Consider the following 49,609-nt stretch of genomic DNA (forward strand, 5'->3'; position numbering starts at 1 on the left):
GCTAAAGAATCTCGCCCCATGGAAAGCGAGCATCCTGTAGTGGAAATCAACATCACTGTACTCCTTTTACGAAAATTTGGTAATGTAACAGCGTGGAAAAAGCTAACAATTAATTTGTTAGCTTTTTCATTTTGTGAGTACCAGTTTATTCATTTTCGCGCTTTTGAATTTGTAAAAGAGTGTCTCCGATTGTTTTTAGTTCCTCTTTTAGTCGGATGGTTTCATTCGCAACTTTTTCGGAAGATGCTTCTTTAATTTGCTTGTTTAGTTGGTCAGCCACTTTTCGTAACTTTCCGATGGATTGTTCTAGTTGAAAACTTGATGTAGGCTTCATAATTGTCTCCTTGAATGGTTTTCTTTTAGCATACCACATACTCGTTTACAACCAAACGGGTATTCGATTAACTAAAGGTAAATTGCCTAATGGAGATTGAAGTATTTCGGTTTCAACTCATTCTACATTAAAAAAAGCTAACAGATAATTTGTTAGCTTCTCAAATTGCGATTTAATCTGTTGGTTCTTGGTTTACCCGTTCCGATAATATACGATATTGATAAAATTTCTTTGTATATTCTAATACGTTTTTTGTAAAAGATTCATTCCATTTTGCCCCAACAGAAACTCCTAATAAAGGAATACCACCTAAAACTTTATTCCGTAATGAATGGATCATTAATAACTTGCACATTTGTAATATGACAGTGTAATAGACCCCTTCTCCATTAAATTGATTTTCCCAAGTTGCAAATACGTCAGAATCCTCATGCTTTAAAATATCGTTCATTAACTTACTCCAAACAACGTATTTTTCGTTTGATGGGAGGATTGCACCTTGTAGTACTTTTAAACTACATTCCATTTCTTTTGGAATACTTACATCATAACCATAACAAAGTGCTATTTCTTGTACCGTTTTAAGATTAATAAATAATAAAGCCGGTAAATCACCAAATAAAGCAAGCTTTGTACTAGTTCCACTTATTCCACCTTGAACACTTGAGACTATTAATGCTTTCGATATTTCTTGTTCAGCTAAAAAATTCAATTGTCTTAATGGTAGCTTTCTTAGATCACTTATTGTCTTAACATCACTTCTTAAAATTTGTGCTCGATTAAGTATATCTAATTTCTTTTCTTGAAACTGTTTTGTTGTTTGTATTAAAGATTGAGTGTGGAAAAAAGCAGTTGAAAAAAATTCATTAAAAGTATTCGAATAGCTCTGGGGTATTTTTTGGAGGAGAAAATTAGAAGCATTTTGATACATTAGTTCTAATTTATTTAAATTTTGCTGTTGTTTCTTTTCAATCAAATCGTTAAGTTCGAGCCATAAATTATACTCTTTCATTTGATCCATACTATCACCTCGAATATAAAAAAAACGTAGAGCCAAAAAGTGATCTCATTTTAAGAATATGAGTTCATCTATTTTTGTATGCTCTACGTTTATGTTTACTAAACAGATTATTTCATTCCAACTCGTACTACATCTCTTGCAATTACAACTTCTTCATTAGTTGGAATTACAATTACTTTAACTGGAGAGTGATCAAAGCTAATGAAAGCTTCTTTTCCTCTAAAGTTATTTTTACTTGGGTCAAAATACACACCCATAAATTCAAGACCTTCTAAAACAGCTTGACGAATTTCCGGTCCGTTTTCACCAATACCAGCAGTGAAGATAATCGCATCTACACCTTTCATACGTGCAGCATAAGATCCTAAATATTTGTGAATACGTTCAATGAATACACTTTGAGCGATTTTAGCTCGTTTATTACCTTCTTCAGCTGCAGTCTCAATATCACGTAAGTCACTTGAGAATCCAGAGATACCAAGCATACCACTTTGTTTATTTAATACATCAAGTACTTCCTCAGCTGTTTTACCCGTTTTTTCCATAATAAATGGAATTAAAGCTGGGTCTAAGTTACCTGAACGAGTTCCCATTGTTACACCAGCAAGTGGAGTGAATCCCATTGAAGTATCAATTGATTTTCCACCTTCAACTGCAGCAATACTTGCACCATTTCCTAAGTGACATGAAATAAGTCTTAATTCTTCAAGAGGTTTACCGATTAATTCAGCAGCTCTTTCTGTTACATACTTATGAGATGTACCGTGGAATCCATATTTACGAATACCAAATTGTTTATAGTACTCATAAGGTAAGCTATATAGGTAAGATTCTTCAGGCATTGTTTGATGGAATGCAGTATCGAATACAGCTACTGCAGGAATATTTGGTAATAATTCTTTAAATGCACGAATACCAACTAGGTTAGCTGGGTTATGAAGTGGTGCTAAATCAGAAAGTTGATCAATTTGTTGTTCAACTTCTTCAGTAATTAAAGCAGAATCTGTAAATAGTTCTCCACCGTGAACTACACGATGTCCAACTCCATGAATTTCATCGAATGAAGAAATAATTCCTAAACCTGTTAGCTTTTCAAGAAGCATTTTTACTGCAACAGAATGATCAGCAATATCTGTTACTTCTTTAATTTTTTCCCCGTTTACTGAAATTACAAAAACGCTATCCTTAATACCGATACGTTCTACTAAACCAATTGTAAGTACTTTTTCGCTAGGCATTTCAATTAATTGAAATTTTAATGACGATGAACCTGCATTAATAGCAAGAATATTTGCCATGTTTTTACATCTCCTTTAAACATGAAACTGTTATATTTTTTTAGCTGAAATTATTATAACACAAATTAGTTTACGTGTTTAAAAGTTCAATTATTGTAAATTTTCTTTAAACCATTCATTCATTTGAAGCATAATATCTTCAACTGCTTTCATATTCGATAACTTAGGGAAATCAACTAATAAAGCCTGTTTTGGCTTCTTCATATTTTCTGCATTTTTGCGGATTATTAATATACTTTTTTGATGTCTTTCGTCCTTAAAGGCAGATACTGGCAACTGTATCAATCCTTGAATAACGCCTGTTTCATTAATATAGCTTTGTAATTGCGCAGATTGCTCTGAAGTAAATAAGTGATTTGGAACTAGCGAGATGAAAAATCCTCCAGATTTTAAGTAGTTCATACTTTGCTCAATAAATAAATGATGAGCATAAGACATGCCCTCTTTTGCTTTTAAAGTAAACTCTTTTGCACGTTCTGCATTTGGATAAAAGCCAATTGGTAAATCACAAACAACAAGATCAACCGGATCTACAAATAAAGGTGCTAAACTGTCTTGATTAAATAATTCAATTTCATGGCCAAGTAAGTTGCCAATAACAAATGCGATTCTAACAAGAATGTCATCTACATCGATTCCAACAGAATCAGTAAATTTATCTTTTGAAGAATTTAAAATTGTTAATAGAAGATTTCCAGTACCAATTGCCGGATCTAAAATAGTTAAATTTTGTTTACCCTCAGTAAGCTTTCCTACTAAATAAGTAATAATAAAAGCAATACCATCTGGAGTCATTTCATGGTTTGTTTGTACCCCTTGTTTCATTCCTTTTAGTATCGCTAATTGAAATGCTCTACGAATACTCTCATTATCTTTTGACGCCGATGTAAATTGATGAATTGTATTCATCAGTTTATCTTTTTGTGGACCATTAATTTCTTCTTGTAAAACTTCCCCTTCAAAGAAATTTTCACCCGTTTCAATTAATGCCTCTAAATAAGAAATTTCTAAATTATCTTTTAAACATTCTGTCGATTCATCTATGTAATTAAATAAAAATTCCACTGAATTCTCTTTTAGCATTTTTCATTCCTCACTTTCATAATAGAACAGTCATTGTGTTTCATTATACGTATGGCTTTTAAACGTGTCCACTTTATTAAATTCTTCTATTAGAAAGTATTTGGTTTTTTTAATCATTTTTAATCCAGTACTGTTAATTTAATTTTAATGGATGAATGTTTGCTTTTAATTAATACATTTTGAACTTTTTATGTAGTTTTAATTTTTTTGTATTGAATTGGAATTAATGGCATTATGACGAACAGTATCATTTTCATAAAGCACTACTGAATACATAAAAAAAGACCTCCTTTATTGAGGCCTTCGTTAACTAATTTTTACTTTTTTCTTTTCTAACGGCTTCATAAATCGAGTGATATAGTTCAAAGATTTTGTTCCATGAACTAGGCGATATAAGCTTGTGATAACCGATAGTAGTGTATATGGTTTGTATGCTAAGTACTTTGATTCCCATTTATTTGCAAATTTACTTTTAAAAATTAATAATCCTTTGAAGTTATAAATTGAGTTACCATATTTAAAGATCATTTTTGCAGATTTCTCGATGATTGATGATTTTGAATCTTGGCCAACATTTGCTAATGGTGCCATTCCAAGGCTGCAGCTTTTAAATCCATTTTCTTTTGCCCAAAACATAATTGAAACAAAAAGCATATCCATCGTTCCGTATGGTAATTCTTTTAAATATCTCATTAAATCAATTGTTATATTTTCGCCTTGAATTGGTAATGTCGCAAAAGCAATAACTTGACCATTTTTATCCCTTAAGATTCCGATCGGAAAATTTGAAACATAATCAAAATGAAATGAACCAACTGAAAAGGATAGCTCTTCTCTTCCGTTTAACCATACATCTGAGACCCCTTTTAGCTCTTGAAGTAGACCTATAGAATATCCAGGCATAGACACTTCAAATTGATATCCTTGTCGGATGAATTTGTTCCTTTTTGTTCTTAGTTTTGCTCCTTTTTTACCTGCAATTTCGAAATTTTCTAATTCAACTATTGCTTCTTCACCTAATTTCAACAATCGATAGCCAGCTTTTTCATACAACATCTTTGAGTTTTCGTCTATTTGATAAAAGCACGGAGTACACTTCATACTCCTTGAATAATTTTCAAACTCCTTTATTTTTTCAAAAGAAATCTCACCAATTGGATCACATAGAACAACTAATTTATTCCCCTGTTTCCGGTAAACAAATGCAGATTTTTGATCTTCTGAAAGAAATACTTTTTTATCTCCAAGTAATCCTAAATGTGTTAATGAAGTTCCACCATATGTTTGAATAAGTTGTTGAATAATCTCAATTGTAGTTTTATGATTTGATTCTTTTAAAATTTGTTTCATAATACCCCCAAAATAAAGAGTCAATTTTCTTTACAATTTCTATTTTACAAAAAATAATTCCTTGTGGATATCCATACATTAATTTTTTTTAATAATGTATTGTTTGGTAATATTTAACCCCTCCTGTATAATTCAATTTATTAAATATATTGGATGTGAGTACAAATGAATAAGAAAATTGGTTTTATTGGTTGCGGTAAAATGGCTCAAGCTATGATTGGTGGGTTAATTGAATCGAATGTAATTGATAAGCATCAAATTTATGTAAGTGCAAGGTCTAATGAAACACTTGTAAAAGTGAAAGATTTATATAATGTTCACACATTAAATAGTAATATCGATTTAGCAATGCAAGTTGATTATTTGTTTTTAGCAGTTAAACCTGATTTATATCCAACTATTATTGAAGAAATTAAAGAAGTTATTTCAAATAATACTGTAATCATTACGATTGCCGCTGGAATTACTTTAGAAGGTGTAGAGAAATCCTTCGGTAAAGAGGTTAAAATCGTTAGAACAATGCCAAATACTCCTTCATTAGTTAGAGAAGGAATGAGTGCACTTTGTCATAATCAAGTAGTGACCAATGAAGAGTTAAATGAAGTAATGGAAATTTTCAATAGCTTCGGAAAATGTGAATTAGTAAATGAAAAATTAATGGATGCGGTTCCTGCTGTTAGCGGTTCTTCTCCAGCTTATGTTTACTTAATGATCGAAGCTTTAGCAGATGGAGCTGTATTACAAGGAATACAGCGAGACCAAGCATATAAGTTAGCTGCCCAAGCTGTTTTAGGTGCAGCAAAGATGGTACTTGAAACTGAATTACATCCTGGTGAATTAAAGGACCAAGTTTGCACACCAGGTGGTGCAACAATAGAAGCAATTGCTGAATTAGAAAAAAAAGGCTTCCGCTCATCTATTATTTCTGCCATGGAACGTTGTACTGAGAAATCAGTTTCTTTAGGTAAATGATTTTAGCAACAGTCTAATAATACACACTGAGGCATTCATATTTGTGAATGCCTTTTTAATGCAAAAAAAAACTGCCGAGATCTACTCGACAGCCTTTTACCTCTTAATAGAGTTATTACTATTATTTTGCAGCTTTTACAGCTTCGATTGCTGCTTCATAATTCGGATGAGTTGTACCTTCAGCTACGTACTCAACGTAAGTAACAACATCATTTGAATCTACTACGAATACTGCACGAGCTAATAAACGTAATTCTTGCATTAAAACACCAAATGCTTCACCAAAAGATGCATCACGGTGATCAGAGTAAGTATGTACATTTTCTAAACCACTTGCAGCACACCATCTTTTTTGTGCGAATGGTAAGTCCATTGAAATTGTTAAAACTTCAACGTTTTCTACGTTTGATAATTCTTCGTTAAAACGACGAGTTTGTGCATCACAAATTCCAGTATCTACAGAAGGTACTGCGCTAATTAAGCGTACTTTACCAGCTGAAGCCTCTAAAGTTACAGGGCTTAAATCATTTGCTAATACAGTAAAGCTTGGAGCTTTTTCTCCTACTTTTACTTCTTGTCCAATAAGAGTTACTGGATTGTTTTTAAATGTTACAGATGCCATGATATTTCCTCCCAAAATTACAAAATGTTCACAACATTTATCTTACTGGAAGGAAACCATGAATGCAATTAACTTTACTTAAATTTTATATTTAATCTAAATCTGTATCAAAAATTGCCTCATCATCAACTGAATTATCATTTTTCTTCATATATTTTTTTGCTTTTTCAAGCGCTTGTGGCGCTAAATCCATCAGCTTTTCAATTAAATGCGTGTTTTGATCTAAGTGAAGTAATTTTACTCCATCTTTGTTAACGATTAGAAATGCAATTGGAGTAATTGATGCACCTCCACCTGTACCTCCTCCAAATGGATGTGGACTTCTTACTTCAGCTTCTTTAACACCATCTACTAAATGGTAATTTCTGAATTCACTTCCACCAGCTGCAAAGCCAACCCCTACTTTTGATACGGTTAAGATTAAACTTCCATCTGGTGTTGAAATTGGATCACCAATAATTGTATTTACATTAATCATTGCTGATAAATTTTCCATTGCCGCGTGCATTAAGTCTCCAATAGGATGTTGACTCATTGTTAATCACCTCTAATTAGTTTCGATTGGATGTGTTGCTTTAAAGTCTTTTCTAGTTTTTAAATATGCTTTAAGTAATAATAGTCCCGCAAAGACTGCCTTTCGTACCGAAAATGAAAACCGTATCTTACCAGTAGTTTCCATTACAGATGTATAATAATTGGGCGTGATATCTATAGTTGGCGGATGATGAACTATCGTAAATTTCTTTAATAAGTTTTCAAAAATTCCGATTGCACTATAAGCTGTTCCAATTGATATCCCTGTTAAAGCAGAATTTCCGACACCAAAATGAATGTGATAAGTTAAATTGTAAATTTGTACAGTGTTTAAAAATTTTGTAATGATAGTATGTCCGTTGGAGTATAAATTTATGAAAAAATCAATTTGTTGAAAGACAGACAAATCCCTTTTTTTCTCTAAATCTGATACGTCCTCCTTTACCTCTTTCGGTCTCTTTAATGGAATCGTAAAGGCGAAATGCAATAGGTTGTTCAAGATAGACAGTTTAATATTCATAAATCGTTCTTCATTTGTATAAACGGATAAAATATTAACTTTCATATTTATAAACAGGACGAAAATGATTAACAGTAAAACAACGATTGCAATAAAAATTAGAATAGAGTATATGTAAAGCAAAAAACCACCCTTTTTTGTATCAGTATGGGCAAACCAACTTCTGAATAAACAAAAAGAATGGTAAAATTACATACCATTCTTTTCGAGTAGTAAACTATAAGATTTTTGAACTTCGTTGATAAATTCTAGTTGCTTGTTGATCATAAACAACTTCTCCAACACATTCGCTTGTCCTTTTCATAACTTAATCATGACTTTTATAAACAATATTTCCTCGGCAAATAGTTTCACTACATTTAACATAAAGTAGATCATCTTTTTCTAACTCAAATGGATTTTCATCAAATAAAATAAAGTCAGCAGAATATCCTTCTTTTATGAGACCTCTTTTATCTTCTTGACGAAACGATGCCGCACTATCAATCGTATAAAGTTTAATTGCTTCATATAAGCTAATTGCTTCCTCGATATTATACGCTCTCCCGTCTTTGGCTTTTCGGGTAACCGCTGTATATATACCTTGCCAAGGATTAATTGTATCAATCGGTGTATCTGAACCATTTGCTATAGCGATTGATTCATTTATCAGCGTTTTAATTAAATATGCAAATTCATTTCGTCTTTGACCAATACGTTCTACTAACCATGGATAATCTGCATAGATAAATGAGGTTTGTACATCTACAACGATGTTTAATTCTTTCATTTCCTCGATTAATTTTGGAGATAAAAGTGCACAATGTATAAATCGGTCAGGTAGCTGAGTTTGATTAGGATATTTTTTAACAACATCAATGGCTTGTTTAACGGCTAAATCTCCAATCATATGAAATGCTATCGGCAATCCATTTTCACGTGCTTTTTTTGTAATTACTTCTAATTTTTCTAAAGAAGTCACTTGTAATCCTGTTATGCTTTGATTGTCGTCATAAGGTTTTTCTAACAGTGCAGTTCGACCACCAAAAGAACCATCAATAAATGCTTTTACGCCTCCAAATGATACATTCTTATTACCTTTATGTAATCTTCCTTTGACTTCATCCAAAGTCGTATGATGAATTAAAACATGAGTGTGAAATGGAACTTCATTTAACAATCGCTCATATAAATCAATCACTAGATTTGCATTTCCATAGTATGATAAATCCTCTGTTACCGCTCCAACGATTCCGTATTGGTAACAATCTTTAATAGCGGAAATGATTGCTTTTGACAAATACTGATCGTCAGGTGCCGGCATCGCTTTAATGATTAAATTGACAGCTTCATCATACAATAATCCGTTTAAACGACCATCCTCAAAGTAGCCTATTTGTCCTCCATCGATTTGCATTTGTTCATTTATTGCTGCATGACTAATTGCAAGAGAATTTACAAAGTAGACATGTCTACAAGTTCTCTTTAATACAAGTGGATTTGTGCTTGATAAACTATTTAAATCGTCAACTTGGAATACGGCTTTTGATTCCCATTCGTTTTCATTCCATCCTTCCCCGACAATCCATTCATTCGGGTGCGCGTCCTTTACAACTTTTTTCATTCGATCAAGCATCTCTTCATATGATTGACACTTTGACAAATCTACACGATTCATCGCTTCACCATGACCAATTAAATGCAAATGACTATCTATAAAACCTGGAAAACCGATTTTTCCATTACAATTAATTTTCTCAAATTGTTCACCTTCTAAAAAAGAAAGCAAGGATTCAAATGTTCCTGTTTTTAAAATTTTTTCATCTTCAGTAATGATTGAGTCTACCGTTTCCCCTTCACTTTCCATTGTATAAAATAAACCATTATGCCAAAGCTTCTTCATTTCATTCCACCATCCGTTCATTATCTATATTCGTTTATCATTTTGAAAGATAAATAATCCTAAAACAAAAAAAGAGGGAATTTTCCCTCATTTTAACATAAGTATTTAATTCGATTCACGTAATTGTTCCATCGCACGTAATTCTACTCGGCGAATTTTACCAGAAGTTGTTTTTGGTAGCTCTTGGACAAATTCAATTTTACGTGGATATTTATATGGTGCAGTAATTTTTTTCACGTGTTCTTGTAGTTCAGATACTAAGTCATCTTGATTTGTAGCATTTTCAGTCAAAACAACAAATGCTTTAACAACATTACCACGTAATGGATCTGGACTAGCAACAACCGCACATTCTTTTACAAGCCTATGTTGTACTAACGCATCTTCTATTTCAAAAGGACCAATTGTATAACCAGAACTAATTATTATGTCGTCACTACGTCCATCAAACCAATAATAGCCATCTTCATCTTTCTTAGCTCGGTCACCCGTTAAATAATACTCACCTTTTCTTTGTGCTATTGTACGATCCATATCATTATAATAATGTTTAAATAATGCTGGAGAGCTTAAATGTACCGCAATATGCCCCACTTCATTAACCCCGACTGGATTTCCTTCATCATCAACGATTTCAACTAAGTTTCCTGGTGTTGGAATCCCCATTGAACCTACTTTTGCTTTAATATCCTTCATCGTCCCGATTAATAATGTATTTTCAGTTTGTCCATACCCATCTCTTACATCAACATTGAAATGCTTTTTAAATGTACGGATTACTTCTTGATTTAAAGGCTCTCCTGCTGATACAGCACTTCTTAAAGCTGGTAATTGATATTGATCTAGATTTTCAACCTTTGCCATAAATCGGTATTCGGTTGGCGTACTACAAAATACAGATATATTATGCTCCTTTAGTAATGTTAGGAAAGTATCTGCATCGAATTTCCCTTCATAAAAGAACCCTGTTGCCCCGCTGCCTAATGTCGCTAAAAATGGACTCCATATCCACTTTTGCCATCCTGGCCCTGCAGTCGCCCATACAGTATCATCTTCTGTCACATCTAGCCAATTCGAAGCAACTGTACGAATATGTGCATACCCCCAACTGTGAGTGTGTACGACACCTTTAGGATTGCCAGTCGTTCCTGACGTATATGAAATAAACGCTAAGTCATCACTTTTTGTTTCCACAGTTAATACATGTGCTCCACTAATTGCTTGGTCATTTAATGAAGTCCATACTGTTTGTTGATTATGAATAGTAAATAATTTATATTTTCCAGTTTTAGCAATCTCGCTAAATGTACCTATATATTCATCATGCGATACAATCGCTTTTACTTCACTATGTTCAAGACGGTATTGAATATCCTTAACCGTTAACATTTCAGATCCTGGGATTACAACACATCCAATTTTTAAAATAGCTAAATAAACTACATAAGTCTCAATACATCTAGGCATCATGACAAAAAGTTTGTCCCCTTTTTCGATGCCACTATTTTTAAATGTAAAAGCATATTGGTGAACTTTATTATAAAGTTCCTTATATGTTAATTGATGGGATTCGCCATTTAGGTCAACCCACTTTAACGCCACTTTATCAGTTGAGGCAAATTTTTCAATTTCCCAAACGAGATTATATACTTTTGGAGCAATTAGACTTGTACTGTTCATCTTAGTTAGTCCCCCTTTTGATCATTACTAAAATTATATTTTGAATTTTGCAAAATAGAATAATAATGGTTTCGTTAATTGTATAGTCAATTCCTGCTATTTTTCGACTATTTTTCAGAAAATTTAAACAAAAAATCACAAAAAAAATAAACCATCCAAAAAAGATAGTTTATTTGATCTCTAAACTCCTAATTACGTACCTTTTATTTAATCAATCACTTTCAACTGTAATACTGTATGTGCAAGTAAATGTTTCATTTGGATTTAGCATTTGAATACCAAGTCTATTTTTCATTTCTTTTACTGGGCCGATTTCATCTGCAACTCCATACCATGGCTCAATACATAGAAAAGGTGCTGTTGGTGTAGTCCATATTCCGACGTATGGAAACCCTTCAAAATGAACTTTGATCGCATTACGATGATTTTTCGAACGAATTGTCAGTACGTTTTTATTAAGTTTTTCAAAAATTAATGCATCATCCTTAAAGAGTTCTCGGGTTAATGGTAAGTTTTTAATATTTTGACCAATTAGTTCTCTTTTGCCACTTCGATATGATCCTTCTAATTTAATTGTTTCTAATCTTTCTTCCTCTTCAAATTCTAGGTAATAATCCTCAAAAGTTTCATCTTCCAAAAGAGGTATATTAAACGCTGGATGAGCTCCTATTGAAAATGGCATTGATTTCTCATCATTATTTGTTACAACATATTTAATAAAAACAGTGTTGTTCTGAATCTTATAATTAATATTTAAAGAAAATTGAAATGGATATTTTAAAAGCGTTTGTTCACTACTGTTTAACTCATAGTTGATATAGTCTTCCTTCATTTCGGTTAATTGAAAATCCATATCTCTTGCAAAACCATGTTGAGAAAGCTCATAAACTTTATCATCGACTTTATATTGATTATCAATTAATTTACCTACATTCGGAAATAAAACTGGTGCATGTCTCCCCCAATAAGCTGGGTCAGCATTCCATAAATAATTTAAATTATCTTTTTTTGTATAGATACCCGTCAACTCTGCTCCCTGTGATTTAGTTGTAATTTTAATAAATTCATTTTCAATATATGACATGAACAGGTCTCTCCTTTAATTTATTCCCTCTATTATAGCAAAGTTAATATTAAATATTAAATCAAGCGAAGAGCATGTAGAACAAATAGAAAAGAGGTAGGTTTTACCCTACCCCTTAATCCATAATTATTTAAATTTATTAACGAGAATATCCACCAAGGCTTTGTTCAGCCATTTGTACTAAACGCTTTGTGATTTCACCACCAACAGAACCATTAGCACGTGAAGTTGAATCTGGACCAAGGTTTACACCAAATTCTGTAGCGATTTCATACTTCATTTGGTCTAAAGCATTCTGAGCACCATCAACTAATAATTGATTGCTACCTGAATTATTTCTATTTGACATGTGTTGTCACCTCCTTGTGAGTATAGAGTGTGATAAAACACATATCTTCATTCATCTTTTTACTGGTAATTTTTAGTAATTTTATAAAAGTGCGTCGATATCGATTTCTTCTTCTTTTGTTGACGATTGATTTCGAATCATTTCGTTCTCAAAAATGATTGATTCTCTATTAACTACAGCTTCATTTATTAGTTCAGTAAAGTCAAAACGACTCTCGTAACGAGCCACCTTATCACGTTTTGGTTTTGTAGTTGGATTAGCTGGAGTAAAGATTGTACAGCAATCCTCATAAGGTCTAATACTGATATCATACGTATCAATTTTTTTAGCAATATCCATGATTTCTAATTTATCCATAGCTAATAATGGTCTTAAAACTGGATAATTAGTTACTTCATTGATTGTATGCATACTTTCTAATGTTTGGCTTGCCACTTGACCTAAACTTTCACCTGTAGCTAAAGCAAGTGCTTTTCGATCAACAGAAACTTGCTCAGCAATTCTAAGCATAACGCGTCTCATAATTGTCATTGTATAGCTTGCAGGCATTTCTTTATGAATTGCTTTTTGAATTTCAGTAAATGGTATAACATGCAAAGTCACTCGTCTACAATATCTAGTTAGTTTGCTTGCTAAATCAATAACTTTTTGTTTTGCACGATCACTCGTAAATGGCGGACTTTCAAAATGAATCGCTTCGATTGACACGCCTCGTTTTAACAACATGTAGGCTGCCACTGGACTATCGATACCTCCAGATAGTAGTAACATAACTTTTCCGCCAACTCCAACTGGATAGCCACCTGCACCGTATTCTTCTCCACAAGTAATATAAGTCGCATCGTCACGCACTTCTACTCGTACAGCTACATCTGGCTGATGAACATCTACAGTTAAGTGTTCTGTATTTTGAAGTATATACCCACCTAGCTCGCGATTTAATTGTGGCGTATTTAATGGGAATTGTTTATAACTACGTTGTACGTTCACTTTAAATGTTTTAACACTATCACCAAGCTCGTTAATAGCCTCAAGAGCACCTTTTTTAATTGCATCTAATTCAGTATCAACTTTTCTAGCATAACTAAACGTATGAATTCCGAAAACTTCTTTAAGATTGGCAGCAACCTTCTCATGGTCTTCACCATTTAATTTTATATACATACGATCACGCGTTGCAGTGATTTTAATTTTTTCAAAAGCTTTTAATCGATTTCGAACATTTTCTCTTAATATACTTGTAAATCGGCCTCGATTTTTTCCTTTTGTAGTCATTTCTCCATAACGAATTAAAATATATTCTACATTCATGCTGTTACCCCATTACTTTATATAAATTTTTAATTACTTCTTTAATTATTTTGTTAAACTGCTCTACTTCACTCATTGTATTTTCATAAGAAAGACTGATTCTGACAGCACTACTTGCTACTTTTTCGCTTTTACCCATACTTTGTAGTACCCGGCTTATCTCAAAAGTTTTAGAAGAACATGCTGATTTTGTAGAAATAAAAACATTTTCTTCAGATAGAGCATGGACAATTACCTCAGGCTTTAATCCTACAAATGAAATATTTATTATATGAGGAGCAAAATCCGATTCTGGTGAGTTCAATACAGCGTAGTCAATCATCTCTAAATTTTGAATAAGTTCATTTCTCATATTATATAGGTGATCATTCATTGTTTTTTGTTTTTCTAGCATGATTCTAAGCGCTTTTGCCATCGCAACAATTCCTGCTAGATTTTCCGTACCTGAACGAATCTCTCTTTCCTGTGACCCACCTGTCATTAAAGATGATAAGGTTACACCTTCTCTAATATATAAAATTCCAGTTCCTTTTACACTATGAAATTTATGACCCGAAATAGATAATAAATCAATCGCAGCTTGTTTAATATTTAATGGTACTTTCCCTACCCCTTGAACAGCGTCAACATGGAAAAATATTTTTGGATAATCCGTTAATAATCGACCAATTTCTGCTATTGGTTGAATTGCTCCTGTTTCATTATTTACATGAATGACAGAAACTAATATCGTATCATCTCTTAACGCATTTTTTAATTGGTCAACAGAAATAAACCCCTCTTCGTTTGGGGATAAGTAAGTTACTTCAAATCCTAGATCCTCTAATTGTTTATAAGCTTCATAAATTGATGGATGTTCAATTTCAGTCGTAATTAAATGCTTCCCTCTTGAACGATGCATCATGGCAGTTCCCTTTATTGCTAAATTATTCCCCTCTGTACCACCTGATGTAAAGATGATCTCTGATGGTTGAACTGACAAAAGCTCAGCAATTTGGTTTCTAGCTTTTGAGAGTAATTGCTCTGAGCGTCCACCTAGCTTATGAATCGAAGAGGGATTTCCAAAAAACTGGTCCGAAACAGTAATATATGTGTCTAATACCTCTTTATAAGGTTTAGTAGTCGCGCTATTATCAAAATAAATCATATTTTTTCCGTACCTCCATATTGCTTGAGTCCATTTTTCATTATATCTGAAAACAGACGAAACCCCTAAGATTTTCATCTATAGGGGTAGTGTGTACTATTGTTCATTTAGTATTTCTTGTAATTTATCGATTGCACCAGGTTCAATTTTCTCAATTGAAACGGCAGCTTCTTCTAGAGCTTCATTATATTGAAATTCTCTAAATAATTGCTCTGCCTTGTCCATTGACGTTGCCATTTGTACATTTTTACTTCTATAGCGATTTCCATATTGTATCACTTTTTCTACGAAATATCCTTGTTCAATCATATATTTCGTATCATTATAACAAACATGTACTGCAGTTGCTGCTTTTTCTAGTAAAAATGATACATGCGCCATTTTTAATGGTTTTTTCTCTAATTCCAAATAAACAATTTGCATACTTTCTTGAGCATCTTGTATTTGTTTCATAGATGAAACTGGCATACCAGGCAAATTAGAAATTTGAACAAGACGTTTGACCTCTAACATTAATCGTTTCATTTCAATTAATTGATCACGAGCTTGTAATTCATCTTTTCGAAGTGCTTTTAGCATTTCAACATACATCAAATGAGATTCTTTAACATCTTCCATTTGCTTTTTTAGTAAATCTAATTCTTCTCTTATGACAGAAAATGCAAGGTCTTGTTCTGCTACACGAATCTGCAATAATTCAAAGCGTTTTGTAATGATACTAACTTGCTTTTCAACCATTTTTTGAGCTTGAGTATCTTCATCACTTAATTCATATATTTGCTGAACTAATTGAGTCTCTTCTTTTGTTTTTAAATTATCTTCTCGAATACTTTGAATTTCTTCCTGAGAAGTCCATATTTCTTTTTCTACTACAAATTTACTCTCTACTTCTTTTTCTAATAAATCATAGATTGAATCGACTTTTGCTTTCACAAATTCAAGCTTGTCATTCGCTTCTGTGATATCTAGTTTTTTAATTAATTCGACACATTCGATACATATTTTAGAACAATCGATTGTTTCATTTTCTAATGCTTCAAAATCAAGCGCATATCCTTCTGCTTTCATTTGCTTTAAACCATCAGTTAAATTATGTATTTGAGAGGGCATCGTAGTAGAAGATTCAATATATAAATCCGGTATGATTTGCATATTTGATTTCAATATATGTACTTGATCAGCAATTTCATGCACTAAGCCTCTTGCTTCTAAATAGTTTCCTTTTTCAGTTGTTTCATTAAATAATTGGATTTGTTGTTTGATATCATCCATTTTTTGTTCCAACTGAGTTTCAGAAATTGAATATAAATGACGATGAGTTAATAAAAGCTTTCTTTGCTCAAGATACTCTTGGTTTAATATTTCAATATCCGAATTATTTTGTTCTTCACTACCTACTAGGTCGCTTACCTCATTTAGAATTTTTTCGATGTTTGATTCTGCTTCAGTTAGGCTTCCTTCAATTTCACTAATCCCTGCTTTAGCTTTCATGAAATGATATTTATTAATCGCCTCATCTATTTCTGAGATCGAATCAGTTACTTTTGGTAAAAAAGTTGTAACTAGTTCATCCCAATCGGTTCTCCATTTATCAAAAAGCTCTTCCGTTTGGCCGGTCATATTTAAGGCCTTTAGCTTTGAAAGTTCATCCGTAACTGGCTTACTCATTAACTGCATTCTCCACGCTTCAAGTTCATCGAGTTTTTTGAATAAACGTTGTCGAATTGTTAAGGCTACAATCATTAATGCGATAACAATAGCTATTACGACTAAAATTACATAGAATGTCATTGTCATTTTCCCTGATGTACCTCCTTTTACTGCCTTCTGAATCTATTTATTTGTACGTTAATTTTTGAATTAATAAATTGCTCTTTATTTAGGTCATAGTTAATAATAACATGATAAAGTTGATTTTTGGCTTAATTTTTTCAATTTTTTCATATTTTTATCAAACTATAATAAATACTGTAAAAGCTTGTAGAAATTTCAGATTTTTAAACAACGAAAAACGCCTTTTCATTGTGATTTTTCACAATGAAAAAGGCGAACTTTTAGGATGAAAGTTCTACTCGAGTAACAAGTCTCTCATCCATATCGAATAGTGATTCGATCCATTTCTCTACATACTCTTTATATCTCTCAAAAAAATACAGATCATTTTGCTGTATATACAATACTTCATTTAAATAGCCTGGAAATAAGTACGGTGTTGAAAGGAAGGATTTTAATTGGACGAAAAAGACTGAAAATGGCATTGTTAGTTTCGCATTAGACATACGAATAGCATCATAAATTTGAGTAAAAGTATAACGCTCTCTTGCTAAATAGGTCATCATAATTTCACGAATGAAGACAGAGTCGATTGTCAACTCTCTGTAAAAAATAGAAGCATATTCCTTTTTTAAAAAGTAATAATTAAGTACTTCTCCAACAAGGTTCATTAAAATTAAATTTGCGTTTTTATCATACAATGACAAACAATGTTTATCTAAAATTTCAATATATCCTTCTAAAAAATCTACTATGATATGTTCAAGTAAACCTTGTTTACCTTTAAAATAATACGAAATCGTCGCAATATTTACATTTGCTTTTTTAGAAATATCCCTTACTGAAGTACCTTGGTATCCATTAATTTTAAATAACGTAAGCGCTGTCTCGATGACTTTCTTCTTTGTTGCAAGTTTATCTTGCTCCATACTCGTCACCCTCTTTTACAAACATCAATTCCTTTATTAATTAGCGAAATACTAATAAAATCCTCTACAAATCGGTCGACAAAATTACCAGTATTCTTTCGAAATATGCTATGATATTTCACATGAAATAGGGAAAGGGGTCTACAAATGTTTCAAAAAGTCGAATATTCAGGTACAAAAGAACAACAATATAATACTCTAACAGCTCAAGTTAAAGCCTTAATAGATGGCGAACATAACCTAATAGCTAATTTAGCAAATACATCTGCCTTATTAAATCAGTTTTTGCACCAAATAAATTGGGTAGGATTTTATTTAAAAGATGGAGATCGCAATGAATTAGTATTAGGCCCATTTGTAGGTCTTCCTGCGTGTGTGCGTATACCATACGGCAAGGGAGTTTGCGGCACATCTGCTCAAACAAAAACGGTTCAAAGAATCGATAATGTTCACGATTTCCCAGGCCACATCGCTTGTGATGCTGCATCAAATTCAGAGATCGTTATTCCTTTAATGCATAACGGTGAAGTAATTGGTGTATTAGATATCGATAGTCCGGAATTTAATCGCTTTGATGAAACGGATCAAAAATATCTTCAAGCAATCGTTAATTTAATTGAAGAAACAATTAGATAAGAAAATTTGATTTCTAAAGGAATCCTTTATTGGATTTCTTTTTTATATTGGGGTCAATATAAAAAATCTATCGTCTCCTAACTGAAAGACTATTGATAATATATTTTTTTAATTAACTTGCAAAAATTTAACATAATTAACGTCATTATTATTACAAATATCTTTTTTGAGGCACTATTTTTAATGCTTTGTAAGTCGTGGATTATCTATTACTTGCAACTAGATTACTAAAGCGAAAATCATACGTTTATAAGACAATTCTATTGTTTTTAAGATTATTCTTTTTTATTAAGAAGTTGATTGGAACGAAAGGNNGGGATTAGCGGGAAGGCTAAAGACCCCGCAGGCTTGCCGAGGAGGCTCAAGAATCTCGCCCCATGGAAAGCGAGCGCACTGTAGTGGAAATCATACCACAAAGCTTATTTATCAATGATAAGATTAATTGACAAAGTTCTTTTTATAAAAAGCTAAAAACAAAACTGCCCTTGACTATTTTATACTATCTGGTTATAATATTTTTTGTGTAAAATAACGCAGCGTTGTAAGCACAGGCTTGATATTTATTTTGTTCCTCTACTGTTTAAGAGGTGTCATCGCGTAACTCTGGCTGCTGGAGCGAGGATACATGAAAGCAAAATAAACAAACTGGGGCTACACGAACGTTTTTATTTTACTCCAAAATAAAAACTAAAGGAGGAGACACTCAATGTCTCGTTATACAGGATCTACTTGGAAATTATCTCGCCGTTTAGGCATTTCATTAAGCGGAACAGGTAAAGAATTAGAAAAACGCCCTTACGCACCAGGTCAACACGGACCTAACCAACGCAAAAAATTATCAGAATACGGTTTACAATTACAAGAAAAACAAAAACTTCGTCACATGTTCGGTGTTAATGAGCGTCAATTCCGTCGCACTTTTGATATCGCTGGTAAATTAACTGGTAAACATGGTGAAAACTTCATGATCTTATTAGAAACTCGTTTAGACAACGTAGTTTACCGTATGGGTCTTGCTCGTACTCGTCGTGCTGCTCGTCAATTAGTTAACCACGGCCACATCTTAGTTGATGGCAAACGTGTAGACATCCCATCTTTCCGTGTGAAAATTGGCCAAACTATCAGCTTACGTGAAAAATCACAAAACTTAGCTGTAGTTAAAGAAGCTGTTGAAGTTAACAACTTTGTACCTGAGTACATCACTTTCAACGCTGACAAATTAGAAGGTACTTTCAACCGCTTACCAGAGCGTTCTGAATTACCAGCTGAAATCAACGAAGCTCTTATCGTTGAATTCTACAACCGTTAATCATATCGCTTCTTAGAAAGCGATGAGAAACCACAATCAAATTTGATTGTGGTTTTTTTTATATTTATTTTACACCATAAAAAAAAGCCCTCGACTTTACTCGAAGGGCTACTTATGCGGAATTGAGAGGTGTATTAAAATAACATTTTATTTTATTTTAATTTCACTACCGCTAAGTCATGTTGCATTGCATTATTACCTTCTTGAGGATCAAATGCAATGTCACTAAGTCCAAATACATTTACTACAACATCACGATCTTTCGGATGAAGAATTCTTACTTCATAAGCAAATAAAGCTGCTGGAAGTTGGAAAGATCTAAATGTTCTATATTGATTTGGTGGAATTGTTACTGTAGATGGGTCAACCATAGGAAGAATCACAGGTGAACCACTTGACCAGTCAAACATTAATACACTCACAGAACGTGAGTCATCCGGGTCAACATTAAGAGCTTCAACTGTTAAAAACTGAGTACTAGAATGTCTTCTTAATACGCCAGTTGATAAAAATTTTGACGACATCAACGTCACTCCTTTCATATTATTTGGACAAGCAAATCCATATAATATAAAATGTTTCAATCAGTAGAAATGAAACGGACATTGGTACAAATTTAATTCATAGTTTTTATAAAAATGATAGATTGCCTACAATGATTACATTTGTTTATAGTAGATAGCTTTTAAAATAGATAAACATTCTCTAAAGTATGCTGTCGGTATGATAACTTTTGGTGTTTTTGCAGGAAGTCCGACTACATTCAACCCTTGTTTTTTAGCCAATTTTAAAGATCTAAATAAATGATAATCATTTGAAACAACGACTACTTGAGCTTGATCGTTATGAATGAGCTTTTTTGAGAATTTCATATTCTCGTATGTATTTGTTGATAAATCTTCCTTCACAATTCGATCTTCTTCAATTCCTAATTTGATTAATTCAACCCTCATACATTCAGCTTCTGATATCAATTCATCATTACCTTTTCCACCTGAAACAATAATTTTTGCACTTTTATTTTCCTTAGCATATTTAGCTGCTGTTTCAATTCGATAACGTAAAGCTCTAGTAGGTTTATCCTTTTTCAAACCAGCGCCTAATACGATGATATAATCTGCATTTTTAGGTACTTTATGCTGATATTGTAAAAAGCTATTTATACCGATAAAAACGATACAGAATACATAACTTAGTATCCCAATAATAATTGTATATGTAATTATTTTAAAAAAGCTCATTACCTTTATCCCCTTAAATAAAATTACTTTAGCTTTTATTTTATCGGATAATTAAGTGGATTTCACTAAAATTTGAATATTGCATAAACATTTAACATTATTCCTCATAAAAAGTTAGACTACAAATAAAAAATCCCCTATATGAAAAGAAATGGATGGATGTCCTTTCTTTCATATAGGGGATTGATTCAAAATTATTTATTCAACTATCTAGGATACTTTTCGCCCATTGGATTATGTTGATCCTTTGAAAGCCTTTTTTGATGAGCTTTCGTTTTTGCATCTACATGATTTGCATCACTAGGACGATTTTTCTTTGAACCACCTGCTGCATGACTCATTTTTTTCCCTCCATTAACCAGTTCGTACAAAAACTAGTTTACGTAGAAACAATTTGTTTATGCGACTTTTCTTGAACTTTCTCCTTTATTTTCAACTTCTAAACCTTTACCCAATAAAGCGGCTAACATACTGAATAATGGTGTAATAAATAATACGAATGCAAACGGTAAGTAATCAATAACAGGTACTCCCAATGTTGAAGCGAAAAACGCTCCACTTACACTCCAAGGAACGATTGGATTAAAAAGTGTTCCACCATCTTCTAATGCACGTGATAAGTTTTTAAGTGGTATATTTTTTTTGATAAATACATCCTTTAATAATTGCCCAGGAAGTAGAATTGATAAGTATTGTTCACCTGTTAAAAGATTTACACTCATTGCAGATAATGTACTTGCAATAACAATATGCCCGTTACGTTTCAAATTAGATAATGACTGTATTAATGTCTCGAATACACGTAGCTCTTGTAATAATCCGCCTAGAGCAAGTGCAATAAATATTAATGACACAGACCACATCATTGATTGTAATCCTCCACGGTTAACAATGGAATTAAGCATTTCGTTCCCTGTATCCGTTTGGAATCCATTTTGTAATGTTGTAAACACTTTTGCAAGTGTAATATCTTTTTGAATGAAAAATGCTAAAACTAATGAACTAACAATACCAGCCGACATCGTTGGTAAAGTTGAAAAACCTCTAAATGCCATTATAAAAACAATTAAACATGGGATTAATAATAACGGATTGACTTCAAAGCTAGTTGAAATTGCTTTTTTCATTTCTGTAACTTGCGCCATATCTGTATTTCCATGACCCATACCGATGATTAAAAATAATATAACTGTAACAATTAATGCTGGAATTGTTGTATATGCCATGTGTCGAATATGTTCATTAACCTTTATTCCTAAAATACTTGGAACGAAATTCGTTGTATCTGAAATCGGTGACATCTTATCACCAAAACACGCTCCACTAATAATCGCACCTGCTGCAATTGCTGGTGGAATCCCCATTATATGTGCGATTCCCATTAACGCAACACCAACTGTAGCGATTGTTGTAAAAGTACTACCAGTAAAACTAGCAACGATGATTGTAATAAAAATTGCACTGATCGCAAACCACTTAGCTGAAAGAACCGAAATTCCGTAAAATAATAATGTAGGTACTGTACCACTTAGCATCCAAGAACCGATTAATAGACCGATCATCATTAAGATTAATGTAGGTGACAAGCCATTTTGAATACCCTTTTTCATACCATTTTCAATCTGCTCCCATTTAAACCCTTTAAATAATCCAAATACAGCTAAACAAACAACACATAAAAGAAGCGGAATTTGTGGATCTGATTTTAATATAACTAGACAACTAGACATAATAACTGCAAACAGTGCGATTAACGCACCTAATTCAATCTTTTTCATTTTATATACTCTCCCTTTTTTATACATCCATAAATACGTGTTCACGAAACTTTACGAACCCAAGTTTCTCATAAAAACTACTTGCATTTTTATTTTCGATCCAATAATCTAGCTCAATTCTAGAAAGATTATTCTCACGAGCAAATGAAGCAATTTTATGAATTAAGAAAGAACCGTATCCTTTATTTCTTTTTTCTTCTTTAATACTTATTTGATGAACATAACCTAGCCGAAAAGCCTTTTTAATCGGTCCTTCAGGTATATGTTTTATTTCAATCCAAGCGTATCCGACCAATTCTTCAATATCTTTTACTACGAAAAAATGATGATCTGATTTATCAACTACACCCTTGAAAAACTCAGTTATCTCCGCTAGATTGTGAACCTTAAAAAATTCTGGAAACAATTCAGCATGTAAATTTTGTACATCTTCATTAAGTTTTGCCAATATTCGGTAATCTTTTGTTGCAAAAATCTCCATGATTGTCACCCTTTCAAAAAAAAATAAAGAAAACTCGTTGATTGATGAGCCTTTTAGGCGATGGCAAAGACGTAGTTGCACTTATACTCTTTATTCCTAGAATTGGCTACTACGTCGAGCAAGGATCATCGCTGCCAATTTATACCTATTAAAGTGCAATAAAAAAAGAGGCCTCCCTATATAAAATAGGGACGACCTCGATCGCGTTACCACCCTAGTTATAAGAATTAATACTATGACTAATAAAAATTCTTATCACTCGAATCTGTAACGTAGACTTACGTTCTTCCCTTCATTAGATCAACTAACTACGAAAAGAAAACTCCCGAAATGTAATTCATTTGATTGTGTAGACGAGTTTTCACCAACCACTCGCTCTCTGAACTACTTCCAACCAAACTACTGCTTTTTCGTTCACTGTTTGTTCGGTATTATAATGTAACCAAGTGGTATTTCTTCTTACCACGACGGATAATAATAAATTGCTCTTCAATTGCATCTTGTTTAGTTAACACAGTTGCAACGTCCTGTATACGATCTCCATTTACATAAACAGCACCGTTTTGTACATCTTCACGTGCTTGTCGTTTTGATGGAGAAATTTTTGCTTCAACTAGTAAGTCTACTAATCCTTTTTCTGCTTCACTTAAATTAAATGAAGGCACGTCTTTAAAACCTTGTTTAATTTCAGCAGCCGTTAATTCTTTTACAGATCCACTAAATAATGCTTCTGTAATTTTAATTGCTTGATCAAGAGCAGCTTCACCGTGAACAAGTTTTGTTACTTCAGCAGCTAATGCTTTTTGAGCAACACGTTGTTCTGGTGCTTCATTAAATTGTTTCTCTAGCTCTAAAATTTCTTCTTTTGTTAAGAAAGTAAAGTATTTCAAGTATTTAACTACATCACGGTCATCTGTATTAATCCAGAATTGGTAGAATTCGTATGGAGTTGTTTTTTCTGGATCTAACCAAACTGCTCCGCCTTCTGTTTTACCAAATTTAGAACCGTCAGCTTTTGTTACTAAAGGTACTGTAAGACCAAAAGCTTTTGAATCTTCTTCTGTCTTACGGATTAATTCCATACCCGCTGTAATATTACCCCATTGGTCACTACCACCAATTTGTAATTTACAGTTATGGTCTTGGTATAATTTTAAGAAATCATATGATTGTAAAATCATGTAACTAAATTCAGTAAATGAAATACCTGCTTCTAATCGAGATGCAACTGAATCTTTAGCTAGCATGTAGTTTAATCCGAAGTTTTTACCGATGTCACGTAAGAATGTAATAACATCTAATTCGCCTGTCCAATCAAAGTTATTAACTACTTTAGCAGCATTATCACCTTCGAAGTTTAAAAATGGTAATAATTGTGTACGAATTCGTTCACTGAACATTTTTACTGTATCAGTAGTATTTAACGTACGTTCTGCCTTCTTACCGCTTGGATCACCGATCATTCCAGTTGCTCCACCTACTAAACCAATTGGTTTATGACCTGCAACTTGGAATCTCTTTAACATTAACACTGGTAATAAGTGACCAATGTGTAAGCTATCACCAGTTGGGTCGAAACCACAATATAATGAAACAGATTCTTCGCTTAATAATTTTTGTAGACCTTCTTCATCTGTCATTTGGTTAATTAATCCACGAAATTCTAAATCTTGTAAGATATTTTCCATTTTTAGCCCACCCCTTCTATGCTCTATACGTCGTTTAAACAAAATAAAAAGTCCCTACTGATAAACAGTAGGGACGAATAATTATAATCGCGGTACCACCCTAGTTGTAGCTAATAAAACTAGCTACCTCTCATACAATTAACGGCTGTTAACCGTTCTAATCCTAATTTGCATTAAACAAATTTCGAAAAAGAATGCTCCAGGTTGTAATTCGTGTCAATGTCTGTGCTAATTCTCACCAACCATTAGCTCTCTGATCCAATACCATTCACACTACTAAGCCTTTCAACGCTCACTATTAAAATGTTATGAAACATTTATATCACAAATAAAACGTTTAAGTCAAATAGATAATTAAATTTTTATTAATTTTATTTAAATTGTCATTCAATATTTGAATAAAAATGCTTTATATCAAATAATATGGTTAAATATTAATACTAACATCTTTAAAAATACATATTTTGGAAATGGAGTGTTTTTTCTTGAAGAATAAAGGAATATGGATTGCTTTAATTATTGTAGTCGTTCTAATCTTTATGGGTGTCGGAAGCTATAATAGCTTTGTGACTCAAGAAGAAAATGTAACAAATAAAATGTCACAAGTTGATAACCAACTAAAACGTCGTTCAGATTTAATACCAAACTTAGTAAATACAGTAAAAGGATATGCTACACAAGAGAAAGATGTGATTGCATCAGTAACAGATGCACGCGCAAAATTAGCTGGTGCTCAAACGACTGCTGATAAAAGTAAAGCTGATGCAGAATTGTCTGGAGCGCTAAGTCGTCTATTAGTAGTCGTTGAAAACTATCCTGATTTAAAATCAAATCAAAACTTCCAAGCATTAATGGATAGCCTAGAAGGAACTGAAAATCGACTAGCAATTGCTCGTAAAGATTATAATGATGCAGTAACTGTTTACAACCAAAAAATCAAAAAATTCCCGGGTGTTCTAGTAGCTGGACCTTTTGGATTCGAGAAGAAGGATTACTTTGAAGTATCTGAAAAAGATAAAGCTACACCTGAGGTTGACTTTAGTGGCGATGGTAATAAATGAGAAAATTTCTCTCAACAACATTCCTAATAGGATTTCTTTTTTCATTTGCTACAGCAGCAAATGCTGAAATTAAAGTACCCTCTCAAGTGGGAGACATTTATGTACAAGATTATGCAAATGTTCTTAACAGAGAAGATTCACAAACTCTAATTCAATTAGGGAAAAAGTTAGAAGACACTACCTCCGCTCAACTTGCGGTATTAACAATCCCAAGTCTGGAAGGAAATGATATTAAAGAATATGCTAATACAGCATTTCGAAAATATGGTTTAGGTAATAAAGAGAAAAATAATGGTGTTCTTTTGTTATATGCTAAAAAAGACAGACAAATAAGAATCGAAGTAGGATATGGTTTAGAAGGAGTTGTAACGGATATTAGATCTGGTAAAATTTTGGACCAGAGCGCTATTCCATATTTGAAAAAAGGTGAAGAATCTCTTGCAATAACAAACACATATAAATCACTATATAATGTTATTTTAAATGGCTCTGAACAAACTGGCCATTCTAAAACAAGTAATTTATGGGACAATTTAAAAGTATTCATCATCATTGCAATAGTGATAGGGATCATCATCATTGATATGATGTTCTTTAATGGTGTACTAACTTATTTCATTTTGAATTTATTACCTGCACTATTAAGCTCTTCAGGTGGCGGTGGCCCAAGAGGCGGTGGCGGAGGAAGCTCCGGCGGTGGTGGCTCCGATCGAAAATTTTAGAACAACAAAAAACCATTGGATTTTTTCCAATGGTTTTCTTTTTTTATTAATCTTCCATTGTTGATAAATCACCAGTTGGAAGGTCTAACTCCCATGCTTTTAATACTCTTCGCATAATTTTTCCGCTGCGAGTTTTTGGTAATTTATCACGGAATTCGATTTGTCTAGGTGCTGCATGAGCTGCTAGTCCTAGTTTTACAAAGTTACGGATTTCTTCCTTCAATTCATCTGAAGCAACATACCCATCTCTTAGCGCAACAAATGCTTTAATGATCTCACCTCTTACAGGATCTGGTATACCGATTACACCAGCTTCTGCAATCGCAGGATGCTCTACAAGCTTACTTTCTACTTCAAATGGACCAACTCTCTCACCAGAAGTCATTATTACATCGTCTACTCGACCTTGGAACCAGAAATATCCATCTTCATCCATATACGCTGAATCACCTGAAACATACCATTCATCATTTAAGAAATATGATTGGAATTTTGCTTCATTATTCCAAATTGTGTTCATCATTGATGGCCAACCCTTTTTAATTGCTAGATTTCCCATCGTATATGGAGCAACTTCATTACCGTTATTATCAACAATAGCTGCTTCGACTCCAGGGAATGGTTTACCCATTGAACCTGGGCGAATTGGCATACATGGATAGTTACAAATTAATGAAGCTCCAGTTTCAGTCATCCACCAATTATCATGGATTCGTAAATTAAATACTTTTGCTCCCCAACGAACTACTTCTGGATTTAAAGGTTCACCAACACTTAAAATATGTCGAAGTGAACTTAAATCATACTTATTAATAATGTCTTCCCCTGAACCCATCAGCATACGGAATGCTGTTGGAGCACTATACCAAACTGTAACGCCGAATTCTTGAATTGTTTCATACCAAGCATCTGGACTGAAACGACCTCCTAAGATTACGTTAGAGGCACCATTTAACCAAGGTCCAAAAATACCGTATGAAGTTCCAGTTACCCAACCTGGATCTGCTGTACACCAATATACATCATCTTTTTGAAGATCCGTCACCCATTTACCAGTTTGATAGTGTTGGATCATCGCTTGTTGAACATGAAGTACACCTTTTGGTTTACCAGTTGACCCAGAAGTATAATGCAAAATTAAACCATCATGACGATTTAACCATGTAATCTCAAAATCTGATTTCGCTTCTTTATAACGAGCTTTAAAATCTACAAATTTACCGCCTTCCTCAACGTCATTACCGATAAGGAAGATTGTTTTTAACGCAGGTAGATCATTAACTGGAACACGTGATAATAATTCTGGCGTTGTGACTAATACCTTTGCTTCACTATCCTCTAGACGATCCTTTACAGCACCTTCCATAAATGCCTCGAATAAAGGACCAACAATAGCACCTAATTTTAAAGCTCCTAAAAGTGCAAAATACAATTCTGGTTGACGAGGCATGAAAATAAATACTCGATCACCTTTTTCAACGTCACCGAATTGTTTTAAAACATTTGCAGCCTTATTTGAATTAATTTTCATTTCTTCAAACGTATATTTTTCATTTCGCTTATCATCTTTGTAATACAAAGCAACTTTATCTTTTCGATCAGAATTTGCATGACGATCGATAGCTTCAAAAGCCATATTATACTTTTGTGTTGTATACCAAGAAAACTCTTTTTCTACATCTTCCCACTTAAAATTTTTATAAGTTTCCTCATAGTTTTTTAAATTAAATTGCCCGTTTTTTACAGGAAGCGCTTCCACCTTCATATAAATCCCTCCTTGATATTCTCTACTATCATTATACAATGATAAGATTTAATTTTCAGTATTTTTAATAAATTATCCATTTATATGTATTAGACACCTACTGTTTTTTTTCCTGTATGTCTTTCCTGCATTTTTTAGTATGATTATTAAAAAGGTGCTTTTTAAAGGGAGTGAGAAATATTGGATCACCCAAAAAAATATTTTTCAAAAACAATCCAAACTGTGCATGGTGAATTAATTATAGAGGGACCGGTCGAATCTGCCTTACTTGAAACATATCATTTTCATGAAAATTTAACATCTTTTAGACAACCAGCACAGCAACACAAAGCAATTGTTGAAATTGCTAGTCTACCTGAAGCTAGAATTATTATTGCTAGACTCGATCAAACAATAGTAGGTTACGTAACTTATTTGTATCCAGACCCACTTGAAAGATGGTCAAAAACAACTCTAGAAAATTTAATCGAGCTTGGAGCAATTGAGGTTATACCTGAGTTCCGCGGTTTTTCAGTTGCTAAAAATATGTTAATTCTCTCAATGCTAGATGATGCAATGGAAGACTATATCATTATCACAACAGAGTATTATTGGCATTGGGATTTAAAAGGCACTGGTTTAAACGTATGGGAATATAGAAAAATGATGGAAAAAATGATGAATGCCGGTGGACTCATTCAATTTGCAACTGATGATCCTGAAATCTGTTCCCATCCAGCAAACTGTTTAATGGTCAGAATGGGAAAACGAGTAACAACTGAAGAAATTCAAGCATTTGACGCACTACGCTTTTTACAAAGATATATGTACTAATTGAACTTTAATCTCGAAAGGTAGGATTCAAAAAAATGCTTATTCAAGATATTATGCGCAGTTCAAACATTACTTTAAAAAAAGAAAATACAATCGGTGAAGCAGTAACAATTTTTCGAACAGGTGAAGTTCGTCATATTCCAATCATTAATAAAGATGATCAAGTGGTTGGAATCATTTCTGATCGAGATGTACGTGATGCCCTACCTTCAACATTATTTCCACAAGCATTTTCATCTGTACTTGAGGTTCCTGTTGAAAAAATTATGACTACTAATGTCATAACTTGCAGTCCAATTGACTTTGTTGAAGAAGTAGCAACATATTTCTATCAATATAAAATAGGCTGCTTACCTGTCGTATCTAGCGGAAAATTAATAGGACTTGTCACTGAAATTGATGTATTACACACTCTAGTAACTTTAACAGGAGCATATCAGCCTAGCTCCCAAATAGAAATCTTAGTTCATGATCATCCAGGCATTTTAAGTGACGTTGTTAACGTATTTTCAAAAGAAAATATTAATATTGTAAGTGTCCTTGTTTACCCTGCAAAAGAAGTGGATCATAAGGTTCTTGTATTTAGAATTCAAACGATGAATCCACTTTCAATCATTCAAACTTTAAAAACTGAGGGATATAAAATTCTTTGGCCAAATGAAGCGAGTGACTCATGATGAAAAAGGATGCATATTTAATATATAGCGAAGAATACCATGCCTATCAATTCAATGAAAATCATCCATTTAATCCGATTCGCTCTCAATTAGTTTATGAACTATTAACATCTAGTAATCTATTAAATGGCGCTGATATTATTCCACCAAGATTAGCAACAGATGATGAGCTGCTCCTTTTTCATGATTTACAATTTATCGAACAAGTTAAAAAAGCAAGCCGCGAACCTGTTAGCGCAAATATCGCTGAACAATTTGGGCTTGGAACTGAAGATACACCCATTTTTAAAAATATGCACGAGGCCAGTTCTTTAATTGTTGGTGGCACCTTAACAGCAGTAGATGCTGTACTAGAGGGAAAATCCAATCATGCTTTTAATTTAGGTGGTGGACTACATCACGGTTTTAAACGAAAAGCCTCTGGTTTTTGTGTTTATAATGACTGTGCAATCGCCATAAAATATATTCAACAAAAATACGGTTTAAAGGTATTATACATAGATACGGACGCACACCATGGCGACGGAGTTCAGTGGGCATTTTATGATGACCCGACTGTTTGCACACTCTCAATACATGAAACTGGTAGATATCTATTTCCTGGTACAGGTGCGGTAACCGAAAGAGGACAAGGAAAAGGTTTCGGTTACTCTTTTAACATTCCTATTGATGCATTCACCGAAGACGAATCATTTCTATTAAGCTATAAAAAAGCAATAAACGATATAGCTCAATACTTCAAACCAGATGTAATCCTCACTCAAAATGGCTCTGATTCACATTATTACGATCCATTGACTCATCTATGTACAACAATGAAAACATTCGAGGAAATCCCAAAAATCGCACACGAAATCGCTCATAAATATTGCGATGGTAAATGGATTGCTGTTGCTGGAGGAGGATACGATTACTGGAGAGTAGTACCAAGAGCTTGGTCACAAGTATGGCTAGCTATGACAAATCAACAACCAACTTCAAACCTAATACCGGATAGCTGGTTAGAAAAATGGCAGAAAATTTCTAATGTTAAGTTACCTACAACTTGGACAGACAATCCATCAATCGTAAAGCCTATTCCAAGGAAAAAGGAAATAGAGGAATACAATGAACAAGTCTTATACCGTGCACTTGAGCCATTGCACATTCAGCAAAAAAAGCCTTTTATTTAAATACTACGCGCCGCTTGAGAGGGTATCTCGACGGCGTTTTTTAATTTCGGGTGGATTTTTTGAGCATGAATTAGTAAACTTCAATTCAAAAATGGTTCGTTTTTAAATTGATTCCGTGTGTATTTACCAGTTTTCCTAAAAAAAGAACCTACTATTGAAGAAAATAAGCTCTTTATACCCCAACCAGTATAGGTAATATATTATCTTATTTGCGATTCTGATCATTTAAATTGCGGTTCTCTGATTTTAATTGCAGATTTGGCAATTTTAATTGCGATTCTCGGAATTTATTTGCAGTTTAACTCTTAATTGTAGTTACTCTTCTTTTAATCGCACTTTTTAAACTTTATTTGCACCCCCATAAAACAAAAAAGCCTAGAATCACTAAAATTCTAAGCTACTTTTATCATTTACTTTGTAGATTGTCTAATTTGAAGATGATGCGGAAGAATGACTGTATGATCTTCCACTGTCTCTTTATTCATATACTTCGTTAATAATCTCATTGCAACTGCACCAATATCATACATTGGTTGAGCAACAGATGATAATTTTGGACGTACCATTAATGCCAGCCTTGTATTATCAAATCCAAATACTTCAAGGTTATTTGGTACTAATATTCCGTGGTCTTGAGCACTGTGGATTACACCAATCGCCATTTCATCAGATGCTACGAAAATAGCGCTCGGAATAATATTACGCTCATGGAAAGCTTCAAAAGCTTCACTTCCTGATTCATACGTATTATCACCATAAGTTACTAACTCTTCATCGAATTCGATTCCATTTTCTTGCAAAGCACGTTTATATCCTTCTAACTTACTTAATCCGATAATATTCGTTTCAGTAGGTCCGTTTACGAATGCTACTTTTTGGTGACCTTTTTTAATTAAATAATCTACTGCATCAAATGCCGCCTGAGCATAGTCGATATTTACTGAAGGGATTTTATTAGCTTCATCATATGTAGTCGCTAATACTATTGGAACGCCAGCTTTTTCGTACTCTTCTTGATGAACATCCGTAATTGTTCCACCAATAAATAAAATTCCGTCAACTTGTTTTGCTAACATATTATTTATTAATGTAATTTCTTTCTCAACATTCTCATCCGAGTTACTTAAGATAATATTGTATTTATACATTGTTGCAATATCTTCAATACCACGGGCTAGTTCTGCATAAAAAGTATTTGAAATGTCTGGAATAATTACACCAACTGTAGTTGTTTTTTTACTTGCTAATCCTCTTGCTACCGCATTTGGTCTATATCCTAAACGGCTGATCGCTTCGTTTACTTTTTTTCGTGTAGTAGGTTTAACATTTGGATTACCATTAACTACTCGTGAAACTGTAGCCATGGAAACGTTTGCCTCACGTGCTACATCATAAATCGTAACCGTCATTTTCATCACTCCTCTATTTTATTCTATCTATTATGTAGTTTGTTTTTTATTTAGGTAAAATAGTCATAAAACGTAATTTTCCACAAAAATAGTGCTTCATTCTATCTTATAGTGAAACGAATATTCGTTCAATACACCTATTAGAAAAAAATGTAAATTATTCGTAGTTTATCACTATATATTGGTAATTTAAAACAAACGTTCACAAATTATTCAAAAAGCGCCGACTGATTTTGTTCAGCCAGCGCTTTTATGTTGATTATCGATTTATGAAAGAATTTACTTCAGACATAAATTGGTCAAATTGATCAAAATTCATTTGCTGAGATGAGTCACTTAAAGCTGTAGCAGGATCAGGATGAACTTCTGCCATAATACCATCAGCTCCAATTGCTAGTCCCGCTTTTGCTGCAGGTATTAGTAAGTCTCTTCTACCTGTCGAATGTGTCACATCAACCAATACTGGTAAATGTGTTTCTTGTTTTAAAATTGGAACAGCTGTTATATCTAATGTATTTCTCGTAGCTTTTTCATAAGTTCTTATGCCACGTTCACATAAAATAATTTCTTGATTGCCTTCTGACATGATGTATTCAGCTGCATAAATGAATTCTTCGATTGTCGCTGATAAACCTCTTTTTAATAAGATTGGTTTTTTTACAGAACCCGCTGCTTTTAGTAATTCAAAGTTCTGCATATTTCTTGCGCCGATTTGAATGATATCAACATAATCTAGTGCCATTTCAATATGTTCTGGGCTTACTATTTCACTAATAATTGCCAACCCATGGTTTTTGCCAACTTCTTTTAAAATCTTTAAGCCATCTTCACCTAGTCCTTGGAAGTCATAAGGAGAAGTACGTGGTTTAAATGCACCACCACGCATAATTTTGATTCCTTGTTCCTTTAAGACTTTCGCTACTGAATCAACTTGTTCATAGCTCTCGACAGCACATGGACCCGCAATAATAATTGGGCTTCCATCACCAATATTAACACCATTTACATTTACGATTGTGTTATCTGATTTTCTTTTTCTTGAAACAAGGAGAACTTTTTTATCGTCTTCTTCTTGAAGTTCTAAGCTACTTTTAAAAATTTCTTTAAAAATATGTTGGAGGGTAGCCGTACTAAAAGGACCTTCATTGATTTCGGCAATATGATCTAGCATCTTACGTTCCCTAACCGGGTCATAACGTTTAACGCCTTGATCAATTTTTGCTATTCCAATTTTCTTAGCGATTTCGCCTCTTTTATTTAATAACTCAAATATTTGATGATTAATCTCGTCTATTTCAATTCTAAGTTGTTCTAAATCATTTTTAGTCAAATTAAATCCTCCTTGCAAATACCAATATCTCATTTGTTATTATGACACTTTATTGAAAGCTAATCAAAACATGAGCATTATTTTAAAAAAATGTTTTTTTAGTGAATATTTTGTATTCTAGTTGAGAATAGTTAATGACCAAATAAAAAGAAGAGTTAGCTTAGTAACTCTTCTTTTCGCATTGTTGAAAAACAACTTTTCAAATAATTATCAAATTTTCGTAAAAGGAGTAGTGTGATGTTGATTTCCANNTGGGGCGAGACCTGAGCCTCCTCGGCGTAGCCTGCGGGGTCTCAGGCTTCCCGCATATCCCATAGGAGTCGAGCATCCCTCCATTCCAATCAACTAATTCATCCAAAAAAGTTTACGTTAAAAACCTATTTTAATATCCTTTTCTTAGTGTAACATAACAGAATACTAATCAGTTTGTAAGATAATTGAGATTGAAAATCAATTCATAAACCAATTATCTATAAACTATTTATCTAAAATTGATCTTAATATTTTTAATTTCCAAAAAAACAATTACTATAGTTTATTGATTTAAAATCGTTAATAAATATAAAAAGTGAAGTATTTTAACATCAATAAATTTTCGCTAAACTTTGTTGTCCTTATAGACTAGACCATTTTTTATTCAACACTCTGAAAAGAAGGATTATCAAACAAACACTTAGATAGTAGTTCCTTCTTCTACATCTAATACTCTGTCTAACCATTCATTAATCAGTGAGTTGAATAGGTTCTCTTGTTCTATTTGAAGATTATGGCCAGCTTTGTCTAAAATTGTAAATGATGCTCTTGGAAAATTTTCAAGAATAGTAAATGCGTCTTTATATCCTACGACTGAGTCTTGTAACCCTAGTAGAAATAGACTAGGTTTATTAAACTTATTTTTATCTATTTCAAATGAAAATCCGTAGTTATTCCTTATTTTAGATAAAAATTCTTGATTAGCGATTGAACATCCACTTACAATTTCATCTTTATAGCGAACCCAAGTTTTTTCATCTAAAATTACGTTATTAGAGCGAAAATCAGTTTCTTCAAGTTCATTTAATTGATTTAAAAAAGTTTTATCTTCAACTATTACGGTATGACTTGGTAACGACCTTTTCTCAAATTGTGGAATAATCATTGGGCAAATAAATGCAGCACCTTTAACTTTTTCAGGTCTTTTAGCAATTATTCCTCTTGCTAAATATCCCCCATAAGATTCTCCGACTAATAAAAATGGTTGATCCAGTATGATCGTATCAATAAATTTTAAGACGATATTCAACATATCATCTGTCGTATTAATGTTTGTTCCGCCCTTTGTTTTCCCCATACCTGGTAGGTCAAAGTAAATCCTTTTATAACCGCTTTTCTTTGTAAAAATCGGTTCCATGCAACCTTTCATTAACCTAGAGTCTGGGGTAAACCCATGAATCATAAAGATGGGTTTTCCTTCTCCTATAATTTCATAGTTTAGATCAACATTATTTATAGTACAAAACGGCATTTGATAACCTCCAATTTTCAAATCTATTCATTTTTATAAATTGAAGTGATATTCATATTATGAGGCAAAACAGCATGGACACCCTTAACATGGTTTACAATTTGAGTTATTCTCAAATCAACACAAACACTAGCTAAAGCAACAGCCTCTGTTTTTTCAATAGCATATAGCTCTTGAATTAACTCAACCATGCCATTTAATGCTGTTTTAGTTGCTATATTTAAGTCCTCATCAAAGCCAAATGTAAGCCACCCTGCTGGTGTGTTAGCTCGTGGCACACTAATCTGCATGTCCTCTCTTACTGTAAGAGTTAGATTCACTTTATCAAATGGAGATTCGATCGCTTGACCAGATACTTCACCATCTCCTTGTGCAGCGTGTCCATCACCCGCAGAAAAAAGTGCTCCTTCAACGGCTATAGGTAAATACAAAGTACTACCTTCAACCAACTCTTTACAGTCGATATTTCCCCCACAATATCTCGGTGGTATCGTTGAATGAACACCTGATTCAGAAGGAGCTGTACCTAAGACTCCTAAAAATGGGACTAATGGTACCGAAACTTCCATATCTCTTATCGTAGTCTTCGCTGTATTGTTTTTTTCATTGATTAGCCAATTTAATGTCACTTCTCGTTCTTCTGTAATACCTAATGCGTTATTTTGCCAATTCTTATTACCACCTGCACAATTCCAGCCATACCAGCCAGCTTTTAATTCGTTTATTTTAATTTCAAGTGTCATCCCCGGTTTAGCACCTTCTACAAAAAATGGACCAATCATAGGATGACCCCATTCTTCTTCCTTTTCCCTTGACTTGAATCTTACTCTTTCTCCATTTTGATGAGAATACCCCCACCCGATATCAATCGTATCAAATTCAATCGAATCACCAGAACGAATGATTTGAATTGGTTCATATACGTTACTAAAAGATGCATGCAAATGCTGATCTGATGTTTTAAATTTATATGTTTCTGGCATATTTACTCCTTCTTTCGACGCTCGATTTTATGTAAAAATAATTTAACTTTAATTAATTTCTGCGCGGAACTTCATTTCCCTTGTTTTAATTTAAAATTTTCATTACTTTTTTCCTATAAATCATATGATTTTCTCCATCAATTTGAATTGCATAAGACTTTCGGTGTATTGTATAGTTGAGATTTCCAAAATTAGGGATTTCTAATTTCATTATACTGGAGGAGTAATAATGGCAATAACTTTTAAACAAATGGTTGCAGAAGCACGTGACAATGTACAAGGAATCAGTTCAGCTGATGCTCGTGAAAAAATTAATTCTAATCCTGAAACATTAGTAATTGATGTTCAAGACGCAGCTGATGCAGGTGCATGTGGATTAATACCAAGCAGTTTGAATATCTCACTTGGCATGCTACCAATCCGTGCAGATTTAGAATTACCAGAACATTTACGCGAGCCTAAGTTAGCGGATCGAAACCGCCCTGTTCTTGTAACATGTGGTGCAGGTGGCCAAGCATCTTTAGGAGCATATTTACTTAAAAAAATGGGATTTACTGATGTAGCATATATTGATGGTGGTACTGCTGCGTGGAAAGCTGCTGGTTTTGACGTAGAATAATTCTCAGACTGCCCGCCAAACGCTCGCTTTCTTCGTTACTTCACCTGCCTGCGGTGCTCATTACCAACAATGGTAACTTCGCGCCTCGAAAGACAAACGTTTTCAATCAGTCTGAGTATCGAACTGTTTATGAATTTTTCAAACAACGTAAAAACTGCACCTTAAGTTACGATTTAAGGTGCAGTTTTTTTATTTTTTTAGTAAAGCATTTTCAATTGAATCTTTCTTAATTGAAAAATGAGAAGTATTATAAACTGCTTCTCCATTTTCAAAAATAAATAATTGAGGAGATTCATGTTTTATTGCCGTTTTCTCAGCAATATAGTTAGACAATTCTCTGTCATCTTGAACTTGTAAAAAATACAATGGTACATTCTCATATGCAGATGCAAATGCTAAAAATTCAGTATAAGCTGCATGACTAATTGGGCATGTTGTACTATGCTTTAAAAATACAAATTTCTCTTCGTTGTTAGTTATTTCATCAAACTGTTGAATCGTTGATATTCGATTTACCATTTCTCTTTTTTCCCTCACGCTTCGTTTTGTACTTTTCCCATAAATCCATTGCTGTATTTCCCCAATTTGCCAATTGGGACATTTTTTCAGTACTAACTTTTACCGTATTCGATACATTATTAGCAGTATCTCGTACTTTTTCATTCATTTCTGAGATTGTAACTCCGACTTCTTCGACTGATTTAGCTAATACATCAAGGGATTTTGCACGTTCACGCATATCTTTCGTAAGTTCGTTCGAATTATTCACAAAAATTTTAGCCTCATTTGCTAAATGATTCGAAGTATGTACTAATTGAACGGCTTCAACACAAACATTATGTAAATCTTTTTGTGTTTCAGCAATAGTAGACTCTACACCTCTAAATACCCTTTCTAGTCGGAATAAAGTACGACTTATAAATACAACTAAGATCACAAATGCAACTGCTGCGATTAATGCACTAATAGAAATTAAATCCATTCGAAAAAACCCCTTTCCTTCATAGCCTTCCACAAATTTAATCACTTATTTGGTATTATACTACAAATTTTACCAAACACTAAACTAGTCGTAAAACAAGTTTTCAAATTCTTTAGTAAAAAAAGAATACTTTAGTAAACAAAACTGACTAAATAGTTTACAATAGGTATATAGTTATAATTATTGGAGGGAATTTTCAATGAAAGATCCACGTATTTCAAAATTAGCTAAAAACTTAATCAATTACTCAGTAAAATTACAACCAGGAGAGAAAATCTTAATTGAAAACTTTAAGCTAGAAACTGAATTAGTTACAGCTTTAGTTAAAGAAGCATATGCTGCTGGTGGTTTTCCTTTCGTATCAATCAAGGATCATAAAGTAGATCGCGCATTATTAATGGGTGCTACTGAAGAACACTTTAATAAAGTAGCAGAATACGAAGCAAATGTTATGAAAGATATGGATGCTTATATCGGATTACGTTCAGGTGTTAATATTAATGAACTTTCTGATGTACCAGACGAAAAGACTAAAATCCATGGTAAAACTGTAGGCCAAAAAGTACATAGAGCAATTCGTGTTCCAAAAACTAAATGGGTTGTACTACGTTACCCAACTGATTCAATGGCTCAATCAGCAAAAATGAGCACTGAAGCATTTGAAGATTTCTATTTTAATGTATGTAATTTAGATTACGGTAAAATGGACAAAGCAATGGATGCTCTTGTTGAATTAATGAACCGTACAGATAAAGTTCAAATTAAAGGTCCTGGAACTGATCTTACATTCTCAATTAAAGATATCCCAGCTATTAAATGTGCTGGTGAAATGAATATTCCCGATGGTGAAGTATTTACAGCACCTGTTCGTAATTCAGTAAATGGTACACTTTCTTATAACACGCCATCTCCTAACAATGGATTTACATTTGAAAATGTTCAACTTAAATTCAAAGAAGGTAAAATTGTTGAAGCAACTGCTAACGACACTGAGCGTATTAACAAAATCTTTGATACAGATGAAGGTGCACGCTTTATCGGTGAATTCGCAATTGGTGTAAATCCATACATCTTACACCCAATGGGAGACATCTTATTCGATGAAAAAATCGATGGAAGCTTCCACTTCACACCAGGTCAAGCATATGATGAAGCTTACAACGGTAACAACTCAAATATCCACTGGGACATGGTATGTATCCAACGTCCTGAATATGGTGGAGGAGAAATCTATTTCGATGACGTTTTAATCCGTAAAGATGGTCTTTTCGTAATCGAAGAATTAAAAGGATTAAACCCTGAAAACTTAAAATAATCTTTAGAAAAAAGAACACATATTAAGCTATGTGTTTTTTTGTATCTATTGATATGATTCCATGTAAATGGCGGTATTATGACTGAAACTTGAAAAATGAGAAGACAAGGAAAATACTCTTACAAGAATAAAAGACTGGGAGATTCCCAGTCTTCGTTTTTTAAGCAGCCTTTTTCCCGTTAGTCAATCTCTCAACTAACATGCTTACAGATAAATCACCTGTCGCATTTAACATTGTTGCAGGTGGGTCAATTATCGTACTAATTGCCGCAAGAATTGGTAATGATTCTACCGGTAATCCAAACAGAGAAAGAATTAACATTTCCCCGATCATTCCACCATTCGGAATTGCTCCCATTACCATACCTACTAGTAAAGCAATACCAATTGTTACAAGATAAATATTCAAACCGGAGAAATTCATTCCAAATACACCAAAGGCAAAGGCAATTTTTACTACTCCACCCATAACAGATCCATCTTTGTGTAATGCACTAGCTAATGGAATAACGGTCTCTCTAATGTTTTTAGATACGCCCATTTTTTCAGCTGACTCGAAATTTGTTGGAATAGTTGCCGCACTACTACAAGTACCTAAAGAGGTTAACGTTGAAGGTAATACATTTTTCCAATAAATTTTAAATCCATAACTACCACCGGCCATATAAGCAATAATACTATAAACAATAAAATAAAATAGAATAGCAGTTACATAATATAAAACGAAAACTCGCTCATATGAACCTAGTAATTCCTTTCCGTATGTTGGAACAAGATAAGCAAAATAAGCTCCAAGTCCAACCGGTGCTAGATACATAATATAGTTAACCATATTCATGATTACTACATTAGCACTTGATAATAATTTTTTAACAATGTCTGCTTTATCGCCAGCTTTATTCGTTGCTAAACCAACTAATACAGCAAATACAATAATTGCTAACATATTGCTTCTTGAAAACAAGCCTGAGAAATCATTCACCGTAAATGTATTTACAATTTGCTCCGCTACTGATACTTTATCAGTTGCATCTGGCTTAACAATTGGGATATGAACCCCATGTGCAGGTGGATAAACTTTCATAACAACAAGCATTATGATCGCTGCAATAATACCTGTAAATAAAAATACCCCTGACATATTTCGCATAATCTTACCGAATTTTTCTCCTCCACCATTAGCAAAGCTTGAAGCTACAGAGAAAAATACAAGCGGTACAACTACTACGAATAATAAGTTTAAAAAGAAATCCCCTATTGGTTTAAGGGCAATTCCTACGCCTTCATTATTATAACCGATGACTGAACCTATGATGATACTACTTAGTAAAATCAAAGGGAAAGCGTAATTTCTAAATGAAAATTTCATAAGCTTCCTCCTAATATAATTGCTATTTGTAGTATACCGAAAATTTAATAGTTTGTACCCCAAATTTTTAATAAAACCTTCATTTTTCTACATAAACATACAAAAAAGAACACTTTGTATGATCTACAAGTGTTCTTCTTTTATTAAAATTACGAAATACTGCCTATACCTTTGCCCGTATTCCAATGCTTTAATCCTACTTTTTTTGATCTTATTATCTTAAGACTTCATCAAAAGCAGCTGAAACTTTTTCAAACTCTTCTTCTGTTTCTATATCGTAAAACTCGCCATCTTCTTCGACTCTTAGGAAGAAAACGTCAATATCCTCTTCACTTTCCTTTTCTACTTCTTCTAGTAAACCTACTGCTATGTATTCATGACTTTCGATCGTAATTGAGCCTAGTACTTCGTAATCTTGCTCGTCTCCTTCATCATAGCTAAGTGTAAGAATTTCGCCTACTTCAATCTTTTCCATAAATCTTGACCTCACTTATTTCAAATTCATTTTGCATAAAGAAAAACCTTTATGTTCCTTTAGTGTAACAGAATGATGCAAAACGTTAAATTGTAAATACACTAAAAGCTTTTCTAAATCGTTCTACTTTTAAACCATCTTTTTCTGGAGAATCAATTTTAGTAAAAAAAATTGATTTTTAAAAATTCACATGAATATTTTTACCAACGCTGTAATAAGATTTAGAACAACCAATTCTTAAGTTTCTTTCAAGTTTATTAAGTTGGACAAGCCTATGTCTTCAAATAGTAGATATTTTCTATATTTAGGGAGGATTACTGAATGTCAACACTAATAACGGGTCAAGAACAAACTAGAAAAAAAACTGTCAATTTTAAATCATTCTTTCAACGTTTTACTAAAAACCAATTAATTGATGAAACGCCATCACAACTTTTACATAATGAGTTAAGAAGCTTACAAAAACTTTTAGAGCTAAAAGAAATTAATTTTATTTATGCCGATCCCGAATACATTGATGTGGCTATTATGGAATTAGAAGCTATACGTACAAAATACAGCATTACTGTTAGACAATTAAAGGAAATACAGTCTGCTAGTGTTGTATGAAAAAAAGAGATAAATAGCATATTAGCTATTTATCTCTTTTTCTATGTTTTTCCCTATAATTACAATTTTCCTAATTAAGAACTGACCTCATACTTCGTTTCGTATGTCTTAACTTTTTTAAATACATTGACGAAAATCGTTAAGCATGGAAGAAGCCATAAGAATATTGCATAAGGTAAATACTCATGTAACTTCGTATTAATGACTGTACTGCTCATGATTGCAAGAACATTCCAAGGGATCATAGCTGGAAATAATAAAGTTGTATCTGCCATTATCCGAGCCAATTCTTCTTTGTTATATTTATTTGACCAATGCGTTAAAAAAGAGCGCCCTGTTAAAATAATTGGCATCGTTTGGTTACCTGCTATTACACATATCACAGCAGTAGCACCAATTGTTTTCAAAGAATCGGATAGCATAGAAGTCGAAGTTTGAAGCCATTTATCCAACATAGGCTGAATGATATTAAGCTCCTCCAATAACGCATTATAAATTCCTGCTACAGCAATGAACAATAACAAGCTATACATATGACTTAGCCCTCCACCAAGTCCATTAATTCCGTGCCAAAAAGCATTCACAATTTTACTAAAAGAAGTTCCATTAAACAAAGCTATTAAACTTCCAGACAAAATACTTATGACATACGAGTAAATAATATTGATTCGAAATAAAACAAGTACAACTAATAAAATCGGTGGAATAAATTGAATGAATGAAATATTCTTATTGCTCACGATTTCGTGATGTGTCTGAATAATTCCATTCGCAAACTTTAAATCCATTACGCTGAAAAATAAGATTGTTACGATTACAGCAGTAATTGATGTAAAAAGCATCGCTTTACCTTGTTTTTTGACAGTTGTTTCAAGTATATTAGCTAAAAGTTGATGTGCGCTTGAAAAAGGTGACGTTCGATCACCAACAAATGCACCCGAAATTACCGCTCCGGCCGATATTTCCACAGGTATATGCAGTAGTATCGCACTACTAATAAGAGGAACTCCTAAGGCACTCAATGTACCAATCGACGAACCCAAAATCATTGAAAAAATCATCGTCGTTAGAAAACAAAACACAAAAAAGTGATGTGGATTTATTGCATGTAAAGTAATCGAAACCATCGATGTGATCGTTCCTGATAAATACCAAGATGGAAGTAAAAAGCTAATTAAAAATAAGATAAAGAGAACAATTTTAACTTTTCCCATCCCCTGATAGCTTAACTTCATAATATTTCTAACTTCATATCCTCTTTTTAAACTTAATACAATTAAAAAAATTAACCCTGGTAAAATTCCAAAAACTAGCGAGATATGTAATATGACGGAACTAATAATTCCAATCAAAGTTACTAATATTAGGAAACTTGCCTGTTTAACTGAAAATTGATTCTCCATCACTTTCCCTTCCTTCAAACAGATTTATTACACTAAATTGATTAAATATCATTCATTAATTATATAAGCTTTCATTTAATAATACACTTATATTTCAATTAAAAAGCACTACTTCAACTTTAGAAGTAATGCTTTTGCACTAAAATATAGATGCTTTTAACTAAAATGTAAATCCGTTCCATATTGAACTAATTTTAATTTTCGTGCGACTGCCTGAGATGCATAATTATCCCAAGAGGTACTATACAAAGCAGTTCGTCCTTGTCCTTGGATGTCCGCAGCCCATGCATTTGAAACGATTAATCCATACTCTTTCCCACGAAAATCCTCGAGTGTATATACGCTTGCTTCAGCAGCTTCGGCTGATTGTCTGGCACTACAGCAAATCGACACGGCTATGTCATTTTCAATAATTGCATAACAAGGCTCTTTAAATTCTAGCTCCTCATATGTATAAGGAAAGTTTGGTAATAAAAATTGTTTATTTGCCTGGGTAATTTTTATTGCTTTCGATGATGCTTTGCCAACTGTTTGAAATACATATGCCGGCCCTATCCATAAACGATCTATCTGATGAGTTTTACTTAAAATCTGCATGATATTTACTAAAGGTATACTAGGGTCCGTGTCTAAGGATTTCTCTAATTCAATTAGTTCCTCATTTTTAAGACAATCTAAAAACCTTTTCACATTTCCCATTTTGGTGCTTCCTATATAAAATCGTGGTGCGCTTGTGTATGGTGGTTCATTTATTTGTGTTATTTTTCCAACTTCATTGTGTTTAAATAATACGTTAATATGCATTTCCATAAGTTCTAGCTCTGATTTCAAAAGGAATCCCCCTAGCTTCAAACTAGTTAATTTACATACTTCAAATTTCTTTTTACTCTATCTTTTAATTTTTACAAATGTTCCTTTTTCAGACTTTTCAATTGCGATCTTATTCATTTTTGCAATGTTGTCTGATAAAAGAGATGATTGTAGAACAGTTTTTCCGTCTAATGATACAGGCACATCGATAATCCTTCTTTTACCTTTTCGATGAATATCATAATCCTGATCGTTTTCTTCAAGCTCAACTTTTTCATATAAACTGTTTATTAATTCTAGAATTTCTTTATCATTACTTTTTTGCATTAATTTCATAAACTGCATATCATCCAATAATAAATCGTTTAAATTAATAACTTCTTTTTGTAATGCAAGTTTTATAATCTTTGCAAGTGAATTGTAAGAATAGATGCTGATCGGACCTAAAAAATAATCAATAGCAAGCTTATAATAAATCTTTGTAAACCACTCTGCCATCTCAATAGAGTTTACGCAGACTTCTCCATTTACAATAATTAATGAATTTAAAAATGCTTCAATTTCATTTTTAGGTGTTCCAAAATATGTATGCATATCTCTAAGAGTATAATCTATTCGATCTGCACATAGCTTCGGAAGCTCTTTTTCAAGTATTTCCCATTTATCTATATCAAAAATTTCTTTAATATCTATATGATATTTTTCAAGTATAGAAGGGATCTCCGAATCTAAAATTACTTTTTCAAAGATTGTTTCATGATAATTTTCTTCACTTAAGTCAAAAACAAAATCAATAACATGAGAAAATGCCGTATGTGAAACATCGTGTAATAATCCAGCAATTTGTTCCTTTACAGAACCCCCTAACCTTTTTATTAACAACATTACGCCAATTGAATGTCCATATCGAGTTCCATTAAAATGTTGATCCACTAAAAAGGAAGCACCAGCTTGATGAATTTTTTTTAACCTCTGAATTGGTTTTGTCTTTATTAATTCAACAAGTACTTGATCAATATTGTATTGTCCATATAGTTCATCGCTCAAAAACATACTGTACTCCTCTTCATTTTATATTTGAAATTCCATCTCTTTAACATAAACAGCATTTCCAGTAATTTCTATATCATAAGTCGACTTAACTCTTTTTACATTTACTTTTACACGTCCGTCTTTCTGAATTTCCGTTCCTTGTTCAACAATTAATTCCAGAGTATCAATAACATCATTATGAATATATTTAGCATAATAAGCTCCTAAAATCCCAGAGGCAGTACCTGTAACCGGATCTTCAATCGTTCCAGAAAATGCAGAGGAAAAATGGCGAGCATGAAAATCTGCATTTGAATCGTATGTTTCTAAACAAAATGGATGAACGGACGCTTTTGGAATTTCAGTCAAAATACTAGGAAAAAATAGATTATTAGGTTTCATATTTTCAAACGAAGATAATTTTTTTATCGGTAAAAGTAAATTCCAGGCACCTGTACTTCCATAAAGAGTTGGTAGACTTTGATCGATTTCTTCTACACTAAGACCAATTGAGGACGCTACATCATCAATGGAGCCTTTAAACTCTACAAACTCTGGTGTTTTTTGTTTCATCGTTATGTAGATTTCATTATTCGAATGATGAATCTTGATCGGCAAAATCCCAGCCTTTGTTTCGATCGTTAACTCACTTTTAAACTCAATTAGCCCTCTAGTTACTAATGCATATATAACTGCCACTGTCCCGTGACCACATAAATCCATTTCATGCCCAGGTGTAAAATAACGAATTTTATGATCAGCAACTTTCGAATTTAATAGAAATGAAGTTTCATTAAATCCCACTTTTTTCGCAATATCCTGCATTTCATAATCAGTCAAAGAATCACAATCTAAAACGACTCCAGCTGGATTTCCTTTATTGGGCTCTTTACTAAAAGCATCATAATGGTATACTGTAATATTTTTCATTTTCTCACCTCATTTTTTTATGTAACTCCATTCTCTACTATCAATTTAAACATTAATCTAATTTTATGAGATTATTAGAATAGTGCCCTATCTTCAATTATTTAATAATATACATTAATAAACTAATTAAATAAAACGTTTACAATTTCTATATGAAAGTTCATTTTTCCAATATTTTTAATTTTAAAAGTTTGATAAAATAATATTATTCATTAAAATTTTGGAGGAAAATATGTCATTATTCATTACAGCTTTCGGAGGAAAACTTTTACTTTGCTTAGCCTTTACCTTAATATGCTTCTTAATTGCATGGCCTGTCGGATTATATTTCCGATACAAAGATGCACAGAAAATGAAAGAAGTATTGCGTGACCAACCAATCAATCGACGCAATTACTGGCTTAAACAATTCTTAAAGTTAAGTATAGCAATAATAGTTTTATATTTTATATCATTTTTAATTGCACTTTATTTTGATATGCCATTTTCTTCTACTGCACCGTTTGTCGGTCTTTTTTCTCTATTACTCATGCTTTATATTAAATTTGCTCCACGTACAACTGGTGAAGCAACACCTGATATTGATGGATGGCATACAACATCTGTGATCATTGATCCTGATGAATATTTCACTTCAACAGGAGCAACCATTATTTTTGGATCTTTTATATTTACAGCCTTTGAATTTATCAGCGTTCTATATTAAAATCTTCAGCATTTATTTTATATTTTTTCCATAAGGAAAGCATTAATGATCACACTGATTATTAATGCTTTTTTTATTACTTTTTTGATTGGTTATTTAACAGTTCTAATTCTTCCTCTATTCTACCTACATCAATTCTTTCAAAAAGAGGCCTTACTTCGTTAATTTTTACTAAAACCGGAGAAATTTCCCTCCATTCGAAGTTTGCTAAATTTAGCATTTCTTTTATTACATTACTCGAAAAAGGTAGGATTGGATGTAAGATTTGCGCCAGGTTGGCAATAGCATATATACAACTCACCATTGTGTTATGACACTCAATCAAATTTTCCTTAACTTGTTTCCAAGGCGCAGCTTCATCAAAATATTTATTTGCAGATCGAATAAATTCAAATACTTCCTCTATAGCTTTTTTGAAGTTAGCCGATTCAATATGCGAACCAACAGACTTATAAAGCCCTTTAATTTCAATTCTTATCGATTGTTCAATTTCCCCATTTGGAACTACACCATTATAGTATTTTTCAATAAACTTTAATGTACGATTTACAAAATTCCCATATGCGCCTAATAGTTCACTATTATGACTATAAATAAATTCCCTCCAAGAAAAATCAGTATCTCTATTTTCTGGAGCATTTATTGTTAAAAAATATCGTATTGAATCTGGATGATATTTTTCGATTAGATATGGTACCCATACAGCCCAGTTTTTACTAGTGGACAGTTTTTTCTTCTCAAGCGTCAAATATTCGTTTGAAACGATATGAGTTGGAAGAGCCTCTTTTTTTAAACCAATTAAAATAGCTGGCCAAATAATTGAATGGAACGGAATATTGTCTTTACCGTGAATATAATATGATTTTGTTTCTTTTTTCCAAAAGTTAGTGTCATCTTGATTCGTTCTAAGTGCCCATTGTTTACTTGCCGAATAATAACCAGACACTGCTTCGATCCACACATAAATTTTCTTCTTCTCGTACCCTTTTACTGGTACGCTTACTCCATTTGGCAAATCCCTTGATACTGCTCGGTCATGAAGCCCTTCATTTAAATACCGTTCTGTTAATTGGATAGCATTCGAACGCCAGCTTCCACTCAATTTAGGAAAATCAAGATATTCCTTTAGCTCATCTTGTAATTTGCTTAATGAAAAATAAAAGTGCTCTGTGTTTTTTACGGATGGAGGATTTCCACATAACTTACATGTTTTATTTAATAAATCTAAAGGATCTAATATAGCAGAGCAATAATCACACTGATCTCCACGCGCATGTTGACCACAATTTGGACAATTTCCTTCTACATAACGATCTGGTAAGAATTGTTCAAATTCTTCACAATAGCATTGTTCAATTTCATTTTTATAAATTAACCCATTTTGTAATAAAGTTAAGAAAATTTCTTGTACAGTATTATGATGATGCTCTGCGTCTGTCCTAGTATAAAAATCATAGGTAAATCCTAATTTCTTAAAGTTATCCTCGAATTCATGATGGTAACGATCTGCAATTTCTTTATAGGTTACATTTTCTTGTTTCGCTTTAATAGCAATAGGTGTCCCATTACAGTCACTTCCTGAAACGTATAATACATTTGCTTTTTTTAAACGAAAATATCGAGCTAGAATATCACCTGGCAATAAAGCTGCAATATGCCCCAAATGTAATGATCCATTTGCATAAGGCCAAGCTCCTCCAATAAAAATATCCATTCCAATTCCTCCTAATTTATAAATGCAAAAAACCTCGCCCCTATCTATAAAAGATAAGGACGAGGTTTACAATCCACGTGGTACCACCTTAGTTCACAAAGTATTTGCATACATTTGTCTTTGCAAGTACGAAAAGCATAAAAATGCTTATATACTGTGGCTTTGGTAACAAGTGCCAACTCTTGTCGTAGCCTACTAATATGACATATACGTTCAGTACGAAGCTCCGAGGCCATTGTTCAAATAAGTATTCTTGCTTCTTTTCAGCTACCGAAGCTCTCTGTAAAAAATAACATTATTCTACTTTTCCTCTTCATTGCTTTTATTTAAATGTTAAAAAGATTTTATAAAAAACATATTGAAAAGTCAAACTATTTCATAACGATTAAAGATATTAATATAGTATAAGTTATAAATTAAAAGTTGATTCAATTATTTGTCGATATTAAAAATGTTTAAGAGTGAAGGAATTCTCAGGAATAAAGTTAAATATATTCAATTATCAAAGCTTTAGGAGGAGAAGAAATGTCAAATTGGAAGACTGCATTATTTGAGTTACAAAAAACAGATATGTCTTTTTCAACATTTAATGAAGTAAGAGCTGAAAACTTAGACTTTAATAATGTAAGCTTGGCGAATTCAAAATTTACAAATGCAAACATGAGAAACCTCGAATTGAATGACGTAAATTTATTCGGAACTCGAATTTCAGATGTTAATTTATCTAATACAAAAATAACAAATGGTAATTTAAGAGACTTAGTTATTAATCATGTTCATTTAGCTGGAACAATCTTCCGCAATATTGTCATTCCGGAAAATCTAAATCTTGACGATTACTCAAATTCTATTAAATTTGAGAAATGCAATTTAACAAATAGTCAGTTTACCGACTGTGATTTAAGTCATGTCGAAATCAATAATTGCAATTTAACAGGATTGAAAATTAATGGCATTTTAATTGAAGATTTGTTAAAGAGTTATAGTCAGAGAAAATAATTATTTCATAAAAAAGGATGTAGTCAATTTCAACGCGCAATAAAAAAAGAATCTTTAATCAGATTATTTTTCCACTCTGTTGAATAAAAGCCTTGTCTATTAAATTACCAAATTTTCGTAAAAGGAGTAGGGGGATGTTGATTTCCACTACATGATACTCGCTTTCCATGGGGCGAGATTCTTTAGCC

The 49,609-nt window shown here is 32.8% G+C and carries 49 protein-coding genes and 3 other annotated features; of the genes, 13 read left to right on the forward strand and 36 right to left on the reverse strand.

Annotated features, from left to right (window positions below):
* Nucleotides 1-145 precede the first annotated feature (145 nt).
* The 5 genes from COE53_RS17680 to COE53_RS17700 all read right to left on the reverse strand — a co-directional run bounded on the left by COE53_RS17680 (nucleotide 146) and on the right by COE53_RS17700 (nucleotide 5,086).
* Complete coding sequence (locus tag COE53_RS17680) at nucleotides 146-334, reverse strand: hypothetical protein (protein WP_069034614.1); 189 nt, start codon at nucleotides 332-334, stop codon at nucleotides 146-148.
* 172 nt (nucleotides 335-506) lie between these two features.
* Entirely contained in the window at nucleotides 507-1,355 is an 849-nt protein-coding gene (locus tag COE53_RS17685; protein ID WP_069034615.1) for an EcsC family protein, read from the reverse strand.
* A gap of 107 nt (nucleotides 1,356-1,462) precedes the next feature.
* Nucleotides 1,463-2,653: an acetate kinase gene (locus tag COE53_RS17690; RefSeq protein ID WP_069034616.1), complete on the reverse strand. Its 1,191-nt coding sequence runs from the start codon at nucleotides 2,651-2,653 to the stop codon at nucleotides 1,463-1,465.
* Between the two features lie 90 nt (nucleotides 2,654-2,743).
* Nucleotides 2,744-3,736, reverse strand: a complete 993-nt coding sequence (locus COE53_RS17695) for a class I SAM-dependent methyltransferase (RefSeq protein ID WP_069034617.1) — start codon at nucleotides 3,734-3,736, stop codon at nucleotides 2,744-2,746.
* 306 nt (nucleotides 3,737-4,042) lie between these two features.
* A complete protein-coding gene (locus tag COE53_RS17700; protein ID WP_069034618.1) occupies nucleotides 4,043-5,086 on the reverse strand; it encodes a phosphatidylglycerol lysyltransferase domain-containing protein in 1,044 nt (347 codons plus the stop codon).
* Between the two features lie 165 nt (nucleotides 5,087-5,251).
* Between COE53_RS17700 and proC the strand changes: the two genes are divergently transcribed.
* Nucleotides 5,252-6,058, forward strand: a complete 807-nt coding sequence (gene proC, locus COE53_RS17705) for a pyrroline-5-carboxylate reductase (RefSeq protein WP_069034619.1) — start codon at nucleotides 5,252-5,254, stop codon at nucleotides 6,056-6,058.
* A gap of 121 nt (nucleotides 6,059-6,179) precedes the next feature.
* On the opposite strand, the gene tpx is transcribed toward proC, so the two are convergent.
* The 11 genes from tpx to refZ form a co-directional block, all read right to left on the reverse strand.
* On the reverse strand, nucleotides 6,180-6,680 hold the full coding sequence (gene tpx / locus COE53_RS17710) for a thiol peroxidase (RefSeq protein WP_056472180.1): 501 nt from the start codon (nucleotides 6,678-6,680) through the stop codon (nucleotides 6,180-6,182).
* Between the two features lie 91 nt (nucleotides 6,681-6,771).
* Entirely contained in the window at nucleotides 6,772-7,215 is a 444-nt protein-coding gene (gene ytfJ, locus COE53_RS17715) for a GerW family sporulation protein (protein ID WP_069034620.1), read from the reverse strand.
* 12 nt (nucleotides 7,216-7,227) lie between these two features.
* The gene (locus tag COE53_RS17720; protein ID WP_069034621.1) at nucleotides 7,228-7,857 is read right to left on the reverse strand and encodes a DUF2953 domain-containing protein; all 630 of its coding nucleotides are present in this window, start codon (nucleotides 7,855-7,857) and stop codon (nucleotides 7,228-7,230) included.
* A 184-nt stretch (nucleotides 7,858-8,041) separates the two neighbouring features.
* A complete protein-coding gene (locus COE53_RS17725; RefSeq protein WP_175495628.1) occupies nucleotides 8,042-9,616 on the reverse strand; it encodes an amidohydrolase in 1,575 nt (524 codons plus the stop codon).
* Between the two features lie 105 nt (nucleotides 9,617-9,721).
* Entirely contained in the window at nucleotides 9,722-11,296 is a 1,575-nt protein-coding gene (gene mbcS / locus COE53_RS17730) for an acyl-CoA synthetase MbcS (RefSeq protein ID WP_091023606.1), read from the reverse strand.
* A gap of 211 nt (nucleotides 11,297-11,507) precedes the next feature.
* On the reverse strand, nucleotides 11,508-12,380 hold the full coding sequence (locus COE53_RS17735) for an aldose 1-epimerase family protein (protein ID WP_069034624.1): 873 nt from the start codon (nucleotides 12,378-12,380) through the stop codon (nucleotides 11,508-11,510).
* 139 nt (nucleotides 12,381-12,519) lie between these two features.
* Complete coding sequence (locus COE53_RS17740; protein ID WP_069034625.1) at nucleotides 12,520-12,729, reverse strand: alpha/beta-type small acid-soluble spore protein; 210 nt, start codon at nucleotides 12,727-12,729, stop codon at nucleotides 12,520-12,522.
* Nucleotides 12,730-12,810: 81 nt separating this feature from the next.
* Nucleotides 12,811-14,040: a tRNA uracil 4-sulfurtransferase ThiI gene (thiI, locus tag COE53_RS17745; protein WP_069034626.1), complete on the reverse strand. Its 1,230-nt coding sequence runs from the start codon at nucleotides 14,038-14,040 to the stop codon at nucleotides 12,811-12,813.
* A 4-nt stretch (nucleotides 14,041-14,044) separates the two neighbouring features.
* Nucleotides 14,045-15,187, reverse strand: a complete 1,143-nt coding sequence (locus COE53_RS17750) for a cysteine desulfurase family protein (RefSeq protein ID WP_091023608.1) — start codon at nucleotides 15,185-15,187, stop codon at nucleotides 14,045-14,047.
* Nucleotides 15,188-15,283: 96 nt separating this feature from the next.
* The gene (gene ezrA, locus COE53_RS17755; protein WP_069034628.1) at nucleotides 15,284-16,984 is read right to left on the reverse strand and encodes a septation ring formation regulator EzrA; all 1,701 of its coding nucleotides are present in this window, start codon (nucleotides 16,982-16,984) and stop codon (nucleotides 15,284-15,286) included.
* 257 nt (nucleotides 16,985-17,241) lie between these two features.
* Nucleotides 17,242-17,889 (reverse strand): forespore capture DNA-binding protein RefZ, encoded by a 648-nt coding sequence (refZ, locus tag COE53_RS17760; protein ID WP_069034629.1) that lies wholly within the window; start codon nucleotides 17,887-17,889, stop codon nucleotides 17,242-17,244.
* Between the two features lie 147 nt (nucleotides 17,890-18,036).
* Here refZ and COE53_RS17765 point away from each other — a divergent pair, with 147 nt between their 5' ends.
* Nucleotides 18,037-18,525 (forward strand): GAF domain-containing protein, encoded by a 489-nt coding sequence (locus COE53_RS17765; RefSeq protein ID WP_069034630.1) that lies wholly within the window; start codon nucleotides 18,037-18,039, stop codon nucleotides 18,523-18,525.
* A 706-nt stretch (nucleotides 18,526-19,231) separates the two neighbouring features.
* Nucleotides 19,232-19,834 (forward strand): 30S ribosomal protein S4, encoded by a 603-nt coding sequence (rpsD, locus tag COE53_RS17770; protein ID WP_056472146.1) that lies wholly within the window; start codon nucleotides 19,232-19,234, stop codon nucleotides 19,832-19,834.
* 152 nt (nucleotides 19,835-19,986) lie between these two features.
* On the opposite strand, the gene COE53_RS17775 is transcribed toward rpsD, so the two are convergent.
* From COE53_RS17775 to tyrS, 6 genes are all read right to left on the reverse strand, one after another.
* Entirely contained in the window at nucleotides 19,987-20,358 is a 372-nt protein-coding gene (locus COE53_RS17775; protein ID WP_254664611.1) for a hypothetical protein, read from the reverse strand.
* Nucleotides 20,359-20,493: 135 nt separating this feature from the next.
* A complete protein-coding gene (locus COE53_RS17780; protein WP_069034632.1) occupies nucleotides 20,494-21,075 on the reverse strand; it encodes a YdcF family protein in 582 nt (193 codons plus the stop codon).
* A 206-nt stretch (nucleotides 21,076-21,281) separates the two neighbouring features.
* Nucleotides 21,282-21,416, reverse strand: a complete 135-nt coding sequence (locus COE53_RS24420; RefSeq protein WP_088013475.1) for a hypothetical protein — start codon at nucleotides 21,414-21,416, stop codon at nucleotides 21,282-21,284.
* A gap of 57 nt (nucleotides 21,417-21,473) precedes the next feature.
* On the reverse strand, nucleotides 21,474-22,853 hold the full coding sequence (nhaC, locus tag COE53_RS17790; protein WP_069034633.1) for a Na+/H+ antiporter NhaC: 1,380 nt from the start codon (nucleotides 22,851-22,853) through the stop codon (nucleotides 21,474-21,476).
* 19 nt (nucleotides 22,854-22,872) lie between these two features.
* Nucleotides 22,873-23,334, reverse strand: coding sequence for a GNAT family N-acetyltransferase (locus tag COE53_RS17795; RefSeq protein WP_069034634.1), 462 nt, complete (start codon nucleotides 23,332-23,334; stop codon nucleotides 22,873-22,875).
* A gap of 184 nt (nucleotides 23,335-23,518) precedes the next feature.
* Nucleotides 23,519-23,761: a binding site (T-box leader), on the reverse strand.
* 4 nt (nucleotides 23,762-23,765) lie between these two features.
* Entirely contained in the window at nucleotides 23,766-25,022 is a 1,257-nt protein-coding gene (tyrS, locus tag COE53_RS17800; RefSeq protein WP_069034635.1) for a tyrosine--tRNA ligase, read from the reverse strand.
* Between the two features lie 66 nt (nucleotides 25,023-25,088).
* Nucleotides 25,089-25,320 (reverse strand) — a binding site (T-box leader).
* Between the two features lie 187 nt (nucleotides 25,321-25,507).
* Here tyrS and COE53_RS17805 point away from each other — a divergent pair.
* Together COE53_RS17805 and COE53_RS17810 are read left to right on the forward strand one after the other, a co-directional pair.
* Entirely contained in the window at nucleotides 25,508-26,083 is a 576-nt protein-coding gene (locus tag COE53_RS17805; RefSeq protein WP_069034636.1) for a LemA family protein, read from the forward strand.
* Nucleotides 26,080-26,805 (forward strand): TPM domain-containing protein, encoded by a 726-nt coding sequence (locus COE53_RS17810; RefSeq protein WP_098948468.1) that lies wholly within the window; start codon nucleotides 26,080-26,082, stop codon nucleotides 26,803-26,805. Before COE53_RS17805 ends, COE53_RS17810 begins: the two co-directional genes overlap by 4 nt.
* Nucleotides 26,806-26,851: 46 nt before the next feature.
* Here COE53_RS17810 and acsA read toward each other — a convergent pair whose 3' ends face one another.
* Entirely contained in the window at nucleotides 26,852-28,570 is a 1,719-nt protein-coding gene (gene acsA / locus COE53_RS17815; RefSeq protein WP_091023610.1) for an acetate--CoA ligase, read from the reverse strand.
* 180 nt (nucleotides 28,571-28,750) lie between these two features.
* On the opposite strand from acsA, the gene COE53_RS17820 reads away from it, so the two are divergent.
* The 3 genes from COE53_RS17820 to COE53_RS17830 are packed head-to-tail and all read left to right on the forward strand — an operon-like array spanning nucleotide 28,751 to nucleotide 31,232.
* Nucleotides 28,751-29,383, forward strand: coding sequence for a GNAT family N-acetyltransferase (locus COE53_RS17820; RefSeq protein ID WP_091023612.1), 633 nt, complete (start codon nucleotides 28,751-28,753; stop codon nucleotides 29,381-29,383).
* Between the two features lie 35 nt (nucleotides 29,384-29,418).
* On the forward strand, nucleotides 29,419-30,060 hold the full coding sequence (locus COE53_RS17825; protein WP_091023614.1) for an acetoin utilization AcuB family protein: 642 nt from the start codon (nucleotides 29,419-29,421) through the stop codon (nucleotides 30,058-30,060).
* A complete protein-coding gene (locus COE53_RS17830) occupies nucleotides 30,060-31,232 on the forward strand; it encodes an acetoin utilization protein AcuC (RefSeq protein WP_091023617.1) in 1,173 nt (390 codons plus the stop codon). The genes COE53_RS17825 and COE53_RS17830 overlap by 1 nt, the downstream gene beginning before the upstream one ends.
* Before the next feature lie 410 nt (nucleotides 31,233-31,642).
* Here the strand turns inward: COE53_RS17830 and ccpA are convergent, their stop codons facing one another.
* From ccpA to COE53_RS17850, 4 genes are all read right to left on the reverse strand, one after another.
* The gene (gene ccpA / locus COE53_RS17835; protein WP_069034642.1) at nucleotides 31,643-32,641 is read right to left on the reverse strand and encodes a catabolite control protein A; all 999 of its coding nucleotides are present in this window, start codon (nucleotides 32,639-32,641) and stop codon (nucleotides 31,643-31,645) included.
* A 259-nt stretch (nucleotides 32,642-32,900) separates the two neighbouring features.
* The gene (locus COE53_RS17840) at nucleotides 32,901-34,004 is read right to left on the reverse strand and encodes a bifunctional 3-deoxy-7-phosphoheptulonate synthase/chorismate mutase (protein ID WP_439097793.1); all 1,104 of its coding nucleotides are present in this window, start codon (nucleotides 34,002-34,004) and stop codon (nucleotides 32,901-32,903) included.
* A gap of 640 nt (nucleotides 34,005-34,644) precedes the next feature.
* The gene (locus COE53_RS17845) at nucleotides 34,645-35,475 is read right to left on the reverse strand and encodes an alpha/beta fold hydrolase (protein WP_098948469.1); all 831 of its coding nucleotides are present in this window, start codon (nucleotides 35,473-35,475) and stop codon (nucleotides 34,645-34,647) included.
* 23 nt (nucleotides 35,476-35,498) lie between these two features.
* Entirely contained in the window at nucleotides 35,499-36,458 is a 960-nt protein-coding gene (locus COE53_RS17850; RefSeq protein ID WP_069034645.1) for an acetamidase/formamidase family protein, read from the reverse strand.
* A gap of 229 nt (nucleotides 36,459-36,687) precedes the next feature.
* On the opposite strand from COE53_RS17850, the gene COE53_RS17855 reads away from it, so the two are divergent.
* Complete coding sequence (locus tag COE53_RS17855; protein ID WP_069034646.1) at nucleotides 36,688-37,077, forward strand: rhodanese-like domain-containing protein; 390 nt, start codon at nucleotides 36,688-36,690, stop codon at nucleotides 37,075-37,077.
* 189 nt (nucleotides 37,078-37,266) lie between these two features.
* Here the strand turns inward: COE53_RS17855 and ytxJ are convergent, their stop codons facing one another.
* Both ytxJ and COE53_RS17865 read right to left on the reverse strand, forming a co-directional pair.
* A complete protein-coding gene (ytxJ, locus tag COE53_RS17860; protein WP_069034647.1) occupies nucleotides 37,267-37,596 on the reverse strand; it encodes a bacillithiol system redox-active protein YtxJ in 330 nt (109 codons plus the stop codon).
* Nucleotides 37,562-38,059, reverse strand: a complete 498-nt coding sequence (locus tag COE53_RS17865) for a DUF948 domain-containing protein (RefSeq protein WP_069034648.1) — start codon at nucleotides 38,057-38,059, stop codon at nucleotides 37,562-37,564. The genes ytxJ and COE53_RS17865 overlap by 35 nt, the downstream gene beginning before the upstream one ends.
* Nucleotides 38,060-38,258: 199 nt before the next feature.
* Between COE53_RS17865 and COE53_RS17870 the strand changes: the two genes are divergently transcribed.
* Nucleotides 38,259-39,374, forward strand: a complete 1,116-nt coding sequence (locus COE53_RS17870; RefSeq protein ID WP_025671369.1) for an aminopeptidase — start codon at nucleotides 38,259-38,261, stop codon at nucleotides 39,372-39,374.
* Between the two features lie 160 nt (nucleotides 39,375-39,534).
* Here COE53_RS17870 and COE53_RS17875 read toward each other — a convergent pair whose 3' ends face one another.
* Both COE53_RS17875 and COE53_RS17880 read right to left on the reverse strand, forming a co-directional pair.
* Nucleotides 39,535-40,743, reverse strand: a complete 1,209-nt coding sequence (locus COE53_RS17875) for a dicarboxylate/amino acid:cation symporter (RefSeq protein WP_069034649.1) — start codon at nucleotides 40,741-40,743, stop codon at nucleotides 39,535-39,537.
* 214 nt (nucleotides 40,744-40,957) lie between these two features.
* Nucleotides 40,958-41,218, reverse strand: a complete 261-nt coding sequence (locus COE53_RS17880) for a DUF1292 domain-containing protein (RefSeq protein WP_069034650.1) — start codon at nucleotides 41,216-41,218, stop codon at nucleotides 40,958-40,960.
* A 321-nt stretch (nucleotides 41,219-41,539) separates the two neighbouring features.
* On the opposite strand from COE53_RS17880, the gene COE53_RS17885 reads away from it, so the two are divergent.
* The gene (locus COE53_RS17885; protein WP_069034651.1) at nucleotides 41,540-41,827 is read left to right on the forward strand and encodes a hypothetical protein; all 288 of its coding nucleotides are present in this window, start codon (nucleotides 41,540-41,542) and stop codon (nucleotides 41,825-41,827) included.
* Nucleotides 41,828-41,901: 74 nt separating this feature from the next.
* Here COE53_RS17885 and COE53_RS17890 read toward each other — a convergent pair whose 3' ends face one another.
* The 4 genes from COE53_RS17890 to COE53_RS17905 form a co-directional block, all read right to left on the reverse strand.
* Nucleotides 41,902-43,230: a Na+/H+ antiporter NhaC family protein gene (locus COE53_RS17890; protein WP_098948470.1), complete on the reverse strand. Its 1,329-nt coding sequence runs from the start codon at nucleotides 43,228-43,230 to the stop codon at nucleotides 41,902-41,904.
* Between the two features lie 156 nt (nucleotides 43,231-43,386).
* Nucleotides 43,387-44,061 carry a GNAT family N-acetyltransferase gene (locus tag COE53_RS17895; protein WP_091023634.1) on the reverse strand — a complete coding sequence of 225 codons (675 nt, stop codon included), beginning with the start codon at nucleotides 44,059-44,061 and terminating at the stop codon, nucleotides 43,387-43,389.
* A 57-nt stretch (nucleotides 44,062-44,118) separates the two neighbouring features.
* Nucleotides 44,119-45,093 (reverse strand): HD domain-containing protein, encoded by a 975-nt coding sequence (locus tag COE53_RS17900; protein ID WP_098948471.1) that lies wholly within the window; start codon nucleotides 45,091-45,093, stop codon nucleotides 44,119-44,121.
* Between the two features lie 18 nt (nucleotides 45,094-45,111).
* Nucleotides 45,112-46,002, reverse strand: a complete 891-nt coding sequence (locus COE53_RS17905) for a PhzF family phenazine biosynthesis protein (protein WP_098948472.1) — start codon at nucleotides 46,000-46,002, stop codon at nucleotides 45,112-45,114.
* Nucleotides 46,003-46,234: 232 nt separating this feature from the next.
* Between COE53_RS17905 and COE53_RS17910 the strand changes: the two genes are divergently transcribed.
* Nucleotides 46,235-46,708 (forward strand): hypothetical protein, encoded by a 474-nt coding sequence (locus COE53_RS17910; RefSeq protein WP_069034656.1) that lies wholly within the window; start codon nucleotides 46,235-46,237, stop codon nucleotides 46,706-46,708.
* A gap of 76 nt (nucleotides 46,709-46,784) precedes the next feature.
* Here COE53_RS17910 and metG read toward each other — a convergent pair whose 3' ends face one another.
* Entirely contained in the window at nucleotides 46,785-48,422 is a 1,638-nt protein-coding gene (gene metG / locus COE53_RS17915; protein ID WP_098948473.1) for a methionine--tRNA ligase, read from the reverse strand.
* Between the two features lie 52 nt (nucleotides 48,423-48,474).
* Nucleotides 48,475-48,748: a binding site (T-box leader), on the reverse strand.
* A 199-nt stretch (nucleotides 48,749-48,947) separates the two neighbouring features.
* On the opposite strand from metG, the gene COE53_RS17920 reads away from it, so the two are divergent.
* Nucleotides 48,948-49,421 carry a pentapeptide repeat-containing protein gene (locus tag COE53_RS17920; protein ID WP_069034658.1) on the forward strand — a complete coding sequence of 158 codons (474 nt, stop codon included), beginning with the start codon at nucleotides 48,948-48,950 and terminating at the stop codon, nucleotides 49,419-49,421.
* Nucleotides 49,422-49,609: the final 188 nt, after the last annotated feature.

This window comes from Bacillus sp. AFS029533 (genome assembly GCF_002585125.1).
GTDB lineage: Bacteria > Bacillota > Bacilli > Bacillales > Bacillaceae_G > Gottfriedia > Gottfriedia luciferensis_B.

Excerpts from the sequence above, each read along its gene's own strand:
- ccpA (WP_069034642.1), bottom strand. The coding sequence starts at position 32,641 with ATGACGGTTACGATTTATGATGTAGCACGTGAGGCAAACGTTTCCATG.
- COE53_RS17685 (WP_069034615.1), bottom strand. The coding sequence starts at position 1,355 with ATGGATCAAATGAAAGAGTATAATTTATGGCTCGAACTTAACGATTTG.
- refZ (WP_069034629.1), bottom strand. The coding sequence starts at position 17,889 with ATGGAGCAAGATAAACTTGCAACAAAGAAGAAAGTCATCGAGACAGCG.
- ytxJ (WP_069034647.1), bottom strand. The coding sequence starts at position 37,596 with ATGGTAAATCGAATATCAACGATTCAACAGTTTGATGAAATAACTAAC.
- tpx (WP_056472180.1), bottom strand. The coding sequence starts at position 6,680 with ATGGCATCTGTAACATTTAAAAACAATCCAGTAACTCTTATTGGACAA.
- COE53_RS17905 (WP_098948472.1), bottom strand. The coding sequence starts at position 46,002 with ATGAAAAATATTACAGTATACCATTATGATGCTTTTAGTAAAGAGCCC.
- COE53_RS17885 (WP_069034651.1), top strand. The coding sequence starts at position 41,540 with ATGTCAACACTAATAACGGGTCAAGAACAAACTAGAAAAAAAACTGTC.
- proC (WP_069034619.1), top strand. The coding sequence starts at position 5,252 with ATGAATAAGAAAATTGGTTTTATTGGTTGCGGTAAAATGGCTCAAGCT.
- ytfJ (WP_069034620.1), bottom strand. The coding sequence starts at position 7,215 with ATGAGTCAACATCCTATTGGAGACTTAATGCACGCGGCAATGGAAAAT.
- COE53_RS17775 (WP_254664611.1), bottom strand. The coding sequence starts at position 20,358 with ATGTCGTCAAAATTTTTATCAACTGGCGTATTAAGAAGACATTCTAGT.
- COE53_RS17810 (WP_098948468.1), top strand. The coding sequence starts at position 26,080 with ATGAGAAAATTTCTCTCAACAACATTCCTAATAGGATTTCTTTTTTCA.
- COE53_RS17765 (WP_069034630.1), top strand. The coding sequence starts at position 18,037 with ATGTTTCAAAAAGTCGAATATTCAGGTACAAAAGAACAACAATATAAT.
- COE53_RS17830 (WP_091023617.1), top strand. The coding sequence starts at position 30,060 with ATGAAAAAGGATGCATATTTAATATATAGCGAAGAATACCATGCCTAT.
- COE53_RS17735 (WP_069034624.1), bottom strand. The coding sequence starts at position 12,380 with ATGTCATATATTGAAAATGAATTTATTAAAATTACAACTAAATCACAG.
- COE53_RS17700 (WP_069034618.1), bottom strand. The coding sequence starts at position 5,086 with ATGAAACAAATTTTAAAAGAATCAAATCATAAAACTACAATTGAGATT.
- COE53_RS17680 (WP_069034614.1), bottom strand. The coding sequence starts at position 334 with ATGAAGCCTACATCAAGTTTTCAACTAGAACAATCCATCGGAAAGTTA.
- thiI (WP_069034626.1), bottom strand. The coding sequence starts at position 14,040 with ATGAATGTAGAATATATTTTAATTCGTTATGGAGAAATGACTACAAAA.
- COE53_RS17870 (WP_025671369.1), top strand. The coding sequence starts at position 38,259 with ATGAAAGATCCACGTATTTCAAAATTAGCTAAAAACTTAATCAATTAC.
- mbcS (WP_091023606.1), bottom strand. The coding sequence starts at position 11,296 with ATGAACAGTACAAGTCTAATTGCTCCAAAAGTATATAATCTCGTTTGG.
- COE53_RS17850 (WP_069034645.1), bottom strand. The coding sequence starts at position 36,458 with ATGCCAGAAACATATAAATTTAAAACATCAGATCAGCATTTGCATGCA.
- COE53_RS17750 (WP_091023608.1), bottom strand. The coding sequence starts at position 15,187 with ATGATTTATTTTGATAATAGCGCGACTACTAAACCTTATAAAGAGGTA.
- COE53_RS17920 (WP_069034658.1), top strand. The coding sequence starts at position 48,948 with ATGTCAAATTGGAAGACTGCATTATTTGAGTTACAAAAAACAGATATG.
- COE53_RS24420 (WP_088013475.1), bottom strand. The coding sequence starts at position 21,416 with ATGAGTCATGCAGCAGGTGGTTCAAAGAAAAATCGTCCTAGTGATGCA.
- acsA (WP_091023610.1), bottom strand. The coding sequence starts at position 28,570 with ATGAAGGTGGAAGCGCTTCCTGTAAAAAACGGGCAATTTAATTTAAAA.
- COE53_RS17910 (WP_069034656.1), top strand. The coding sequence starts at position 46,235 with ATGTCATTATTCATTACAGCTTTCGGAGGAAAACTTTTACTTTGCTTA.
- ezrA (WP_069034628.1), bottom strand. The coding sequence starts at position 16,984 with ATGACAATGACATTCTATGTAATTTTAGTCGTAATAGCTATTGTTATC.
- COE53_RS17900 (WP_098948471.1), bottom strand. The coding sequence starts at position 45,093 with ATGTTTTTGAGCGATGAACTATATGGACAATACAATATTGATCAAGTA.
- rpsD (WP_056472146.1), top strand. The coding sequence starts at position 19,232 with ATGTCTCGTTATACAGGATCTACTTGGAAATTATCTCGCCGTTTAGGC.
- COE53_RS17690 (WP_069034616.1), bottom strand. The coding sequence starts at position 2,653 with ATGGCAAATATTCTTGCTATTAATGCAGGTTCATCGTCATTAAAATTT.
- nhaC (WP_069034633.1), bottom strand. The coding sequence starts at position 22,853 with ATGAAAAAGATTGAATTAGGTGCGTTAATCGCACTGTTTGCAGTTATT.
- COE53_RS17825 (WP_091023614.1), top strand. The coding sequence starts at position 29,419 with ATGCTTATTCAAGATATTATGCGCAGTTCAAACATTACTTTAAAAAAA.
- tyrS (WP_069034635.1), bottom strand. The coding sequence starts at position 25,022 with ATGGAAAATATCTTACAAGATTTAGAATTTCGTGGATTAATTAACCAA.
- COE53_RS17840 (WP_439097793.1), bottom strand. The coding sequence starts at position 34,004 with ATGAGATATTGGTATTTGCAAGGAGGATTTAATTTGACTAAAAATGAT.
- COE53_RS17865 (WP_069034648.1), bottom strand. The coding sequence starts at position 38,059 with ATGGATTTAATTTCTATTAGTGCATTAATCGCAGCAGTTGCATTTGTG.
- COE53_RS17890 (WP_098948470.1), bottom strand. The coding sequence starts at position 43,230 with ATGGAGAATCAATTTTCAGTTAAACAGGCAAGTTTCCTAATATTAGTA.
- COE53_RS17740 (WP_069034625.1), bottom strand. The coding sequence starts at position 12,729 with ATGTCAAATAGAAATAATTCAGGTAGCAATCAATTATTAGTTGATGGT.
- COE53_RS17880 (WP_069034650.1), bottom strand. The coding sequence starts at position 41,218 with ATGGAAAAGATTGAAGTAGGCGAAATTCTTACACTTAGCTATGATGAA.
- COE53_RS17795 (WP_069034634.1), bottom strand. The coding sequence starts at position 23,334 with ATGGAGATTTTTGCAACAAAAGATTACCGAATATTGGCAAAACTTAAT.
- COE53_RS17845 (WP_098948469.1), bottom strand. The coding sequence starts at position 35,475 with ATGCCGTTTTGTACTATAAATAATGTTGATCTAAACTATGAAATTATA.
- COE53_RS17695 (WP_069034617.1), bottom strand. The coding sequence starts at position 3,736 with ATGCTAAAAGAGAATTCAGTGGAATTTTTATTTAATTACATAGATGAA.
- COE53_RS17875 (WP_069034649.1), bottom strand. The coding sequence starts at position 40,743 with ATGAAATTTTCATTTAGAAATTACGCTTTCCCTTTGATTTTACTAAGT.
- metG (WP_098948473.1), bottom strand. The coding sequence starts at position 48,422 with ATGGATATTTTTATTGGAGGAGCTTGGCCTTATGCAAATGGATCATTA.
- COE53_RS17780 (WP_069034632.1), bottom strand. The coding sequence starts at position 21,075 with ATGAGCTTTTTTAAAATAATTACATATACAATTATTATTGGGATACTA.
- COE53_RS17855 (WP_069034646.1), top strand. The coding sequence starts at position 36,688 with ATGGCAATAACTTTTAAACAAATGGTTGCAGAAGCACGTGACAATGTA.
- COE53_RS17725 (WP_175495628.1), bottom strand. The coding sequence starts at position 9,616 with ATGAAGAAGCTTTGGCATAATGGTTTATTTTATACAATGGAAAGTGAA.